Source organism: Nocardiopsis sp. CC223A, assembly GCF_030766825.1.
Lineage (GTDB): Bacteria > Actinomycetota > Actinomycetes > Streptosporangiales > Streptosporangiaceae > Nocardiopsis.
This window is the reverse complement of sequence record NZ_JASFDV010000028.1, coordinates 1-54971: the sequence shown is the minus strand read 5'-3', so window position 1 is coordinate 54971 and position 54971 is coordinate 1. Positions and strand designations below refer to the sequence as shown.

At 73.6% G+C, this 54971-nt stretch carries 54 protein-coding genes, 4 tRNA genes and 2 pseudogenes; 22 read left to right on the top strand and 38 right to left on the bottom strand.

Annotated elements, in window-relative coordinates; translation table 11 throughout:
- Positions 1–227: 227 nt before the first annotated feature.
- Positions 228–368, top strand: a pseudogene (locus QJS33_RS13875) (MFS transporter); the annotation flags it as partial.
- Between the two features lie 13 nt (positions 369–381).
- Here the strand turns inward: QJS33_RS13875 and QJS33_RS13870 are convergent.
- Positions 382–1104: an rRNA methyltransferase gene (locus tag QJS33_RS13870; RefSeq protein WP_306368367.1), complete on the bottom strand. Its 723-nt coding sequence runs from the start codon at positions 1102–1104 to the stop codon at positions 382–384.
- A gap of 60 nt (positions 1105–1164) precedes the next feature.
- Positions 1165–1239, bottom strand: a tRNA-Asp gene (locus QJS33_RS13865).
- Positions 1240–1349: 110 nt separating this feature from the next.
- Between QJS33_RS13865 and QJS33_RS13860 the strand changes: the two genes are divergently transcribed.
- From QJS33_RS13860 to QJS33_RS13850, 3 genes are all read left to right on the top strand, one after another.
- Positions 1350–1763, top strand: a complete 414-nt coding sequence (locus tag QJS33_RS13860) for an RNA-binding S4 domain-containing protein (RefSeq protein WP_306368366.1) — start codon at positions 1350–1352, stop codon at positions 1761–1763.
- A gap of 9 nt (positions 1764–1772) precedes the next feature.
- A complete protein-coding gene (locus QJS33_RS13855; protein ID WP_306368365.1) occupies positions 1773–2438 on the top strand; it encodes a phosphotransferase in 666 nt (221 codons plus the stop codon).
- A 156-nt stretch (positions 2439–2594) separates the two neighbouring features.
- Positions 2595–3278, top strand: coding sequence for a DUF2306 domain-containing protein (locus QJS33_RS13850; protein ID WP_306368364.1), 684 nt, complete (start codon positions 2595–2597; stop codon positions 3276–3278).
- On the opposite strand, the gene QJS33_RS13845 is transcribed toward QJS33_RS13850, so the two are convergent.
- From QJS33_RS13845 to QJS33_RS13825, 5 genes are all read right to left on the bottom strand, one after another.
- On the bottom strand, positions 3275–4072 hold the full coding sequence (locus QJS33_RS13845) for an alpha/beta fold hydrolase (protein WP_372339655.1): 798 nt from the start codon (positions 4070–4072) through the stop codon (positions 3275–3277). The genes QJS33_RS13850 and QJS33_RS13845 overlap by 4 nt on opposite strands.
- Before the next feature lie 42 nt (positions 4073–4114).
- Positions 4115–4912 (bottom strand): nucleotidyltransferase domain-containing protein, encoded by a 798-nt coding sequence (locus QJS33_RS13840; protein ID WP_306368362.1) that lies wholly within the window; start codon positions 4910–4912, stop codon positions 4115–4117.
- 78 nt (positions 4913–4990) lie between these two features.
- Complete coding sequence (locus QJS33_RS13835) at positions 4991–5617, bottom strand: DJ-1/PfpI family protein (protein ID WP_306368361.1); 627 nt, start codon at positions 5615–5617, stop codon at positions 4991–4993.
- Positions 5614–6567 carry a GlxA family transcriptional regulator gene (locus QJS33_RS13830; protein WP_306368360.1) on the bottom strand — a complete coding sequence of 318 codons (954 nt, stop codon included), beginning with the start codon at positions 6565–6567 and terminating at the stop codon, positions 5614–5616. Before QJS33_RS13830 ends, QJS33_RS13835 begins: the two co-directional genes overlap by 4 nt.
- A 107-nt stretch (positions 6568–6674) precedes the next feature.
- Positions 6675–8375: a helix-turn-helix domain-containing protein gene (locus QJS33_RS13825; RefSeq protein ID WP_306368359.1), complete on the bottom strand. Its 1701-nt coding sequence runs from the start codon at positions 8373–8375 to the stop codon at positions 6675–6677.
- Between the two features lie 163 nt (positions 8376–8538).
- Here QJS33_RS13825 and QJS33_RS13820 point away from each other — a divergent pair, with 163 nt between their 5' ends.
- Positions 8539–9648: an alcohol dehydrogenase catalytic domain-containing protein gene (locus tag QJS33_RS13820; RefSeq protein WP_306368358.1), complete on the top strand. Its 1110-nt coding sequence runs from the start codon at positions 8539–8541 to the stop codon at positions 9646–9648.
- Between the two features lie 66 nt (positions 9649–9714).
- On the top strand, positions 9715–11106 hold the full coding sequence (locus tag QJS33_RS13815; RefSeq protein WP_306368357.1) for a hypothetical protein: 1392 nt from the start codon (positions 9715–9717) through the stop codon (positions 11104–11106).
- 179 nt (positions 11107–11285) lie between these two features.
- Here the strand turns inward: QJS33_RS13815 and QJS33_RS13810 are convergent, their stop codons facing one another.
- The 7 genes from QJS33_RS13810 to QJS33_RS13780 form a co-directional block, all read right to left on the bottom strand.
- Positions 11286–11840, bottom strand: a complete 555-nt coding sequence (locus tag QJS33_RS13810) for a hypothetical protein (RefSeq protein WP_306368356.1) — start codon at positions 11838–11840, stop codon at positions 11286–11288.
- An 83-nt stretch (positions 11841–11923) separates the two neighbouring features.
- A complete protein-coding gene (locus tag QJS33_RS13805) occupies positions 11924–12685 on the bottom strand; it encodes a glycosyltransferase (RefSeq protein ID WP_306368355.1) in 762 nt (253 codons plus the stop codon).
- Positions 12686–12688: 3 nt separating this feature from the next.
- Positions 12689–13345 carry a UTRA domain-containing protein gene (locus QJS33_RS13800; RefSeq protein WP_306368354.1) on the bottom strand — a complete coding sequence of 219 codons (657 nt, stop codon included), beginning with the start codon at positions 13343–13345 and terminating at the stop codon, positions 12689–12691.
- 326 nt (positions 13346–13671) lie between these two features.
- A tRNA-Phe gene (locus tag QJS33_RS13795) sits at positions 13672–13745 on the bottom strand.
- A gap of 24 nt (positions 13746–13769) precedes the next feature.
- Positions 13770–13844, bottom strand: a tRNA-Asp gene (locus QJS33_RS13790).
- A gap of 84 nt (positions 13845–13928) precedes the next feature.
- Positions 13929–14001 (bottom strand) — tRNA-Glu (locus QJS33_RS13785).
- 106 nt (positions 14002–14107) lie between these two features.
- Positions 14108–15640, bottom strand: coding sequence for a metallophosphoesterase (locus QJS33_RS13780; protein WP_306368380.1), 1533 nt, complete (start codon positions 15638–15640; stop codon positions 14108–14110).
- A gap of 115 nt (positions 15641–15755) precedes the next feature.
- Here QJS33_RS13780 and QJS33_RS13775 point away from each other — a divergent pair, with 115 nt between their 5' ends.
- Both QJS33_RS13775 and QJS33_RS13770 read left to right on the top strand, forming a co-directional pair.
- On the top strand, positions 15756–16106 hold the full coding sequence (locus QJS33_RS13775) for a metallopeptidase family protein (RefSeq protein ID WP_306368353.1): 351 nt from the start codon (positions 15756–15758) through the stop codon (positions 16104–16106).
- A gap of 342 nt (positions 16107–16448) precedes the next feature.
- The gene (locus QJS33_RS13770; RefSeq protein ID WP_306368352.1) at positions 16449–17759 is read left to right on the top strand and encodes an MFS transporter; all 1311 of its coding nucleotides are present in this window, start codon (positions 16449–16451) and stop codon (positions 17757–17759) included.
- Positions 17760–17985: 226 nt separating this feature from the next.
- Here QJS33_RS13770 and QJS33_RS13765 read toward each other — a convergent pair whose 3' ends face one another.
- From QJS33_RS13765 to QJS33_RS13755, 3 genes are all read right to left on the bottom strand, one after another.
- Positions 17986–18246 (bottom strand): PspC domain-containing protein, encoded by a 261-nt coding sequence (locus QJS33_RS13765; protein WP_306368379.1) that lies wholly within the window; start codon positions 18244–18246, stop codon positions 17986–17988.
- 218 nt (positions 18247–18464) lie between these two features.
- Entirely contained in the window at positions 18465–19067 is a 603-nt protein-coding gene (locus QJS33_RS13760; protein WP_306368378.1) for a TetR/AcrR family transcriptional regulator, read from the bottom strand.
- Positions 19068–19158: 91 nt separating this feature from the next.
- Positions 19159–19545 (bottom strand): PPOX class F420-dependent oxidoreductase, encoded by a 387-nt coding sequence (locus QJS33_RS13755; RefSeq protein WP_306368351.1) that lies wholly within the window; start codon positions 19543–19545, stop codon positions 19159–19161.
- 248 nt (positions 19546–19793) lie between these two features.
- On the opposite strand from QJS33_RS13755, the gene QJS33_RS13750 reads away from it, so the two are divergent.
- Entirely contained in the window at positions 19794–20675 is an 882-nt protein-coding gene (locus tag QJS33_RS13750; protein WP_372339657.1) for an alpha/beta hydrolase family protein, read from the top strand.
- 64 nt (positions 20676–20739) lie between these two features.
- On the opposite strand, the gene QJS33_RS13745 is transcribed toward QJS33_RS13750, so the two are convergent.
- The 7 genes from QJS33_RS13745 to QJS33_RS13715 all read right to left on the bottom strand — a co-directional run bounded on the left by QJS33_RS13745 (position 20740) and on the right by QJS33_RS13715 (position 27118).
- On the bottom strand, positions 20740–22101 hold the full coding sequence (locus QJS33_RS13745; protein WP_306368349.1) for a GntP family permease: 1362 nt from the start codon (positions 22099–22101) through the stop codon (positions 20740–20742).
- A gap of 12 nt (positions 22102–22113) precedes the next feature.
- Positions 22114–23310, bottom strand: coding sequence for a glycerate kinase (locus tag QJS33_RS13740; RefSeq protein ID WP_306368348.1), 1197 nt, complete (start codon positions 23308–23310; stop codon positions 22114–22116).
- Positions 23311–23380: 70 nt separating this feature from the next.
- On the bottom strand, positions 23381–24469 hold the full coding sequence (locus QJS33_RS13735) for a sugar diacid recognition domain-containing protein (protein WP_306368347.1): 1089 nt from the start codon (positions 24467–24469) through the stop codon (positions 23381–23383).
- Positions 24470–24538: 69 nt separating this feature from the next.
- Positions 24539–25102: a hypothetical protein gene (locus QJS33_RS13730; RefSeq protein ID WP_306368346.1), complete on the bottom strand. Its 564-nt coding sequence runs from the start codon at positions 25100–25102 to the stop codon at positions 24539–24541.
- Between the two features lie 20 nt (positions 25103–25122).
- Positions 25123–25902 (bottom strand): sporulation protein, encoded by a 780-nt coding sequence (locus tag QJS33_RS13725; protein ID WP_306368345.1) that lies wholly within the window; start codon positions 25900–25902, stop codon positions 25123–25125.
- Positions 25903–26042: 140 nt separating this feature from the next.
- Entirely contained in the window at positions 26043–26495 is a 453-nt protein-coding gene (locus tag QJS33_RS13720; protein ID WP_306368344.1) for a DUF6463 family protein, read from the bottom strand.
- 26 nt (positions 26496–26521) lie between these two features.
- On the bottom strand, positions 26522–27118 hold the full coding sequence (locus tag QJS33_RS13715; RefSeq protein ID WP_306368343.1) for a DUF2867 domain-containing protein: 597 nt from the start codon (positions 27116–27118) through the stop codon (positions 26522–26524).
- An 86-nt stretch (positions 27119–27204) separates the two neighbouring features.
- Here QJS33_RS13715 and QJS33_RS13710 point away from each other — a divergent pair, with 86 nt between their 5' ends.
- The 3 genes from QJS33_RS13710 to QJS33_RS13700 all read left to right on the top strand — a co-directional run bounded on the left by QJS33_RS13710 (position 27205) and on the right by QJS33_RS13700 (position 30168).
- Positions 27205–27756, top strand: a complete 552-nt coding sequence (locus tag QJS33_RS13710) for a TetR/AcrR family transcriptional regulator (RefSeq protein ID WP_306368342.1) — start codon at positions 27205–27207, stop codon at positions 27754–27756.
- Positions 27757–27790: 34 nt separating this feature from the next.
- A complete protein-coding gene (locus QJS33_RS13705) occupies positions 27791–28765 on the top strand; it encodes a squalene cyclase (protein WP_306368341.1) in 975 nt (324 codons plus the stop codon).
- Between the two features lie 311 nt (positions 28766–29076).
- On the top strand, positions 29077–30168 hold the full coding sequence (locus QJS33_RS13700; RefSeq protein ID WP_306368340.1) for a winged helix DNA-binding domain-containing protein: 1092 nt from the start codon (positions 29077–29079) through the stop codon (positions 30166–30168).
- A gap of 12 nt (positions 30169–30180) precedes the next feature.
- Here the strand turns inward: QJS33_RS13700 and QJS33_RS13695 are convergent, their stop codons facing one another.
- Positions 30181–31440: an FAD-binding protein gene (locus QJS33_RS13695; RefSeq protein ID WP_306368339.1), complete on the bottom strand. Its 1260-nt coding sequence runs from the start codon at positions 31438–31440 to the stop codon at positions 30181–30183.
- Positions 31441–31617: 177 nt separating this feature from the next.
- Here QJS33_RS13695 and QJS33_RS13690 point away from each other — a divergent pair, with 177 nt between their 5' ends.
- Complete coding sequence (locus QJS33_RS13690) at positions 31618–32460, top strand: NmrA/HSCARG family protein (protein WP_306368338.1); 843 nt, start codon at positions 31618–31620, stop codon at positions 32458–32460.
- 38 nt (positions 32461–32498) lie between these two features.
- Here QJS33_RS13690 and QJS33_RS13685 read toward each other — a convergent pair whose 3' ends face one another.
- From QJS33_RS13685 to QJS33_RS13675, 3 genes are all read right to left on the bottom strand, one after another.
- Entirely contained in the window at positions 32499–33383 is an 885-nt protein-coding gene (locus QJS33_RS13685) for a LysR family transcriptional regulator (RefSeq protein ID WP_306368337.1), read from the bottom strand.
- A 49-nt stretch (positions 33384–33432) separates the two neighbouring features.
- Complete coding sequence (locus QJS33_RS13680) at positions 33433–34644, bottom strand: MFS transporter (RefSeq protein ID WP_306368336.1); 1212 nt, start codon at positions 34642–34644, stop codon at positions 33433–33435.
- A gap of 214 nt (positions 34645–34858) precedes the next feature.
- Positions 34859–34996, bottom strand: a complete 138-nt coding sequence (locus QJS33_RS13675) for a hypothetical protein (RefSeq protein ID WP_306368335.1) — start codon at positions 34994–34996, stop codon at positions 34859–34861.
- Positions 34997–35125: 129 nt separating this feature from the next.
- On the opposite strand from QJS33_RS13675, the gene QJS33_RS13670 reads away from it, so the two are divergent.
- Positions 35126–35788: a TetR/AcrR family transcriptional regulator gene (locus QJS33_RS13670; RefSeq protein WP_306368334.1), complete on the top strand. Its 663-nt coding sequence runs from the start codon at positions 35126–35128 to the stop codon at positions 35786–35788.
- Between the two features lie 51 nt (positions 35789–35839).
- Complete coding sequence (locus QJS33_RS13665) at positions 35840–38290, top strand: MMPL family transporter (RefSeq protein ID WP_306368333.1); 2451 nt, start codon at positions 35840–35842, stop codon at positions 38288–38290.
- 69 nt (positions 38291–38359) lie between these two features.
- Here the strand turns inward: QJS33_RS13665 and QJS33_RS13660 are convergent, their stop codons facing one another.
- The gene (locus QJS33_RS13660) at positions 38360–38638 is read right to left on the bottom strand and encodes a hypothetical protein (protein WP_306368332.1); all 279 of its coding nucleotides are present in this window, start codon (positions 38636–38638) and stop codon (positions 38360–38362) included.
- Between the two features lie 257 nt (positions 38639–38895).
- Between QJS33_RS13660 and QJS33_RS13655 the strand changes: the two genes are divergently transcribed.
- Positions 38896–39747: a metallophosphoesterase gene (locus tag QJS33_RS13655; RefSeq protein ID WP_306368331.1), complete on the top strand. Its 852-nt coding sequence runs from the start codon at positions 38896–38898 to the stop codon at positions 39745–39747.
- Between the two features lie 225 nt (positions 39748–39972).
- Here QJS33_RS13655 and QJS33_RS13650 read toward each other — a convergent pair whose 3' ends face one another.
- Positions 39973–40584 (bottom strand): TetR/AcrR family transcriptional regulator, encoded by a 612-nt coding sequence (locus QJS33_RS13650; RefSeq protein ID WP_306368330.1) that lies wholly within the window; start codon positions 40582–40584, stop codon positions 39973–39975.
- Between the two features lie 133 nt (positions 40585–40717).
- Between QJS33_RS13650 and QJS33_RS13645 the strand changes: the two genes are divergently transcribed.
- Positions 40718–41626 (top strand): chlorophyllase, encoded by a 909-nt coding sequence (locus QJS33_RS13645; protein ID WP_306368329.1) that lies wholly within the window; start codon positions 40718–40720, stop codon positions 41624–41626.
- A 363-nt stretch (positions 41627–41989) separates the two neighbouring features.
- Here the strand turns inward: QJS33_RS13645 and QJS33_RS13640 are convergent, their stop codons facing one another.
- The gene (locus tag QJS33_RS13640; protein WP_306368328.1) at positions 41990–43207 is read right to left on the bottom strand and encodes a DUF418 domain-containing protein; all 1218 of its coding nucleotides are present in this window, start codon (positions 43205–43207) and stop codon (positions 41990–41992) included.
- Positions 43208–43245: 38 nt separating this feature from the next.
- Complete coding sequence (locus QJS33_RS13635; RefSeq protein WP_306368327.1) at positions 43246–43962, bottom strand: NAD(P)-dependent oxidoreductase; 717 nt, start codon at positions 43960–43962, stop codon at positions 43246–43248.
- A 91-nt stretch (positions 43963–44053) separates the two neighbouring features.
- On the opposite strand from QJS33_RS13635, the gene QJS33_RS13630 reads away from it, so the two are divergent.
- From QJS33_RS13630 to QJS33_RS13620, 3 genes are all read left to right on the top strand, one after another.
- Positions 44054–44752 carry a TetR/AcrR family transcriptional regulator gene (locus tag QJS33_RS13630; protein WP_306368326.1) on the top strand — a complete coding sequence of 233 codons (699 nt, stop codon included), beginning with the start codon at positions 44054–44056 and terminating at the stop codon, positions 44750–44752.
- Positions 44753–45012: 260 nt separating this feature from the next.
- A complete protein-coding gene (locus QJS33_RS13625) occupies positions 45013–45765 on the top strand; it encodes a GntR family transcriptional regulator (protein WP_306368325.1) in 753 nt (250 codons plus the stop codon).
- Positions 45766–46183: 418 nt separating this feature from the next.
- Positions 46184–47326, top strand: a complete 1143-nt coding sequence (locus QJS33_RS13620; RefSeq protein WP_306368324.1) for an undecaprenyl-diphosphate phosphatase — start codon at positions 46184–46186, stop codon at positions 47324–47326.
- A 60-nt stretch (positions 47327–47386) separates the two neighbouring features.
- Here the strand turns inward: QJS33_RS13620 and QJS33_RS13615 are convergent, their stop codons facing one another.
- Both QJS33_RS13615 and QJS33_RS13610 read right to left on the bottom strand, forming a co-directional pair.
- A complete protein-coding gene (locus QJS33_RS13615; RefSeq protein ID WP_306368323.1) occupies positions 47387–48490 on the bottom strand; it encodes a nitronate monooxygenase family protein in 1104 nt (367 codons plus the stop codon).
- Entirely contained in the window at positions 48487–49086 is a 600-nt protein-coding gene (locus QJS33_RS13610; protein WP_306368322.1) for a flavodoxin family protein, read from the bottom strand. Before QJS33_RS13610 ends, QJS33_RS13615 begins: the two co-directional genes overlap by 4 nt.
- Before the next feature lie 141 nt (positions 49087–49227).
- Here QJS33_RS13610 and QJS33_RS13605 point away from each other — a divergent pair, with 141 nt between their 5' ends.
- Entirely contained in the window at positions 49228–49824 is a 597-nt protein-coding gene (locus QJS33_RS13605; RefSeq protein WP_306368321.1) for a TetR/AcrR family transcriptional regulator, read from the top strand.
- Between the two features lie 322 nt (positions 49825–50146).
- Here the strand turns inward: QJS33_RS13605 and QJS33_RS13600 are convergent, their stop codons facing one another.
- Positions 50147–50866: a spermidine synthase gene (locus tag QJS33_RS13600; protein WP_306368320.1), complete on the bottom strand. Its 720-nt coding sequence runs from the start codon at positions 50864–50866 to the stop codon at positions 50147–50149.
- A 248-nt stretch (positions 50867–51114) separates the two neighbouring features.
- Here QJS33_RS13600 and QJS33_RS13595 point away from each other — a divergent pair, with 248 nt between their 5' ends.
- Positions 51115–51378 (top strand): hypothetical protein, encoded by a 264-nt coding sequence (locus QJS33_RS13595; RefSeq protein WP_306368319.1) that lies wholly within the window; start codon positions 51115–51117, stop codon positions 51376–51378.
- A gap of 79 nt (positions 51379–51457) precedes the next feature.
- Here QJS33_RS13595 and QJS33_RS13590 read toward each other — a convergent pair whose 3' ends face one another.
- From QJS33_RS13590 to QJS33_RS13580, 3 genes and pseudogenes are all read right to left on the bottom strand, one after another.
- Complete coding sequence (locus QJS33_RS13590; RefSeq protein ID WP_306368318.1) at positions 51458–52957, bottom strand: SulP family inorganic anion transporter; 1500 nt, start codon at positions 52955–52957, stop codon at positions 51458–51460.
- A 440-nt stretch (positions 52958–53397) separates the two neighbouring features.
- Positions 53398–54582: an MFS transporter gene (locus QJS33_RS13585; protein ID WP_306368317.1), complete on the bottom strand. Its 1185-nt coding sequence runs from the start codon at positions 54580–54582 to the stop codon at positions 53398–53400.
- A 154-nt stretch (positions 54583–54736) separates the two neighbouring features.
- A pseudogene (locus tag QJS33_RS13580) lies at positions 54737–54971 on the bottom strand (peptide chain release factor 3); the annotation flags it as partial.

The following is a 54971-nucleotide window of genomic DNA, read 5'->3' as shown; positions in this document are numbered from 1 at the left end:
GAACATGAACCCCCGTTCGACAGCCCGCGCCCGGCGGCCACCACATTCCGTTAATGAATATGCCTGTTCCGCACGGAAAGTCACGTATCCCACACCGGTCCGGGTGACAATCGCGGCAGATCCATGCGAATCACCGAGATCGGTGCGGGAAGACGAGAAGTCGCCGTACGAGCGGAAGCCGGGCGGCAGGAGACGCGTTCCGGTACGGCGGGCGACGGCCTCGCCCCGGCCACGGCGGCGTGTTCGCGCTGGTCGCCAAGCCGGTGGAGCCGTCCCGGGCGGGCACCGTGACCGGCCCGGTGGGTACGGCCGGCGGATCGGGCGGGTACCTCCCGCCGCTGGTGCCGGGCGTGATCTGCCGGGCGACGGACCGCCCCGGGCTCAGGCGACATCCCGAGCGCGCACCAGGGCCGCCGCCCGGACGCCGACCCTGACCCGCTCCAGGGCGCGCACGCCCTCGGGCAGGGGGACCCGGCGCGTGCGGGCCGTCACGACGATGACGGCTTCGGGGGGCAGGGCCCGGCCGAGGGAGGCGAGCAGGCCGCCCACCGGGTCCGACCCGGGGACCCGGCCCGCCCAGTCGGTCATCCCGCCGTAGGGGACGTCGGTGACGACCAGGTCGGCGGCCACCGGGTCCCGATCGGAGAACACGTCGGCGACGGCCGCCTCGTGCGGCAGGTCGCCCCCGGCCCGGGCCAGGCCCCGCGCCAGTTCCCGGGTGTCCTCGGCCCGCTCCACGAAGGAGGGGCGGCCGAAGTCGCGGGCCGACCGGCGCAGCTCCTCCTCGCGTTCGGCCAACCCCTCCGCGGTCAGCAGCCGCAGGTTGCGTTCGGCCAGGTCCACCGCATCGGGGTCGATGTCGGTGGCGCGCACCGAGGCGATCCGCTCGCGGTGCAGCAGGCCCAGGACGGTGGCCAGGTAACCGCTTCCGCAGCAGGGGTCCCACAGCCGCACGGCCGGGAGGCCGGTGTGCACCGCGGCCCGCTGGAAGAGTTCGTCGGCCAGGCGCACCGGGAACCCCGGGAAGCCGGGCGCCGAGCGGAGCACGTGGCCGCTCGCCAGCGCCGAGTGGTCGGTGCGCTCGGTCGCGTACCGGTACGTCATCGTGTTCCCTCCCGGACAACGGCGAAGGCCCGGCGTCCTGGGACACCGGGCCTTCATGTGCGGTCCTGACGGGATTTGAACCCGCGGCCTCCACCTTGACAGGGTGGCGAGCACTCCTAACTGCTCCACAGGACCTCGTTGCAGGTACAACTCTAGCGTGACTTCGGAGTGGTTCGTACCGTCGTCCCCGTAAAGTGATCCACGACGCCCCGAACGTCCCCGAACAGCCCAGAGGAGCCCCGCGCGTGAGCGACGCAGCACCCCTTCCGTCCGGTCCCGACAGCACCCGGGTCGACCGCTGGCTGTGGGCCGTCCGCCTCACCAAGACCCGCTCCGACGCGGCCCAGGCCTGCCGGGGCGGCCACGTACGGGTCAACGACCGCCCGGCCAAGCCCGCCTCCCCGGTGAAGGCCGGCGACGAGGTGCGGCTGCGGCTGCACGGCACCACCCGGATCGTGGAGGTGGGGCACGTGCTGGAGAAGCGGGTGGGCGCGCCGATCGCGACCCGCTGCTACGTGGACAACACCCCCGAGCTCCCGCCGCAGGCGACGATCCCGGTGATCCGCCGCGACCGGGGCGCGGGCCGCCCCACCAAGAAGGACCGGCGCCTGCTGGACCGGCTGCGCAGCGACATGCCGCCGCCCCCCGACACCCTCTGAGGACCGCCCGTGGACCGCACGACCCCCCTGGCCTCCGGCCGCGACGCCGACGTCTTCGCCCTGGACGGGGAGCGGGTGCTGCGCCGCAACCGCGACGGGCGCTCCCCGGCGGCCGAGGCCGCGGTGATGGAGCATGTGGCGGCGCACGGGTTCCCGGCCCCGCGCGTGCACTCCGTCGAGGGACCCGACCTGGTCATGGAGCGGCTGCACGGCCCGTCCCTGCTGCACGCGGCGTTGGCCGGGGAGGTCACCGCGGAGGAGGCCGCCCGCATCATGGCGGACCTCCAGGGGCGGCTGCACTCACTGCCCGCGCCCGGCGGCGCGGGAGCGCTGCTGCACCTGGACCTGCACCCGGACAACATCGTGCTCACCGGCGCGGGACCGGTGCTCATCGACTGGACCAACGCCCGGACGGGCGAGGCCGACCTGGACGTGGCGATGTCGGCGCTGATCCTCGCCCAGGTGTCGCTGGCGGACACGTTCCCGGAGCCGGTGTCCGCCCTGGCCGGCGCGGGCCTGGCCGCCTTCCTGGAGCACACCGGCGGCGACCCGGCGCGGCTGCTGGAGGCGGCGGTGGACCTGCGCGCGGCCGACCCCAACCTGGCGCCGGAGGAGGAGGCCGTCCTGGCCGCGGCCGCCGCCGCGATCCGCGGGCGGACGGCGGCGCGACCATAGGACGCGGCGTCCCCGAGGACCCCCAGGGGCTCTCAGGGGACGGGGCCGCCGGATGTCCTGAACAGGCCGGGTCCCTCCGGGTGAATCCCCATACCGCCGCGGAGCGCCCGCGGCGACAGTGGAGGCGAAGCATCCTTCACACTCCTGGAGAGCCCGATGCCGCCCTCACCCCCCGTCCCCTCCGCGCCCGCGCACCGTCCGCGCACCGCGGCCCTCGTCGGCGTGACCGCCCTGTGCGCGCTGGTCGCCCTGGTCTCCGTCGCCGCCTATGTCGGCCTCGACCCCGCCGACGCCCGGGTCGGGCTGCGCGACTTCGGCCTGCACTACCCGGTCCTGGTCCTGCACGTCGGCACCTCGGTACTGGCGCTGCTCACCGCGCCGCTCCAGCTGTGGCCCGCGCTGCGGCGCCGGGGCGCCCACCGGGTGATCGGCCGGATCCACCTCTTCGCGGGGGTGTTCCCCGGCGCGGCGTCCGGACTGGTGCTCGCGGTGATGAGCACGTACGGGCCCGTCGCCCAGACGGGCTTCGCCCTGCTGTCCGTGCTGTGGTTCGCCACGGCCGCCGCCGGGTGGCGGGCGATCCGGCGGGGGCGCGTCGCCGACCACCGGGCGTGGGCGGTGCGCGTGTTCTCCCTGACCCTGGCCGGGGTGACACTGCGGCTGCTGCTCCCCCTGTCACTGGTCGCCCTCGCGCCTCTGGCGGGGCCGGACGCCGACGGGGAGGAGCTCTTCGCCATGGTCTACCCGGCGATCGCGTGGCTGTGCTGGGTGCCCAACCTCGTCGTCGCCGAGCTCTTCCTGCGCCGCCGCTCCGGGACCGCCGCTGCGGCGGTCCGCTAGAGCGGGTGCGCGGCGAGGAAGTCGAGGACCTCGCGGGTGGCCTTGGACCCGCCCTCGTGCAGGTAGCCGTGGCGCAGGCCGGGCAACACGAGTAGGCGGGCGTCCGGGATGCGTCCGGCCAGCAGAGCGGCGTTGCCGACCGGGGTGAGCTCGTCGTCCTCGCCGTGCACGACCAGCGTCGGCGCCTGGACGTCCGGGAGCAGGTCCCAGCCGTCGTAGCCCGAGCTCGCCCCGAAGTGCAGGCGCTGGGCGCGCAGCGGGCCGCGCGGCAGGATGCGGGCGACGGTGTCCGGGTGCGCGTCCGCCCACTGCGGGGTGTAGAACAGCGGGCCAATCTTCTGCGCGCCCGCGGCCGTGCTCGCCTGGCGCAGCGCCAGGGTGGACTCGCGGGGCCGCTCCACCTCGTTCGGGCCGCCCGGGGCGGTGGCGCCCAGGACCAGGGCGCCCACGCGCTCGGGGGCGGTGGCCGCCATCCGCTGGGCGACCTTGCCGCCCATCGAGAACCCGTAGACGTGGGTGCGCCCGATGCCCAGTGCGTCCAGCACCGCCAGGGCGTCCTCGACGAACAGGTCCAGCGTGTACGGGGGGTCGAGCGGGGCGTCGCTGCCGCCGGTGCCGCGGAAGTCCGTCCGGATCACCCGGTGACGTTCGGCCAGGGCGGCGTGCGGCCCGTCCCACATCTCGTGGTCGAGGGCCTGGCCGTTGAAGAGCAGGAGCGGGTCGCCCTCACCGAGGACGTCGTACCAGATGCGGGTTCCGTCGGAAACGGTCACGTGGCTCACGGAACCGGACACTACTCGAAGAAACACCCGTCGGCCGTGGCCCCGGTCACCTCGTCACCTCGGCGCCTTCACCCCGTGGGCCCGGCGGTACTCCTCGGCGACACGCGGTGCCGGCTCGTCGGTGATCATCCCCAGCAGTTCCCGGTCCGGCACCGGGTCCGTGGCAGCGGCGGCGGTGCGCCGCAGGTCGGCGGCCCACTCCGGGTGGTAGCGGGCGACGACCTCCGCCGACCGCACGAGGTCGCTGGTCCAGCCGCCCCAGCGCGGCATGACCGGGCAGAACGCGCTGCGGACGGTCTTGCGCGCGGCCCGGCGCACCACGGCGCGCAGGTCGTCGCCGCGGTCGGCGGCCGCCCGCCAGCGTTCGGGGAACAGGTGCAGGTCGCCGTTGGTCTCCCGGGCCGGCAGGGAGGTGGGGCGGTACGCGGGCAGTCCGTCGGCGAGGTCGGCCCCCGGCAGCGGCGTGCACAGGCAGGCGACGAAGAAGCCGGAGTCGTTCGGGTCGGCGAGGACCGCCGCCGCGTCGTCCAGCAGGATGCCCGCCCCGTCGATCTGCTCGGAGGCGGTGTCCAGGTCCCGCTCGATCCGCCGGGCCGCCGCCCGGTCGGCGTCGGTGGGCGCCTCGTGGAACACCAGCATCAGGTCCAGGTCGGAGCGGCCCGGCCGGGCCGTCCCGCGCGGGATGCTGCCGTACAGGTAGGCGCCGTGCAGAGCGTCCCCGTAGGCCGCGGTGACCTGCTCCCGGGCCGCCGCGACCACCGGGGCGAACACCGGTGCCACCCGGTCGAGGGAGCCCTCACGGGCGATCGTTCCGTCGGGGTCCAGCCCCCTGCCCGCGCCGTCCTCGTCCATGGCGGCCGGCCTGCCGGAACGGCCGCTGCCCGCGCAACGCGATTCCCGCCCCGCCCGGGCGTCCGGGCGGGGCGGACGTCAGGAGGCGCCCGCCCCGGCGGGGACCGAGGGCTCGTCGGCGAGGTAGGGCGGGGCCGGCTCGTACTGGATCAGCCCGCTCACCGTACGCGCGTGCCCGCGCCCGTACAGCCTTCCCACCAGCCACAGCGACATGTCGATCCCGGCGGACACGCCCTGGCTCGTCACCAGGTTCCCGTCGACCACGTACCGGGCGTCGCGGACCACGGTCACGTCACCGCGGGCCTCCAGCCCGTCCTCCCAGGAACGGTGCGTGGCCACACGCCGCCCGCGCGCGGGGCCCGCCGCGTGCAGGAGGTGGGCGCCCGTGCACACCGACGCCGTCCAGTCCGCCGCGGCCGCGGTCCGGGCCACCCAGCCGGTCACGGCGGGGCTCTCCGACGCCGTCGTGCGCGCCCCCTCCCCGCCCGGCACGACCAGAACGTCCAGCGGGGGGTGTTCGCCGAAGGCGTGGTCCGGCAGGACCCGCAGGCCCTTGGCGCACCGGACCACGTCTCCGGTCTCCCCGATGAGCAGGACGCGGTCGCCGCGGTCCCGCACCAGGGCCGAGGTGGCCAGCACTTCCCAGGGGCCGGCGAAGTCGAGCTCCTCGACCCGGTCGAAGACCAGGATGCCGTAGGTGGTCATGCGTACTCCTTCGTTGCTCGGAACCTGCTGCGGTAGTCGGACGGGGCGACCCCGACCCGGCGGTGGAAGGCCCGGCGCAGGGTCTCCGCGGTCCCCAGGCCGAAGCGCCGGGCGAGGGCGTCGACGGGCTCGCCGCCCTCGGCCAGCGCCCGCCGGACCGCCTCGATGCGCACCCGCTCGACGTAGGAGGACGGCGGCTCCCCCAGCTCAGCGGTGAACCGCCGCTGTAGGTGGCGCGGGCTGAGCCCGGCGGTGGCGGCGAGCCGGGCCACCGAGTGGTCGGCACCGGGGTCGGCGTGGACCGCGTGGACGGCCTCGCGGATCGGGTCGGTCCGCGGGCGGACCGACCACAGGGGGACGCTGAACTGCGACTGGCTTCCCGGACGGCGCAGGAACATCACCAGTTCCCGTGCCACCTCGTGCGCCGCCTCGGACCCGTGGTCCTCCTCCACCAGGGCCAGGGCGAGGTCCATCCCGGCCGTGACGCCGGCGGAGGTCCACACGTTCCCGTCGGCGATGAAGATGGGGTCGCAGTCCACGGTCGCCTCCGGGTGCTCGCGGACGAGCTGTTCGCGGCGCTTCCAGTGGGTGGTGACCCGGCGCCCCCGGACGAGCCCCGCCGCCGCCAACAGGAACACCCCGCTGCACACCGACGCCACCCGCCGCGCCTGGGGGGCGGCCGCCGCGATCCACCCCACCAGTGCGGGGTCGAGCCGGGCGGAGTCGACCCCGGCGCCGCCCACGACCAACAGGGTGTCGGTGCCCCGCGGGTCCAGGTCCCCGAGCCCGTACCCGGCGTGCAGGGGGAGGCCGCTCGACGTCCGCACGGGGCCCGCGGCGGGCGCGACCACCCGGCAGTCGTACCGGCCCGTGTGGCGGAGGACCTCGTAGGGGCCGGTGAGGTCGAGCGATTGGAAGCCGTCGTAGACGACGAAGACGACGCGTCTCATGCGTTCAAGCGTGCCGCCGTGCCCACGATGGCGTCAACGACACGCACCCCACGATTCGCGCCGTCTCCGGCCGACGGAAGGGCGGCCGGAACGGGGACGGGCCAGGGTCAGCCGGGCGACGCGGACCCCGGAGCCGTCCCCCGTTCCGGGCCGCCGGGGCGGCGCAGGCCGACCTGGGCGTCGCGCACCTGGAGTGCCAGGTGCGTCTCCAGGCGGCGCGGCGAGGCGTCCCAGCCCGGTCCGAGGAGGGCGCCGATCCGGGTGAGCCGCTGCCTCACGGTGTTGCGGTGCAGGTGCAGCAGCTCGGCCACCCGGGCGACGCTGCCGTCGGTCTCCAGGTAGTAGAAGGCGGTGCGGGTCAGGTCGGTGTCCCGCTCGTCGTCGTAGGCCAGCAGTGGGTCGACGCCGCGGGTGAGCGACTCCGGGAGGCCACCGGTACGGGCCAGGTCGAGGAGCGCGTGGACCATGCCCAGACGGTCGCCGTCGAGCACCCCGTCCCGGTCGAGGGTGATGAGCGACCCGAGCGCGAGCGAGGCCCGCCGGTGCGCGTCGGGCAGGTCCCCCAGCGCCGTGACCGGCCCGGCCGCACCGGCCCGCAGCGGTCGGCCCCGTTCGGCGGACGCCGCGCGCAGCCTGCCCTCCCAGTCGGGTGAGGCGGTCACCAGGCACAGGTGGTCCGAGTGCGCGGTCATCACCGTCCGGCCGACGGCCGAGCGCAGGACCTGCCGGTACCGCCGCACCTGCGCGGCGGGCACGTCCAGGGCGACACACCACAGGCGGTCGTCGGTGTGCAGGCCCCAGCGGCGCATCCGCCGCTCCATCCGGTCGTGCGGGAGGTCGGCTCCGGAGAGGAGGTCGTCGATCAGCTCGTCCTGGCCGCGCAGGTCGGCGTCCTCCTCCGCCCGGCTGAAGAGCAGGGCCAGGGCGACGTGGACGGCGACCCTCTCCAGCAGCGCCCTGCCGTCCGAGCCCAGGACCGAGGCCGTGTGCAGACTGCCCAGGGTCTCGGCCGCCGCGGTGACGGCGACGGAGGTCCCGGGCTCGGGTACGGGGTCGGCCGGGTCCGCGGTCGCGGCGGACGGCGCGCCGGAGGCGTCCCGCAGGTACAGGTCGTCGTCGAGGGCTCCGCGGCCGATGGCGAGGACGCGCCCGACGTCCGGCGAGACCATCACCGCGTCCAGGAGTCTGCGGTCCAGCTCCACGATCCGGGTGGCCAGTTGCAGCTCGGCGGCGCTGCGCCGGTGCTCCACGTTGAGGAGCTCGGCCTGGCGGGCCACCTCCTCGAAGCGCAGCGAGTTGTCGATCGCGACCGCCGCCTGCTTGGCGATCGACTCCACGCAGCTGACCTCCTCCGGCTCGAACCGGCGGGACCGGCGCTCGGCCACGATGAGCGCGCCGATCACCCGGCCGGCCACCGTGAGCGGCGCGCCCATGATCGTCTCGACCGCCTCGGCCCGCACGATCTCGTCCACCTCCGGATCGTGCACGACCGCGGGGTCGTCCAGATAGGCGGAGGTCTGGAAGGGCGCCAGGCCGGTGGCCACCTGCCCCAGCACCCCGACTCCGAGCGGTATGCGCAGAGCCCGGTAGGCGGGCGTGGTGACGCCGTCGGACTGGCGGATGTAGGTGTCGCCGCGCTCGGGGTCGTTGAGGCTGATGTACGCCATGTCCGCGCCGACGATGGCGCGTGTGCGGCGCACGATCGCCTGGAGCACCGCCTCCACGTCGCGCAGTGCGGTGAGGTCGGTGGCCGTGTCGAGGAGGACCCGCAGAAGGTCCTCACGGGAACGCCGCATGGTGTGCTCCATGCACACATGGTAGGTGGATCAATGGTCTCCAGCACATCGTGTGCCACATCACCGGCACGTTAACTTTCAGTAAGTTGCCTGGTCAAACCGCATGTGTCGGTTCCGACCGGGCTTCCGCTCGTCTTGAGGCGCATGCGGACCACACGAGAGAGGACGGACGAGGATGCGGATCACCGGAGCGGTGCTGGAGCGGATCGGGCTGCCGCGGCCGTACGCCGACTCGGCCCCCATCAGCGTGACCCCGGTGGAACTGGGCGAGCCGGGGCCGACCGAGGTCCGGGTGCGGATCGAGGCGGCCGGGGTGTGCCACTCCGACCTGTCGGTGCTCGACGGCAACCGCGTCCGCCCGGTCCCGATGCTCCTCGGCCACGAGGCCGCCGGCCGGGTCGAGGCCGTCGGCTCCGAGGTGACCGACCTGGCCGTGGGCCGCCGCGTCGTCATGGCCTTCCTCCCCCGCTGCGGTGACTGCGACGGCTGCCGCACCGACGGGCGCCTCCCCTGCGGGCCGGGCAGCACGGCCAACAACGAGGGACGACTGCTGAACGGCGGCCGACGCCTCACCCGCGACGGCGCGGCCGTCCACCACCACCTGGGCGTCTCCGGCTTCGCGACGCACACCGTGGTGGACCGCGCCTCCGTCGTCCCCGTGGACGACGACGTCCCCGCCGAGGTCGCGGCGGTGCTCGGCTGCGCCGTGCTCACCGGCGGCGGCGCGCTGCTCAACGCGGTGCGTGCCGGGGAGGGCGAGAGCGTCATGGTCGTGGGCCTGGGCGGTGTCGGCATGGCAGCGCTGCTGGCCGCCGCGGCACAGGTCACCGGCGACGTCATCGCCGTCGACACGGTCCCCGAGAAGCTGGCACTGGCACGGGAGCTGGGCGCCACCCGCGCCCACACCCCGGCCGAGGTGATCGGGCAGGGCATCAGGGCCTCCCACGTCATCGAGTGCGCCGGGCACCCGAGCGCCTTCGAGACCGCGTTCGCCGCCACGGCCCCGGGCGGCCGCACGGTGACCGTCGGCCTCCCCGGCCCGGACGCGACGGCGCGGCTCTCCCCGCTCACCATGACCGCCGAGGCGCGCACCGTGATCGGTTCCTACCTGGGCTCGGCCGTCCCGGCCCGGGACATCCCGACCTTCGCCCAGTGGTGGCGTGAGGGCCGCCTGCCCGTGGAACGGCTCATCAGCCGCCGGATCCGCCTGGACGAGATCAACGAGGCCATGGACGAGCTCGCCGACGGAAAGGCCGTACGCCAGGTCATCGTCTTCGACGAGTGACCCGGCGATCCGTGTAGAAGACGCCCCGGGCACCGCCGCGCCCGGGCCATACGAAAGCACCGAACCATGAGTAAGAGATCCCCCGGCCCGGACGCGGCCTCCCCCCATTGGAAGGCGGGCCCGTTCGAGGTCCGTCTGCCGTTCGTCCACTACAGGTTCCAGTGGCAGGACTACACACAGGGCCTGGTCATGTGCGCGGTCGACCTGTCCGCGATCCCGCTGCTGATCGAGCTGCTCGGGATGCCCTTCGAGGCCGCGCTCGCCGTGGTCGTCCTCAACGGTGTGCTCTACCTGCTCCACCACCTGCTGGGCGACCCCGTGGTCCCGGGCTGGATCACGCCGGCCATCCCCCTGCTCATGGTGTACTGCCAGCAGTTCCCCGAGGGCCCCGAACGGGTCCAGGCGCTCATCGCCTTCCAACTCGTGCTCGCCGCGCTGTCGATCACCCTGGGGGTGACCGGACTGGCGGCGAAGGTGGTCCGGTTCATCCCGAACGCCCTGCGGGCGGGCATCGTCGTGGGCGCGGGCTTCGCCGCCGTCCAGAGCGTGTTCGCCGAGGGCGGCCGGTTCGAGACGTTCCCCTGGACCATCTCGATCGCCGTGGGGCTGGCCTTCGTCCTGCTCTACTCCAAGGGCTTCGCCGCGGCACAGCAGCGCAGCCGGGTGCTGCGGCTGATCGGGAGCCTGGGCATCCTGCCGTGCATCCTGCTCGCCGTCGTCATCGCCCCGCTGTTCGGCGAGGCGCCCTGGCCGACCCTGGAGTGGGGTTTCGCGACCCCCGACTTCGTCACCCTGTGGACGCAGTACACCGTCTTCGGTGTGGGCCTGCCCCCGCTGACGATGCTGGTCACCGTGATCCCCACCGTGGCCGCGGCCTACATCGTGGTCTTCGGCGACGTGCTCCAGGCGCGCGCCGTCCTCGACGAGGCCGCCGAGGTGCGCACCGACGAGAAGGTCCGCTACAACCCGAACCGCGCCCACATGATCTTCGGCGCCCGCAACGCCGTCATGGGCGTGATCGGCCCGGACGTCACCATGTGCGGTCCGCTGTGGGCCGCGATGCACGTGGCCATCTCCGAGCGGTACAAGAAGGGCCGCGACGCGATGCAGTCGATCTTCAGCGGTGCCGGTTCGTTCCGCTGGGGCACCAACACCGGCCTGTGGCTGCTGCCGATCGTGTCGCTCGTGGAACCCGTCCTCGGCGTGGCGCTCGCCCTCACCCTCATCATCCAGGGGTTCGTGAGCGTCAAGGTCGGGATCCTCGAAGCGCGCAGCAGGACCGACCTCGGTATCGCCGGTGTCACCGGCGCCGTCCTGGCGCTCAACGGCGCCGCCTGGGGCTTCGCCGCGGGCATCGTCCTGTGCCTGCTCGTGTACGGCCGCCGGTTCTTCTCCGGTGAGGACGACGGTGTGATCGGCCACGGGGGCGAGCCCGCCGCCGCACCCGCCCGGGACTGACGACCGCCGCTCCCGCCCCCGCTCCCCCGCGGCGGGGGCGGCCGGTCCGTGGTCGCCGTCGTGCCGGAGGAGCCGATGACCATCCGCGCGCCGGTGGCCGACGACCAGGCGATGATCCGCAACGGCCTGCGCAACCGCGTGGAGGTCGCCGCCTGGGCCCGGGAGCACGGCCTGATGGGCTAGAGGTCCTTGCCCCGCCGGGCGGCGAGGATGATCAGGACGCAGGCGGCGACGGCCGCGAACACCCCGGGCCCGGCGGCGGGGCCGTCGTCCTCCGGGGCGTACGTCCAGAAGAAGAGGAACAGCACGGGCGGCACGGCCGCGGCGATCTGCGCGGTGAGCAGTACCCGGTTCCCCACCGCGGCCTCGTCGCTCCCCAGCGCGAACACCGCCCATACGGCCGTCAGGAAGGCGAACGCCAGGACCAGGAACCCGAGCAGCAGCCCCCAGCGCTCCGCGTCGAGCGCGGCGCCCCACAGCTCCCACCCGGTGGCGGAGCCGAGGGCGTCCAGGGAGATCTCCCCCTCGTCGGAGATCCGGAGCCCGTGGGGACCGGTGTCCCGCAGCCAGGGCAGTGCCGGGGACAGGAACACCGCGGTCGCCCCGACCGCCAGCCCAAGGGAGGCCACCCGTGCCCGGTTGTCCTGCTGCCGCTCCTGGAAGGACCTGGCCTCCAGCTTCCTCAGCCGCTCCCGCAGCGCGTCGATCTCGTCGTAGGCCGATCTCTCGCCCATCCCGGTCCCTTCCTCCGACCACTCGCGAAGGGGAGAGAATCCCACACCCCCGCGCGGTCCCCGAAGCCGGTCCCGGACGGCCGTCACCCGGCGGGGCGGTGGTACTCCCAGCCGGTCAGGGCGAGCGCCTCCGCCCGGGCCCGGACCACGGCCATGCGGGCGGCGCGTTCGGCCCCGTCCTCGTGCGCGGGCGCCGCGGTCACCTGTCCGGGCCACTTGCGGTAGAGCAGGCCGGGCTCGGCGGTGAACCAGCCGCGGCTCACCGCGTCGAGGGCGAGCAGGAGCCCGGTGTCCTCCGAGGCGGGCAGGGCCATCCAGCCGCCCAGGGCGAGCAACGGCTCCCGGCGGACGCACAGGGTGGCCGGATGGACCTGCGCCCGGAAGTCGTGCGCCTTCCAGTAGTCCAGGACGGCGCCGCGCTCGATCGGCCCCTCCTCGGGGTCGTCGTCGAAGCCCCTGGTCGTACCGTCCGGCAGGAGGTCGAGCACACGCGAGGCGGTCCACGCGATCCCCGCGTTCGACGTGAGGGCCTCGATGTCCCGGGCGAGCGCCCCCGGGGTCAACCGGTCGTCGGCGTCCAGGACCTTGACGAGACCGCCCTCCGCGCGGCTGAGCCCCATCGTGCGCGCCATGCCGGCCCGCCCCCGCCTCCCCTGCCCGAAGCTCACCCGGTCGTCGTCCGGCAGGCGGGGCCCGACCGCGTCCGTCTCCCCGTCCTCCTGGACGACCCACTGCCAGTCCCACCCGTCGGGCAGCCGCTGCTCCGCGAGGGACCGGTAGGCGTCCGGCAGGAAACCGGCCCCGGGGGCGTGCACCGCCGTGATGACGGAGATCAGTCCGGGCATCGGCTACCAGCGCTCCAATCGGGTCGTGAAGACCGCTTCGGCGCGGTCCCCGGGAAGGACGATCTCGGACCAGTCCACAACACGCTCCCGCGTGTCGATCGAGGTCTTCTGTACCACCATGACCGGGACGCCCGGGCCGAGGCCGAGTTCGTCGGCCTCCTCCTCCGTCGCGGGCCGCGCGGTGACCCGCTCCTCGACCCGGTCGAGTTCGATGCCGACGGCGTGCAGCTGGCTCTGCGTGCCGCCCGGCCACGGCTCCTTCGCCTCGTCCAGCAGGTCGGGTTCGCCCCTGATCATGTCCACCACCAGGTAGGAGCGCACCAGGTCGAAGGGGGCGTGCTCGTCCCGGTGCCGGGTCCGGTACCGGCGCTCCAGGAGATCGGTGCCCTCGGGGACGCCGAGGGCCCGGGCGAGCCCGGCGTCGGCCGCCACCCGGCGGTAGGCCGCGCTGAACACGAGGTCGTCCCTGCCCAGGCCGGTATCGCGTTCGGTGGCACCGGTGGCGAGCCGCTCCTCCCGGGTGGTGCGGGCGCGGTCCTTCTCCCACTGGTGCCGGTCGTCGCGGCGCCGGACCGGCCGCCGGGGCCGTCGAACCGCGCTCGCGCCCCCGGGCGCCGTCTCCCCTTGCCGGGTCCGCCGGTGCTCCTCGTCCGTGGCCATGGACCGTTCCCCGCTCTCCTGGACGCGTCCCCGGTCGTGGAGGGGCGGGCGGAAGCGGCCGGCCGGCGGCCGCTTCCCACCGCGCCCGGGACCGGCTCCGACCATCGTGACCCGTGACCGCACCCGAACACCCCGGGACCCGCCGCCGCTACTGAGCCCTCCGGAACTTCTGCACGCATTCAGCGCAGTCGGCGATGACCCTCGTGAACGTGGCCGTGTATTGGCCGTGGGCGCCCACCGGCACCCGCCGCCGCCCACCGAGGCACCAAAAGGGCCCGTCACCTGTTTGTGCAGGTGACGGGCCCTTTTTGCATGTCTTGAGATTGTGGCTAGGGGCGGGGTCGAACCGCCGACCTTCCGCTTTTCAGGCGGACGCTCGTACCAACTGAGCTACCTAGCCGTACCGCCGAGAGTTCGGCGAGTGCGGTCCTGACGGGATTTGAACCCGCGGCCTCCACCTTGACAGGGTGGCGAGCACTCCTAACTGCTCCACAGGACCTGATATCGATCGCTTCCCGGGGCTCCCCGGTCCGCGTCCGCGGTTCCATTCTGCCAGACATCCGACAGTGGTCGAACCGCCTCGTACCCCCAACGGGATTCGAACCCGCGCTACCGCCTTGAAAGGGCGGCGTCCTAGGCCGCTAGACGATGGGGGCCCGTGTGACAGGTCCAGCATAGGGGAGATTCCCACCAACACCAAAGCGATTCGCCCGCTCCGGCGAAAGCGCCCCGACCTGCGGCCGCACCGCCCGTCCGGGCCGCTCAGCGGTCGCCCCCGCCGCCCTCGGACTCCTCGTCGGCGTCCGGTTCGGGCTCGCCCACCGGGCGGTCGGGGTCGGCCTCGATATGCCGTTCGACCTGGGCCGAGGTCAGCCCGAGCCCGCCCAGATCGATGTCGTCGCGGGCCTGTAGCCGCCCGGTCTCGGAGTCGAAGTACAGCACCGAGGCCTGGTAGGGGGTCGGTCGACCCTGGCCGTGATCAAGGCCACGCAGTCCGGCGCCGCCGGTGGAGCCCTGGCCGAGGAACCGGGTGCCCTGTTCGGTGAGCCGGGTGGAGCGCAGGTGGTCGCCGCCGGTGAGCACCAGCGGGACGACCCCGTCGAACGCCGCCGCCTGCGTCCGCGTGTGCAGGAGGGCGAGGTCGACCTCCTCCCGGCCCCCGGCGACCTCCGCCGCCTGCTCCTCGCCGAGCGCGGCCACCCCTGCGGCCGTCGGGTTGAGCCGGGTCGCGTCGGGCGTGTACCGGGGGTCCCCCGCCCCGTACAGGGTGAGCCCGCCGACCTCGCGGACCTCCCCGTCCAGCACCACGGCGTTGGGCTGGGCCGCCACCGCGCGCTGGGTGCCCATGGAGTCGTGCTGCCCGCGCACCCACACGTAGGGGACGTCGAGCCCGCCGATCTCGTCGGCGAACACGTCCTCGGCGGCGCTGCCCCGGTCGGTGAGGTCGCCCGAGTCCACGATGAAGTCGACGGCGTACTGCTCCCGCAGGGTGCGGATGATGCTCCACGACGCCGGGTTGAGCTGGATGTCGGACACGTGCAGCACCCGGATGACGGACTCGTCCTCCTCGTACACCGGCAGGCCCGAGGTCGCCTCGTAGATCATCGCGACGTTGCCGACCAGTCCGGCGAGCTGCTCCTGGTACTCGTTGAACCGTCCCACGACCTCCTCGGCGCTGCCGACGACCTGGGGCGCGCCCGCGATGAGGCCGGTGTAGCGGGGCTCGGCGATGGCGCTCGGGTTGAAGGTGTACCCGGCGGCCGCCCCGGACCCGGCCAGGACGGCCAGGCAGACCCCGGACCCGGCCAGCGCCCGCCACACGCTGCGGAACAGCAGCAGACCCATGACGGCCGCGCCCAGTGCCGCGGCGAGCACCGACCGGACCACCAGGGCGATGACTCCCTCGCGCAGGTCGGAGCCGATCCCGGCGGCCATCCGGTTGATGGCGTCGGGGTCGGCGAACATCTCCTGGGCGGCGGAGAGCCGGATGTCGGAGATGGTCGCCTCCAGCCGCAGCGGCGCGCTGTGGGTGTCGAAGGCGAGCTGTCCCAGGGGGGCCACGTTGACGACGGTTTCCCCCCGCCACTGGGGGCTGAGGCTCAGGGTGACGTCGGCGGGGCCGATCGGGGTGACGACCTGGCCGGCCAGCGCCAGGCCGAGCCATCCGCCGACCAGGCCCGCGACGACGACGCAGCTCCAGCGCCAGGCCCGGCCGGCACGTATCCGGGACGGGGTCTGGCGGAGCCGCCGGGCGGCACCGCGGAAGTCGTACGCGCGGATCGCTTCCCAAGACAACACCCCCCCATCATGCCGCCGACGGGGACCGTTCCCAACGTTTCCTCCCGACCAGAGTGTTATGTCGATCCCGCTCTCCCCCGCCGGGTCGGCGGCGCGGCGCCCGGACGGCACAATGGCGGTTGTGGTGGAACTGACGCGCAGGGAGTTCGAGGAACTGGTCGCCGACGCTCTGGACGAGATCCCTCCGGAGCTGGCGGGCCTCATGGACAACGTGGTGATCACCGTCCAGGACGAGTCGCCGGACGGACTGCTCGGCCTCTACGAGGGCATTCCGCTGACCGAACGGGGGGATTCCTACTTCGGCGTGCTGCCGGACCAGATCTTCATCTACCGGCTCGGCATCTGTGCGATCTGTGAGACCAGGGAGGATGTCGTGGAGGAAGTCCTGATCACGGTGGTCCACGAGATCGCGCACCATTTCGGTATCGACGACGAACGCCTGCACGAGCTGGGCTGGGGCTGATCACGGTCGTCCTAATGGGCGTTGTGCGACCGCCCGAAACCCCCACCCCCCGGGGAACCGGGTCCCACCCCCGCGGCTCTTCGTACACGGGCCCGGGACCGCGGACCACCGGCGCCCGCCCCCGGATCCCTTTCACCTCCAGCATTTCCACGGTGAACCGCACAGCCGGGTCGGAGTACCGATAGGGGCGAGATCCCGTGACCCGACGACCCATTACCCCCAGCAACGAATCAGACACGAATTCCTTGCAGCGCCTTGCGAGAAAGCCTACGTTCCGGGACGGTTGGTCATTGGGACACGACACAGCGTGATTTCAACCCTGTAACAGTAAGGGAGTGCCGGATGGCCAATCCGCGCCTCGACAAGACACCTGACAACGAGGGCCACGAGCCCCCGTCCCCCCCGCAGAAGGACGCTTGGCGCAGTAGCTACCGCGAGGTCATGGCGATCGGGGAGTTCCGCGCCATCTGGTCGGCCCACACCATCGCCACCATCGGCACCAACCTTCTCAACATCGCCGCGAGCATTCTCGTCTACCAGATCACCGGTTCTCCGCTGGCCGCGGGATTCACCATCGCCCTCGGCTTCCTTCCCCCGCTCATCGCCGGACCGTTCCTGTCCGGACTGGCCGACCTCTTCCCCCGCCGCCGGGTGATGGTCGTCTGCGACCTGGTGCGCGCCGTGCTCATCGTCTCCATCGGCATCCCGGGACTGCCGCTGTGGGCGGTCTGGGCGCTGCTGTTCTGTTCGGTCCTGCCCGCGCTCCCCTTCGCCGCGGCGCGCGCCGCCATGCTGTCGGAGATCATCCAGGGCGAGCGCTACGTCGCCAGCACGGCCATCATCCAGCTCACCGCCCAGGTCGGGATCCTGGTGGGCTTCATGGCCGGCGGCTTCACCTCGGGCCTGTTCGGAGCGCACGCCACCGTGATGTGCAACGGGGCGCTGTTCGTCGTGACCGCGCTCATCGTGCGGTTCGGGGTCAAGGCGCGGCCCGCGCCCGAGCGCGCGGAGAAGGAGGAGGGCGGCGGCTACGCGGCGTTGATCGCCGGAGGGGCCAGGCTGGTCTTCGGCGACCCCCGGCTGCGCACGCTCGCACTGATGGCCTGGCTGGCCGGGCTCTACATGGTCCCCTACGGGTTGGCGACCCCGCTGGCGGCGGAGGCGGGCGGCGGCGAGACCGCGGCCGGTGTCGTCATGGCGGGCTCGTCGATCGGCGCCCTCGTGGGCGGGCTGGTCCTGACCCGCCTGGTGCCGCCGGTGACCCGGCTCCGGCTGCTGGGTCCGCTGGCCGTGCTGGCGTCGGTCCCGCTGCTGGTGTGGCTGTTCGACCCGCCGCTGTGGCTGATGGTGGTCGCGCTGGCGGTGTCCGGAGCCACCGCCTCCTACCAGTTCGTCGCCAACGCCGCGTTCGTGCTGTGCGTGCCGCCGGACGGCCGGGCGCGGGCCTTCGGCCTGGTCGCCGCAGGCCTCCAGGTCTCCCAGGGGCTGGGCATCCTCGCGGGCGGCTTCTTCGCCGAGTTCTTCGGCACCGGAACGGTCGTGGTGGGCGCGGGTGTGCTGGGCATCGTGTTCGCGCTGCTGCTGGTCCTGCCCTGGTCGCGAATGAGCGACGAGGTCACGCGCAGGATGCAGGAGACCGATGCCCCGGCCTGATCACGGGCCCGGTCTCACCCTCCACCGCCGGTCACCGCGCCGTCCACGGGGCCGTCGGCCCCGTCCCGGGATGATCCGCCGGACACGTCCTAGGGTCGGGGCCGGCGGCCCGCGGTGTCGGCACAGCGCTCACCGGAGTTCTCACGCTCCTCCTCGGCCTCGTGGTCGGGTCGCTGTGTCCGGAGGTCGCGTCGTTCCCACCCCGGGTGTGCTCTGAGGCTCCACATCAGTTCTGTCCCGGCCTTCCCTGGAAGTTGCGGATGATCTGTTCGAGCAGCGAGTACTGCTCGCCCTCGGCCGGCATGATCAGCAGCGCGAGGATGTACACGAAGACGCCGCTGAAGCCGAGCACGGTGAGGACCACGAACACGAGGCGGACGATGTTGGCGTCGATGCCGAGGTAGTCGGCGATACCGCCGCACACACCGGCGAGGAAGCGGTTGTCGTTGCTGCGTCGGAAGCGCTTGCCCTGGAGTTTCTCGTTCATGTCCTCAGCCTGCCCGCCCGCGGTGTCGTTGCCCATCGGGGAGAGCCCTGGAGCGTCCCTGACATCCCCCCGACGCCCCTGACGGGGCCCGGACGCGACCCCGGTGGGGTGCGCCGATAGTTCGACGCCGCCGGCGTTCCCGCCGTTCCCCTCACCCGGTGAGTCATGGAGCACACTACGGGCCGGGTACGACGAACGGCGGCCGCGGCGGGCCCGGCTCAGCGGCGCCCGTACACCTCGCCCAGGACGCGGAACGCGGCGCGGACCCGGGCGCGGATGCCCTCGACGTCCTCCTCCTCGGAGTAGCGCAGGTGGCGCATGGTGTGCCGCATGACGGCCATCGCGGTCACGGCGGCCAGCTGGGGCCGGTCCGACTCGGGCGGCTCGCCCAGGCGCTCGGCGATCGCCCCCGCCACCACCTGCTCCATGTCGTGGAACCGGGCCAGCACCCCGGGGACGAGCTGGGGCTCCCGGTCCATCAGCCGCTTGCGCAGCCGCATCTCCTCCCGCTGGGCGGGGAGGTCGTCGGTGTCGAGGAGGAACGCGATGAGCAGCCCGACGAGGTCGTCGGTGAAGTCCCCGGTGGGGCCGCCCGCGGCGAACTCCCGGGTGGCGCTCTCGTCGACCGTCCCGGGAGGCTCGCCCAAGAGGGCTTCCTCCTTCGTCCCGAAGTAGTTGAAGAAGGTCCGGGTGGAGACCCCGACGGCGGCGGCGATCTCCTCCACGGTGACGTTCTCAAGACCGTGTTCGAGCGTGAGCCGCACGGCGGCCTCCCGGAGGGCGCGCCGTGTGGCCGCCTTCTTGCGCTCGCGCAGCCCCATCCGCTCCTCCTCCCTCCGTTCCCCGGTCACCTGTCGCGCTCCTCTCCCCGGTCCGGCGCCCACCGCGCGGTCCAGCGGACCGCGTGTCCGGTCAGCGTCCGACGAACCGCTCGGGGCGGACTCGGACGACCACACGCCTCTCCTCGTCACTGTGCCAGGGATACGGGGTACCGAGGTACTTGTGGGCCAGCCGGTCGATGAAGGACTTGTCCGGGTCCTCGTCCACCCGGTCGACCACTCCGCGCACCTCCACGTACAGGTAGGGGTTGTCGGGGTCGAGGACGGAGACCGACACCCTCCCGTCCCGGGTGAGGTTCTTGAGCTTCTGCCGGGTGGTGGTCTGGCTGAAGCTCAGGAACTCCCCGTCCCAGTCGATCCATACCGGGCTGACCTGCGGCCCCCCGTCCGGTCCCAGGGTGGCCACGTGCCCGAACGCGGGCTTGCGCAGGATCTCCTGCTGGTGCTCGGCGAACTCCATGGTCGCTCCTCCTCCGTCGTCGGCCGCCGGTCGGCCGGTGACTGCGAGTACACCAGTGCCGCGCACCGGGATCGGGGAACGCCACGGCGCGGGCGGGAAACCGGCCGCCGGGAGTGCGCGGGGGCCGCCGCCCGGTCGACCTTCGTCGGGGATGCCGTCTCCCACCACCTCCTCGCGGGCGATGTGCCGCCCCCCGCGCCGGCCCGTAGTGTCATCGCGACCATGCCGCCGGCGCGTCCGGCACGGCCCTGGAGGACGTCCATGACCTGGTCGGAGGCCCTGCTCGTGGGCGCTACCGCCCTGCTGCTGCTCGTCCTGCTGCCGCCGCCCGCGCCCGTGCGGTCCCCGACGCCGAGCCCGCCGCGGGCCCGCACCCGGTGGTGCTCTTCTCCCCCGGTCTGGGCGGGGTCCGCACCCAGAACACGGTGTGGGCGGAGGGCCTGGCCTCCCACGGCTACGTGGTGGTGGCGCTGGACCACCCCTGCGACTCGGCGGTGGTGGTCCTCGACGACGGTACCGAGGTGCACGGGGCACTGACGGCCACCGGTGATCCGGCACAGGACGACCGGCTGGCCCGGGGCTGGGCGGACATCCGCGCCGCCGACCTGGACCTGGCGCTGGTCCGGCTGCTGGAGGCGGACGACGGCCCGCTGGCCGGACTGGCCGACCCCGAGCGGGTGGCCGTGGCGGGGCACTCCCCGGGCGGGGCGGCCGCCCTGCTCGCGGCCGCGGACGACCCGCGCCACCACGCGGTCGTGAACCTGGACGGTCTGCCGCGGCTGTCCGCGGACGCGTCCCTGCCGCAGCCGCTGCCGGCCCTGGTGGCCGCGGCCGGGACCGGTGGCGCGCAGGGCGACACCCGCTATGCCCGGGAGCTGGACGCGGCCTTCGCGGCCTCTGCCGGACCCGGGTACGCGCTCACCGTGCCGGGGACGGCGCACCTGGGATTCAGCGACTCCCCGTTCCTGCTGCCGCCGCTCCCGTCCCTGGTGGGGTCCCCGGGCCGGGAGGAGACCGCCCGGATCACCGAGGCGGCCTGCCTGGCCTTCCTCGACGCGACCCTGAACGGCGGCGGCGCCGACATCGCCGCCGCCCTGTCCGACCTGGGCGAGGTCACCACGAAGCCGTAACCCCTCCCGGGTCCCGCCCCGCCCCCGCGGCGGGGCGGGGCCCGGCGTGTCCGGGACGCGGGGGTCAGAGCAGGAAGAGACCGATCGTCCAGATGGTCGCGAAGGCAGCGGTGCCCTCGATGGCGGTCGCCACGCTGAGGGTCCGGTAGGCGGTCGCCACCGGGATCCGGCTCAGTTGGGAGACCACCCAGAAGTAGGAGTCGTTGGCGTGCGAGACGACCATCGCCCCCGCGCCGGTCGCCAGCACACTCAGGATCATGCCCTCCGGGGAGTCGAGTCCGAGGGAGCCCAGCATCGGCGCGATCAGGGCCGAGGTGCTGACGATCGACACCGTGGACGAGCCCTGTGCGGTCTTGAGCGCGGCGGCGATCAGGAACGGCACCGCCAGCCCCAGGCCCAGGCCGCTGAGGTTGTCCGACAGGAAGCCGGTCAGCGGGGAGGCGGCCAGCACCGCGCCGAAGGCGGCGCCCGCGCCGGTGATGAGCAGGATCGGGGCGCAGACCCGGATCGACTCCTGGACGTGGTCGTTGAAGCGCTCCAGCCTGCCGTGCCCGCGCAGCAGCGGCACGGCGACGGCCAGGCCGATGATGAGCGCGACGACCGGGGTGCCCAGGAAGCCGAGGACGTCGAAGGCGGCCCCCTCGCCGATCGGGCGGCCCGGCAGCTTGACGATCGAGGAGGTGCAGATCAGCGCCAGCGGGACCACGATCGGCAGGAACGACACGAAGGCGCCGGGCAGTCGGCCGTAGCTCGCGCGCAGTTCCTCGTAGGACTGCTCGATGAGGTCGTCGTCGCTCTCCGCGGGCAGCGGCGTGAACTCCTTGCGGGAGAAGGTGCTCGCGAAGATCAGGCCGGCGACGGCGGCGACGGCGGCCACCGGCAGGCCGAGGGCGATGATCATGCCCAGGTCGTCGGAGGCGCCGAGGTTCTCGGCGGCGGCCAGCGGGCCCGGGGTCGGCGGGACCAGGGTGTGCGTGGCGTACAGGCCGGTCATCAGCGCGATCGAGGTGGCCAGGGTGGACACGCCGGTGCGCAGGGTCACGGCCTTGCGCAGCGAGTTGAGGATGACGTAGCCGGAGTCGCAGAACACCGGGATGGAGACGATGTAGCCGATGAGGGACATCGTCAGGTTCGGGAAGCGGGTGCCGAGCACCTTGATCAGTGCCTCGGCCATCGCGATCGCGGCGCCGGAGCGCTCCAGGATCACGCCGATCATGGTGCCGAACAGGATCACCAGGCCGATGTTGCCCAGGGTGTTGCCGAAGGCGGTGGTCACGGTGGTGACGACCTCGCCCAGCGGGATGCGGTAGGCGAAGGCCCCGATGAGGGCGGCGCCGGTGAGCGCGAGGAAGGGGCTGACCTTCCAGCGCGCGGTGACGAGCACGATGGCCGCCACCAGGACGAGGAGGATGAGCAACGAGGTCAAGGTCGGTGTTCCTTAGGTGTGCGGGGATGCGAAGTGGTGGGCGAGGAGCCGGCAGCAGTTGGAGGTCGTCCACTCGATGTCGGCGAGGACCTCCTCGCTCATCCGTTCCAGGGACCGGGGCCCCCGGGCGGTGGAGAAGGCGGCGGTGACGCCCGACCGCCGGAGTTCCTCGGGGGTGACCGAGACGTCTCCGGCGATGACCACGACGGGGCGCCCGGGCGGGGCGAGGCGGCGGACCGCGTCGACGACCTTGCCGCCCAGGGACTGGCCGTCGAACCGGCCCTCCCCGGTGAGGACGAGGTCGGCGTCGGCCATCAGGCGTTCGGCGTCCAGGGCGTCGGCGACCATGCGGGACCCGGGGACGGCCTCGGCGCCCAGCAGCGCCGTGAGCGGGGCGGGCAGGCCGCCCGCCGCGCCCAGGCCCGGGCGGTCGCGGACGTCCTCACCGGTGGCCTGCGCGAGGACGTCGGCCAGGCGGCCCAGTCCGGCGTCCAGAACGCGCACGTCGTCGGGGCCGGCGCCCTTCTGCGGGCCGAAGACCGCGGCGGCCCCCCGGTCGCCGACGAGGGGGTTGGTGACGTCGCAGGCGATGCGCCAGCGCACGGCCCGGGCGCGCGGATCGAGCCCGGAGGTGTCCAGTCGGTCCAGTGCGGTGAGGCTCCCGCCTCCGTCGGGGAGCTCCGCGCCGTCCCGGTCCAGCAGGCGCGCGCCGAGCGCGCGGAGCAGGCCGGTGCCGCCGTCGGTGGTGGCCGAGCCCCCGATGCACAGGAGGATCTCCTCGACCCCGGCGTCCAGCAGTGCGGTGACCAGGGGGCCGATGCCCCGGGTGGTGGCGGTCAGCGGGCGCGGGGGGACGTCGGAGACCAGGGGCAGGCCGTTGGCCTCGGCCGCCTCGACGACCCCGGTCCGGCCGTCCGGGGACAGGCCGTAGCGGGCCCGCACCGGTCGGCCGAGGGCGTCGGTGGTGTCCACCGTGAGCGCCTCGGCACCCCAGGCGCCCAGGAGCGCGTCGAGGGTCCCCTCTCCCCCGTCCGCGAAAGGCAGGGTGTGGACGGTCGCCTCGATGCCCGCCGCGCCGAAGGCGTCGCGGACGCCCCGCTCCATGGCCGCCGCCACGTCCACGGCCCGGGCGCTGCCCTTGAAGGAGTCCGGGACGACGGCGACACGGACGGGAAGGCCCTGGTCATGTACGTGCAACACGTTGGACATGTCGGAGAGCCTAAGAAGAAACCCCGTGCGATTCGACGGCGTCTCGCCCAGACTTCCTGTGAGTTCTTGTTCAGGGTGTGTGCGAAACGCACAGGGCTTCACGCGCGTAGAGCGCCATGTGCAGCGCGGCCAGGTGGTCGGCGCGGCGGATGTCCGCGCCCGTGGCCGCGCGGATCCGCTCCACCCGCTGGAGCAGCGTGTTGCGGTGGACGTACACCGAGTCCGCCGCCGCCTGCATGGAGGTGGTCGACGCCACCGCCAGCAGGGTGCGCCGCTGCGCCTCGCTCAGCGCCGACGCCCGCCCGGCCAGGTGCGCCAGGCTGCGCCGGGGCAGGTGGGCGACGGCCACGGCGATGTCGCGCGACCACGGCTCGGTGTCCCCCAGGCCGGGGATGAGTCCGGCGTAGCGGCACAGTGCCCGCGCCTCCCCGGCGTGGGCCAGCAGCAGCTCGACGTCGTCGGTGGGCTCGGTGGCGGTGTGCCGGACGTCCGCGGGCATCGGGAGGTCGGGCGCCGCCCCCGAGCCCACCAGCCACAGGGCGCCGTGCAGCACCGCGGACCGGTGGCCGGCATCGGTGTTGAACCGGGCCACGGCGGTGTCGGCCAGCGGCGGCGGGGCGGCGGCCGCGTCCGGCCGGGGCGTCCCGGCCGTCCACAGCGCCAGCGACCAGGGTGGGGCCAGCCCGGCGGCGGCCAACCGGGCCCGCGCGGACTCCGCCGAGGCGGTGCCCGAGGTGAGGGCGGCGATGAGGTCGCGGGCCTCGGTGTGGCGGCGGGTGGCGGCGTCCTGTTCGTCCTCCTGCGCGATGAGCAGTTGCACGGTCAGCGCCACCACCCGGGCCAGCGGGGCGACCTCCCGGGGGTCGCCGGTGATGCCGACGACGCCGCGCAGTTCGCCGTCGACGACCAGCGGCTCGTTGGCGCCGGGCCGGTCGGAGGTGCCGGGTTCGGGCGAGGTGATGAGGACGGGCCGCCCCTCGGCGATGACCCGCTGGGCGCCCCGGTGCAGGGTGCCGCGGCGCTCGGGGTCCAGGCAGGCGATGATCGTGCCGTGCTCGTCCATCACGTTGACGTTGTGGCTGATCGTCGGTGCGATGAGATCGACCACCCGCTGGGCGAGTTCCCCGCTCAACGGCGTCCGGCCGGCGTTGTCTGCCATGGCCCCCAGGATAGGGAGCCCGGGCACCACGGCGGTCGCCCTGGTCACCGGCCCCGCGGCGGTCCGGCCTCAGGCCTTCTCCGCCCGGCCCTCGCGGTTGGAGTGGGACTCGTAGGAGTACCGGGTGTCGCGCTGCCGCTCCCGGCCGGTGACGTTCCCGTAGGCGCGGTCCGGAACGTAGAGCAGCGGCTCGGCCCAGATCGGCTCCTCGGGGTACCGGGTGTCGCGCTGCCGCTCCCGGCCGATGACGTTCCCGTAGGCGCGGTCCGGAACGTAGAACAGCGGCTCGGCCCGGATCGGCTCCTCGGCGCAGGGGCCGAAGAGCACCGGGTCGGCCGGCACCTCCTCGTAGGCCGCCCGGTCGGCGGCGACGACCGCGGCGCGGGTGCACAGGAACGCGTCGGAGGACGGCTCCTCCCCGTACTCGCGCCGGTCCAGCCGGTACAGGGCCTCGGAGAGCCGCTCGGCGCATCCGGCGGCCTCGGCCACCGGGCCGTTCGACGGCCGCGCGACGAGGAAGCCCGCCAGGTGGTCGCCGTCGGGGCCCGGTCCGGGGGCTGCGGCGCGGCCCTCGTCGATCAGCCGCCGGCAGGCGCCCTCTTCCGTGCCCGCGTATCCCATGTCCGCGGTCATGCCGGAGGGCACCGACGGGCTCACCCGCCCGCGCCGCCCTCCCGCACGTACGCCGCCCCGCCGCCGTCGTGGTCCAGGGTGTACCCGACCCACTCGCGCACGCGCCGCGGCCAGTCCTCCCGGTCGGCGTCCTCGTGGCCGGCCAGGAACCAGCGGGGTTCGGCCCGGCCCGCCGCGTACTCCGCCAGCTTCCCGGGCACCGCGAACGCGACCGCCACGCCCTCCTCCGCGGTGGACAGCAGCAGGTCCACGTCGACGTCACCGTCCGTGTACCGCAGGGCCTGGTGGAACCGCGCCCGACCGCGGGCGCCGGGCAGGCCGCCCCGGGCGGCGGACGCGCCGCGCCGCTCGAACCCGGCGCGGTCCATCCCCTCCAGCAGGCGCTCGTGCAGCGGCAGCGGGTGGACGTGCACCGGGTCCAGGTCGCCCTCGTCGAGGGCGTCGTCGATGACCACGTCGGTGCGCAGGCCCAACTCGACCCCGGCCAGGTCGGCGCCGCCCAGGCGGGTCACCGGTGCCGCCCAGGGGACCTGGTAGGCGAACGGCACGACCATCCGCCGCTCCGCGTCCAGGGTCATCGCGCCGATGAGGGGCACCCGGGCGAACTCCGACTCCTCGCCGTCGCCGAACCGGGCGACGAGGACGTGCGCCACCTCGGCGACCTCCCAGTCCAACTCGCCGCCGACCAGCTCCAGACGCCCCTGGAGGAGTTCGCCGGGCCGCCGGTGGGGGTCGTCCAGCACGGTGTCCACCTTGGGACATCCGGTACCGAGCACCGAGAGGAGGTATCTGAAGACCATCGCGCCCTTCCCGGGGAGCGGCGGGGGCCGCCTCACGACCCGGGACCCGGCTCCCTCGGAAGGATCAACGAGGTCGTACCCGCAGCCGGTTCCCGGACGGCCCGGGTCGGCCGCCGCCCGTGCGGCCGACCCGGGGCTGGTCACACGGTCCCGGACTCCCTGAGCCGGGCCCGCCGCGCTCCGAGGACGATGAGCAGGCCCGCCACGGCGCCCAGGAAGTAGGGGGACGGCACGAGCAGGACGCCGCCGACGACGCACCATGCCGCGGTCCCCCAGCCCACCCAGGCGGGGACCGGCACCCCGCGTCCGGCCAGGTGCCAGACCAGGGCGCCCAGCAGGACCAGGGGGACGGAGAAGCTCCCCGGACCGGCCCAGAAGGTGAGCGAGTTCTGCAACTGCGCCGCCGTCGGCTCCGCGCCGCCCGCGAGGTCGAGCGGGACGGCCGCCCACAGGCCCCGCTCCGCCCAGGCAGCGATGGCGGCGCCGTCCATGAGCGCGAGCAGGGTCAGGTGTCCGACGCCCAGCACGATCATGATGCCGCTCCCCCAGCGCAGCGGCGCCCTTCCGGTCCGCACGTTCCGTCCCGCGTCCATGCCCTGCCCCTGTGCCGTCCGCCCGGTCATGCCGACGCCCCGTTCCGGTCGGCCCAGGCCCGTTCCCAGCCGCGGGTCAGCGCCGGGTAGACGATGAGGTGCCGGAAGGGCGCGATGGCCGCCATGTAGAGCCGCCCGAACCGGCCGTTGGGTTTGACGAGGACGGTCATCAGCAGCTCGAAGTCGCCGTCGGCCCCGCGCGCCCAGCCCAGGTGCATCAAGGTGTGCACGGTTCGGTTCGCCAGTTCGCTGACGGCCTCGGTATCGGTCTCGTAGACCGCCTTCAGGGGTACGCCGTCCCGGTCCTCCTCCCGCGGCGCGGCGAGCAGGTCCCCGGGCAGGCGGTCGCGCAGCGAGGGGACCCGCCCTCCCGTGCCCGACGCCGGGTCGTCCCAGCCCAGGAGCCCGCCGAGCCGCCACCGGACGGCGAACAGGAACCGCGCCGCCAGGGGCATCCGTTGGATCCCGCCGGACGCGCGGATCGCCTTCACCACGGCTCGGAAGTCACCGGGGCCGGCACCGGGGGTGCGGAACGCCCACACGTCCTCGACCTCGAAGTCCGGGGCCAGGTCGTGGATGCGCCAGGGGTGGTCGGTGTAGTCGGAGATCGTACGCCGGGCCATGGCGGCCCCCCGTTCTATACGCAGCCGTATATCTCATTTGTACGATAGCGTATAGAACATGAGCACGACACCCGGGGGCCGGTGAAATGCCTCCCTCAGCCAGGACCCCGCGCAACCGCTGGATCGAGGCGGGACTCGACGCCCTGGCCCGGGGCGGCCCGGACGCCGTCCGGGTCGAGGCCCTGGCCGCCGAGCTCGGCGTGACCAAGGGCGGTTTCTACGGTTACTTCGACGGCCGGCCCGCACTGCTCGCCGAGCTCCTCGACGAGTGGGAGCGCCGGTCCACCGGAGACGTCCTCGCCCGGGTCGAGGCCGAGGGCGGGAGCCCCGCCGAGAAGATCCGCCGCGCCGGCCTGCTGACCTTCACCGACGAGCTGCACCGGATCGACCTCGCCGTCCGCGAGTGGGCCCGCCAGGATCCGGGGGTCGCCGAGCGGCTGCGCCGGGTCGACAACGTGCGGATGGACTTCCTGCGCTCGATGTTCGGGGACTTCGTCGAGGACCCCGACGAGGTCGAGGCGCGCTGCACCCTGGCGTTCGCGCTCGCGATCGGCCGCCACTTCGTCGCCGTGGACCACCCGGGCCGCACCCACCACGAGGCGATCGTGCTCGCCGGGGACCACCTCCTGCGCCCCTGAGCCGTCCGTCACCACCCCGGGGTAACCTCCCGCCATGGTGGAGAACCGTGTCCTGGAATGGCTGCTCGACTCCGACCCGAGCCTGCGCTGGCGGGTGGAGCGCGACCTCGCGCACGCCCCGGAGGAGGTGTGGCGGGCCACCCGCGCCCGGGTCCCGCACGAGGGCTTCGGCGCGGCCCTGCTCGGCCGCCAGGACCCCGACGGCCGGTGGGCGGGCGGCGCCTTCTTCCCCGCGGACGTCTCCCCGGACGAGCCGGGGCAGCCCTGGACGGCCACCACGTGGTCGCTCAAGGCCCTGCGCGAATGGGGTGTGGAGCCCGACGCGCTGCGGCCGGACACCGCGGGCCTGCTGGAGCGCAACGCCCGCTGGGAGTACGACGACCTGCCGTACTGGGGCGGCGAGGTCGACGCCTGCATCAACGGCTACACGCTCGCCAACGGCGCCTGGCTGGGCGCCGACGTGTCGCCGATCGCCGACTGGTTCGTGGAGCACCGGCTCGCCGACGGCGGCTGGAACTGCGACTGGGTGGAGGGGGCGACCCGCTCCTCGTTCCACTCCACGCTCAACTCCCTGGAGGGCGTCCTCGACCACGAGGTCCGCACCGGCGGGACCGAAGCCCTGCGCGGGGCCCGGCACGCGGCACAGGAGTACCTGCTCGAACGCCGCCTGTTCCGACGGCTGTCCACCGGCGAGCCGCACACGCCCTGGGCGACGCACCTCGCCTACCCGTTCCGCTGGCACTACAGCGTGCTCAGGGCGGCCGACCACTTCCGCGCGGCGTCCCTGCACGAGGGCATTGCGCCCGACCCGCGGTTGGCGGAGGCGGTGGAGCTGATCCGCGCCGCCCGCGACGCCGACGGCACCTGGCACCAGCGGCTGCGGTACGAGGGCCGGGTGTGGTTCGAGGTGGACGCCCCGCCGGGCGAGCCGTCCAGGGGGCTCACCTTCCACGCCCTGCGCGTCCTGGAGTGGTGGGACTCCGCCCGCCCGACCCCCGGCACGCCCTGACGCCCGGCGAGTCCCGCCTCCGGGCCCGATCCCCGCGAACAAGGACCCTGGTTCTTGTGAGCAGAGGCTTGGGTCATGTCCCGTGGAGTGGTGTGGGAACAACGGTTGTTCGAACAGACACGAATCGCCGACCAGCGCGTCGTCGCCTCCGGGGCTCTGGAGTCGAACGGAGTCGCACCACTCGGGGGGACACCATCGAGGCTTGCGGGTAGAGGACGGAACCCGGCCTCTTCCGGTGCGAGAGTGGTCCCGGGCCGTGGGGGACGCGGCGTCCCGGCGCGGGCCGGGAGGGACGCACGGAGGTACACGTCATGACCGTTCTGGACGACCGGGCGCTCAACCGCGCCGCGCTCGCCCGGCAGGCCCTGCTCGAACCCTCCGGCCGGCCCGCCCTGGACCTGGTCTCCCACCTGTGCGGGCTCCAGGCCCAGGAGCCGCAGGAACCGTTCGTCGGCCTGTGGAACCGGCTGCGCGGCTTCGAGGCGTCGACGCTGTCGGACCTGCTGACCGAGCGCCGTGTGGTCCGGGTCCACCTCATGCGCCGCACCGTCCACCTGATGGCCGCCGCGGACGTGCTGGCCTGGCGCTCCCGGTTCGACGCCATGCTGCGCCAGAAGGTCACCGGGGTCTACCGGCGGGAGCTCGACGGCGTGGACCTGGACGAGCTGGACGCCGCCGGCCGGGCGGTGCTGGCCGACGGCGAACCCCGCACCACGGCCGAACTCGTCGATGCCGTGGCCGGCCGCTGGCCCGGCGTGCCCCGCCGGGCGCTGGGCGAGATGCTGGTCTCCGCCCTGATCCCGGTCGTGCAGACCCCGCCGCGCGGGCTGTGGCGCACCAGGGGCGGGGTGCGCATCGCCCTGCTGTCGGACTGGACCGGCCGCGAGCCCGGCCCGCACGATCCCGACGGCACCGACCCGGTCGGCCGGGAACTCGTCCGGCGCTACCTCGCCGCCTACGGCCCCGCCACATCCAGCGACCTGCGCGCCTGGTGCGGCGTGGCCGGGCTGCCCGCCGCGGTGGCCGCGGTCCGCGGCGAACTGGTGTCCTTCCGCGACACGAACGGCCGTGAGCTGCTGGACCTGCCCGGCGCCCCGCTGCCCGACCCCGACACCCCCGCGCCGGTGCGGTTCCTGCCCGCGTTCGACAACGCCGTCCTGGGCTACCAATACCGCGGCCGGATCATCGACGACGAGCACCGCGGCCTGTCCGTGGCCGGTGAGCGCGTGGTGCTGGTGGACGGCCGTGTCACCGCGACCTGGACGAACGGGGACGACACCGTGTCCGTCGCCCCGCTGCGCCCGCTCACCGCGGCGGAGCGGGACGCCGTCGCGGAAGGGGCGGAGGAGCTGTCGGCGTTCCTGTCCGACGGGGAGTCCCGCCGCGTCCGCATCGGCGGCTGAGGGTCCGCGCGCTCAGCCCCGGGGGAAGTACGCGTCCGTGAACGCGCTGCGGAACTTCCCCCGCGGATCGAACCGCTCCAACAGCCCGGCGAAGTCCGCGGCCCGTTCGTAGGAGGCGGCGACGTCCGCCGGGGGCAGGGTGCTGAGCTTGCCCCAGTGCGGCCGCGCCCCCAGCGGGGCCAGCCGCTCCTCCACCGCCGCCAGCACCGGGGCCACCGCCTCCGGGTCCCGCCGCCAGGTGAAGTGGAAGGCCACCGAGTCGCGCCCATGCGCCGGGCTCAGCCACAGGTCGTCGGCGCGCACCGTGCGCACCTCGGAGATGTGCAGCACCGGGGCGATCCGCGCCCCCAGGCCGCGCAGGGCGGCGAAGCCCTCGGCGGCCGCCGCCCGCGGCAGGTAGAACTCGGACTGCAACTCCTCTCCCGCGCTCGGTGCGAACTCCGGCCGGAAGTGCGGCAGCCGCTCGAACCAGGGGCCGACCGCGCCCAGCTGCTCGGTGGCGGGCCCGGCGGGCATCCCCGGCACCGGGTGCTGCGGGGTGTCCGCGGGGAGCCCGCCCGCCCAGGCCCCCTCCGGTTCCCCCGTGCGGTGCTTGAGCCAGACCCGGCCGGTGTCACCGCTCCAGTCGGTGAACAGGCTGACGCTGTACGCGGAGCCGAACACCGCGCCGAAGTCGGCGGCGACCTCCGCGAGCGGCACGTCGGTCCGGACCCGCTGGGACACCGCGAAGGCCGGTTCGACCTCCAGGGTGAGCCGGGTGACGACGCCGAGGGCGCCCAGGGCCACCACCGCGCCCGGGAACACCTCCGGGTCGGTGACCCGGCCCAGCCGCACGGTCTCCCCGTCCGGCCCCAGGAGTTCGAGTCCGCACACGGCCGCGGCCAAGCAGCGCAGCCGGTCACCGGACCCGTGGGTGCCGGTGGCGCAGGACCCGGCCACCGAGATGTGCGGCAGCGAGGCCAGGTTGGCCAGGGCGAACCCCTGCCGGTGCAGCTCCGCGGCGAGTTCGGCGTAGCGGGTCCCCGCGGAGACGGTGACGGTGGCGGTCTCCCGGTCCACCGAGGTCTCCTGGGGGAGGCCGTCCAGGCGCACCAGGTCGTGGTCGGAGTCGGCGACCCGGTTGAAGGAGTGGCCGCTGCCCAGCGCCCGAATCCGCGGGGTGTCGCGGACCAGGGCGCGCAGGGCGTCGAGGTCGGCGGGCCGGTGGATGCGGGGGCTGGCGTAGGTGAGGTTCCCGGCCCAGTTGCGGACCGGTGCGGGCGAGGCGGGCATGGGCTCTCCTGGGGGTGCGGCGGGGGCCCACGCTACCGAACCGGACCCTGTCCCGGGGAGTCCGCGGCCGGCCATCTGTTTTCTCGATCGCTGGAATGAAAAACGGATATTGGACGCCCACCGCCGCACCCGGAGATGCTGGTTCCGGAAATTCATAAAAGGCGAAGGGGAATCGGCGTGCAGGAGAAGAGAACCGTTCTGGTGACGGGTGCGACCGGCGGCCAGGGCGGCGCCGTCGCCCGCGCCCTGCTCGAACGCGGATGGGGGGTGCGCGCCCTGGTCCGCGATCCGGGGGTCCCGGCGGCCCGCGCGCTCGCGGCGCTGGGCGCCGTACCGGTCACCGGCGACCTCGACGACCCGGAGTCGCTGCGCGCGGCGGCCCGGGGCGTGGACGGGGTCTTCAGCGTCCAGCCGTGCGACCTGGCCGCCCCCGACCCCGCGACGGAGATCGGGCGGGGCCGCAACGTCGCCGACGCGGCAACGGACGCGGGCGCCCACCTGGTCTACAGCTCGGCCGCGGCCGCCGGGCACGGGTCGGGGGTGGCGCACTTCGACAGCAAGGCGGAGATCGAGGCGTACGTGGAGTCCGCCGGTGTCCCGGCCACGGTGCTGCGCCCGGTGTACTTCATGGAGAACTGGCGGTACGCGCTGCCGGCGCCGGGGCCGGACGCCGCGGGGGAACGGGTCGTGCCGGTCGCCCTGGACGCGGACACCCCGATGCAGCTGATCGCGCTGGCCGACATCGGGCGGATCACCGCGTCGGTGTTCGCCGAGCCCGACGGGTTCGACGGCCGGCGGATCGACATCGCCGGGGACGAGCTCCCGGTGCGACGGATCGCCGAGCTGTTCGCCGCGGCCGACGGCGTCCCGACCCGCTTCGAGCGGCTGCCCGACGCCGAGCTGCGGGCGCAGAGCCCCGAGGTGGCCAAGATGTACGCCTGGATCAACGACAAGGGGTTCCGGGCCGACCTCGCCGCGCTGCGGGACCGGCACCCGGGGCTGCTGACCCTGGAGGCGTGACCCCGGCGGCCGCGGGCCTCCCCGGTGCGGCCGCGGGTTCAGCCCGCGGCCGCACCGGGGGTGTCGATGATGTCGAGGAAGGCGCGGGCCGCGGGTGTGGTCCCGGTCCGCGCCCAGACGACGTACTCCACGCGGCCGGTCGCGTCGGTGACCTCCAGGGTGGTCACCCCGGTCAGCTGCGGCACGTAGGCGGCGGGGAGCAGCGCCACCCCCAGGCCCTCCCCGACCAGCCTGGCCATGAACTCGGCGGAGCTCACCTCGAACGCGACGTCGCGGTCCAGGCCCGCGGCCTCGAAGGCCTGGTCGGACTGGACCCGCCCGGCCGTTCCGGCGGGCATGTCCACGAAGACCTCGTCGACCAGCCGTTCCAGGCTCACCGCCGTCTCCTCGGCCAGCGGGTGGTCGGGGGCGACCACGGCGACGTGCCGGTCCCGGCCGAGTTCGCGGACGTTGACGCCCTGGGGGCGGGCGGTGGTGGGCAGCCCCAGGAAGGCCACCTCGATCTCGCCCCCCTTGACCTGTTCGACGAGGTCGTCGCTGGCGCCCACCCGCAGGCCGATGCGCACCTGCGGGTACCTGCGGCGGAAGTCGCGCAGGGCACGGGGGACGTCGACCGCGGCGACGGTGGGGATGAGGCCCACCTCCAGCGGACCGCGCACCTCGCCGACGGCGGCGGCGACCTCCGCCGCCGCGCGCTCGGCGGCCTCCAGGCAGCGGCGGGCCTCGGGGAGGAAGGCCGCCCCGGCCGCGGTCAGCCGCACCCGGCGGCTGGTGCGCTCGAAGAGCCTGGCCCCCAGCTCCCGCTCCAGCCGCGCGACCTGGTGGCTGAGCGCGGACTGGGCGACCAGGCAGCGTTCGGCGGCCCGGGTGAAGCTGTTGGTCTCGGCGATGGCGAGCACATAGCGCATCTGCTGGAGTTCCATGGCGGTAGCGTACGGCCGCCGCGGGGCCTGCCTGCGGCGGCCATGGGGCTCAGCCCCGGCGTCGCGGGGCGAGGGCGGTGAGCAGGCCCAGGGCGACCAGGCCGACCCCCAGCAGGCAGGCCCCGGTCCAGTGGGCGCTCGCCCAGACCATGGGGACGAGCGCCCCGCCCACGGCTCCCCCGGCGAAGAACAGCGTCATGAACACGGCGTTGATCCGGCTGCGCGCGTGCGGCCGCAGCTCGTAGGCGGTGGTCTGGGAGGCGTTGAGCACCGCCGTCTGGCCCGCGTTGAGCAGGACCAGGCCCACGAGCAGCCAGGCGATCCCGCCGTTCTGGGCGGGGAGCATCACGGTCCACCCCGCCGCCGCCAGCAGCAGGCCGGTGACCAGCACGGCGCGCGGGTGGCCGCGGTCGACCAGGCGCCCGGCCAACGGCATGGCCAAAGGCCCGACCACGCCGATGAGGCCGACGAGCCCGATGGCCGCGGGCGTCCACTCGTAGGGGCTGTCGGCCAGGAGCAGGGTCACGGCGGTCAGGTGGACGGTGAAGGAGGCCATCGCCAGCGCGGCGGTCGTGATGGGGCGGCGCAGCGCGGGCAGGTCGACGAGCAGCGCGGCGGTGGACCGCCACAGGCGCAGCGGGCGGGTGGCCTCGCCGCGGTCGCCCCCGCCTCCGGGCAGGACCCGCCACACGACGGCGGCGACGACCAGCAGCAGGACGGCGGTGACCCAGTAGACGGCCCGCCAGCCGGCGAGCTCGGCCAGTACCCCGGAGACGGCGCGGCCGATCAGGCCCCCGGCGAGGACCCCGGCCATGACGATGCCGATGTCGCGGGCCCGTCGGTGCGGCGGGGCGAGCTCGGCGGCGAAGGGGACCAGGACCTGGGCGCCGACCGAGGTGACGGCGGCCAGGCCGGTGGCGGCCAGGAGCAGCCATCCGGTGGGCACCGTGCCCGCCAGGGCCAGCAACAGGCCGGTCGCGGCCAGCAGCGTCGCGGCCAGGCCGCGCCGCGCGTAGCGGTCGCCGAGGGGGACCAGCAGACCCAGGCCGACCGCGTAGCCGACCTGGGCCGCGGCGACGGTGAGGCCCGCGGCGGTCGTCGTCATGCCCAGCTCGACGCGGAGCAGGCCCAGCAGCGGCTGGGCGAAGTAGTTGCCCGCCACGGACAGTCCCGCGGCCACGGCCATGACCGGGAGGGCCGGGAAGAGGCGGGATGCGCGACCGTCCGCCTTGTCACGGGGGATGGACAGGGAATTCGTCATGCATTCATAATCGGCGCGCGAATCCCGGGCGTCCAATGCATTCTTTTCATGGGAGTCATCGCGATCCGCGATGCATGTCTCCGGCACGCTTTTCCGGTGAAATCAATTCACCCGGAAAAGGACGAGGGGAAGCACGTCACGGGTTCAGGGACCGTCGAATTCGACCGGGGAGCCGTCCGGGCCCCTGCGGGGATGCGCGGCGGCCCCGTCGGGCTCACGGCCCGGTGGAGCCCGTCCTGCCGCTCTGCGTTACCGGGTCGGCGGGACCCCCGACCCGGTAACGGTGCAGGCGCCGCACCGGTTCCGCGGCGTCCCCGTCCGCGTACATCAGCAGGCCCGCCTTGGCCCCCATCGCGCCCTCCTCCGGCTCGCGTCCCGTTCGCACCGCAGGCCAGGGCCCGGCACCGACGCTGCGGCAATGTGACATGGTGCACTCAGTGCGTCGTTGCACTCAGTGCACCCAGATGCCTAGTGTGAAACCGTGAACGATCGGCCCATTCCACCCGCAACCGACCGGCGCGAGGCCCTGAAGTCCCGCCACCGCCGGGCCATCATCGACGCCGCGGCCGCGCTGACGGCCGAGCGCAGGGACACCGGCTTCACCGTCGACCAGCTCGCCGAGCGCGCCGACGTCTCCAGGCGGACCGTGTTCAACCACTTCCGCTCCCTGGACGACGTCCTCCTGGAGGTGTTCGGCCGCATGCTGGAGGAGATCGTCGACGGGATCGGCGCCAACCTCGACGCGGCGCCGGACGGCGACGACGACGCGGCCAACATCTTCGACTCCATGGCCGACGCCATCCGCGGCACCGACCTGCTCACCCCCATCACCCGGCTCAAGCACTTCGTCGAACGGGGGGACGGCACGCCCTCGGCCGGCCGGGCCGCCCTGTTCGAGCGGGCGATGACCGACGTGGGCACGCGGTTGTCGGCACTCGTGATGCGCCGCCACCCGCAGGCCGACCCGCTCACGGTCGACCTCATGTGCGGCGCGATCATCGGCGGTGGCTCGGTCGTCGTGGAGCACTGGGAGCGGATCACCGGAGGGGTCGTGGACGACGACTCCCGCCGGGTCTGGTCCGAACTCCTGGAGCGCATCCTCACCGTCACCCGTGACGGCTACGGCTCGGTCGGCACGGCCTGAGCGCGTCCGCGCTCCCCACCGGCCCCACTCTCCCTTTGTGAAGGCACACCCATGGCTGAACTCCTCTACAGACTCGGACGGGCGTGCGCGCACCGCGCCCGCACCGTCATCGCCGTCTGGCTGGCACTGCTCGCGGCGTCCGGCGCCGCTTTCCTCCTCTTCTCCGGGGAACTGGAGGGCGGCTTCTCCATCCCCGGCACGCCCACCGACGAGGTGAATCAGCTCCGTGCAGCGGAGTTCTCCGACCTGGCAGGCGGCTCGGGGGCCGTCGTCTACCGGACCGATGACGGCTCGGCGTTCACCCAGGAACAGCGCGAGGCGATCGTCGACCGCGCCGAGCAGGCCGCCGAGGTCCCCGGGGTCGCGGACGTGGTCGACCCGTTCGCCACCGAGGCCGAGCGCGCCGAGGGGGTCCGGGAGCTCGAAGAGAACCGCGAGGAGATCGAGGCCGGCCAGGCGGAACTCGACGCGGGCCGGGAGGCGGCCGAGGCCGCCGGGACACTGGAGCAGTCCGAGGAGGTCCTGGACGGCCAACAGGCCGAGATCGACGCCGGTATGGAGAGGATCGAGGGCGGCGAGGCCCTCCTGGAGATGTCCTCCGGCACCGGCCTGGTATCCGAGGACGGCGACACCGCCCAGGTCATGGTCTCGTTCACCGCGGAGCAGATGGACGTCTCCCAGGAGACCCGCGACGCCGTGATGGCGGTCTTCGAGGACGAGCCGGTCCCCGGTACCACCGTGGACTTCAACAGCGACCTGGCCCAGAGCCTGCCCGCCCTGTTCGGCCCGGCCGAGGTGGTCGGCGTGGTCGTGGCCGCCGTGGTCCTGGTGATCATGCTGGGCACCCTGGTCGGCGCGGGCCTGCCGCTGCTGACCGCGCTGGTCGGCGTCGGTATCGCCACCCTGATCGCGATGTCGCTGTCGGGGGTGCTGGAGATGGCGTCGGTGACCCCGATCCTGGGGCTGATGCTGGGTCTGGCCGTGGGCATCGACTACGCGCTGTTCATCATCAACCGCCACCGCCGCCAGCTCAAGCAGGGCGTGGAGGTCGGGGAGTCCATCGGCCTGGCCAACGGGACCGCGGGCAACGCCGTGGTCTTCGCCGGGACGACCGTGCTCATCGCGCTGCTGGGACTGAACCTGACCGGTATCGGGTTCCTCGGGCTCATGGGCACCATGGGCGCCGTGGCCATCGCCGTCGCGGTGGTCGTCGCGGTCACCCTGGTCCCGGCGCTGCTGTCGCTGCGGGGCGAGCGCATCCTGTCCCGCCGCGAGCGCGCCCGCCTCGCCGAGCGGGACTCCGGCGGGGCGACCGCGGCGGAGCCGGTGCGGCCGATGTCGACCGGCCGGGCGCTGCTGCGGGCCGCGGTCGCGGTGGCCGCCCTGGTGGTCGTCGCCCTGCCCGCCCTCGAACTGCGGCTGGGCATGCCCGACGGCTCCTCGGAGTCCACCGACTCCACCCAGTACCGGGCCTACACGATCGTGGAGGAGGAGTTCGGCGAGGGCGCCAACGGCACCCTGCTGGTGATCGCGCAGCTCACCGGCGGCCCGGACGACGAGGCCGCCGAGTCGAACGCCGAGCTGGACCAGGTCACGGTCGCCGAGGCGATCCACGCCTTCGACGACGTGGCGGCCGTGGCGCCGATCGCGTTCTCCGACGACTTCACCCACGCCGCCTTCCAGGTGGTCCCGGTCGAGGGCCCCACCAGCGAGTCCACCGAGCAGCTCGTCCACGACCTGCGCGGACTGGAGCCGATCAAGGGCACCGGAACACTCGGCGTCGCGGGCGTGGCCAGCGGGAACATCGACATCTCCGAGACCCTCAACGACGCGCTGCCGACCTACCTGACCGTGGTCGTGGGCATGTCCCTGGTGATCCTGCTGCTGGTGTTCCGATCGGTGTTCGTGCCGGTCGTGGCCACACTCGGGTTCATCCTGTCGTTCTTCGCCTCGCTCGGCGGCGTGGTGGCCGTCTACCAGTGGGGGTGGCTGGGCGGCCTCATCGGCCCGGAGAACAGCGGGCCGGTGCTGAACTTCCTGCCGACGATCCTGGCCGGGATCCTGTTCGGCCTGGCGATGGACTACATGCTGTTCATCGGGACGGGCATGCGCGAGGCGTACGTGCACGGCGCGCCCTCCCGCACCGCCGTGGTGCAGGGCTTCCGGGCGGGGCGCTCGGTGGTGACGGCCGCGGCGATCATCATGATCTCGGTGTTCGGCGGGTTCGTGTTCTCGCACTCGGTGATGATCAGCTCGATCGGGTTCGCCCTGGCCTTCGGTGTGCTCATCGACGCGTTCGTGGTGCGGATGGTGCTGGTCCCCGCGCTCATGCACCTGGCCGGTGACGCCGCCTGGTGGCTGCCCGGGTGGCTGGACCGGCTGCTGCCCGACATCGACGTGGAGGGCGCCGCCCTGGAGACCCGCCACCTGCACATCCGGTCGGACGGGCAGGAGCCGGGCCCCGCGCGGGAGCCGGCGGTCGGCGCCGCGGACCGCGGCTGACCCGGGACGCCGAACGGCCCGGACGCGCCGCCCCCGCGGGGCGTGTCCGGGCCGTTCGGCGTGGGACGGTCACGCGGGGACGCGGTCGCGGCCCACGGGGAACCACAGGACGGACCCGATGAAGGGGGCGATGACCGCGAAGACCGGCCACACGGCCTTCATGCCGCCGTCGGTCCGGGAGGCGATGATGCCGATCACCGCGGCGACGACGAACACGACCGCGGCCACCGCCACCGGCAGCGCGGCGGTGAGCCCGAACGCGGCCGGCGCCGTCTCGCCGGGGAGGGCCCGTGCCGGCAGCGGTTCCAGGTGTTTTCCCTTCCGTCCGCTGCGACCGCACCGGAACACCTCCGGTGCCAGGTTCGTGACCTGCGCAGACGCATCCGCCGCCGGGATGCTTCCGGGTGTCGCCTTCGACGGCGCCGGGGCCCGGGACCCGTGATCTTCGTCGGTGTCCGGGAAACGGCCACACGGGGGTCGACGCGCATTCGCCCGCCGCCGGGCCACCGTCATCCGGCGTTCACCGGGGTCGCCGACGCTGAGGTGTGCAACGAGATGCCATGAACGGCTGATCTCACGGAACGAGAATCCACGGCGGTGGTCCCATGCCCTCTCCCGTTCACACCATCATCCAGCTCAGCGATGTCCACATCGTCGGCGCGGGCGAGCCCCTGCACGGCCAGGACACGGTCGACCACCTGGCGACGGCGCTGCGATCCGTCGAGGAGGCGGGGATCCCCCTCTCCGCCCTGTTGCTGTCCGGCGACCTCGCCGACGCGGGCGACCCGCGCTCCTACGAGATCCTGCGCGAGGCGGTTGAACCCGTGGCCGAGCGCCTGGGCGTCCCGGCCCTGTACATGATGGGCAACCACGACGAACGCGGGGCGCTGCGCGCGGGCCTGCTGGACGAACCCGGCTCCGACGCGCCCCTGTACTACGTCCACCGGATCGGCGGTCTGCGGATCGTCGTCCTGGACAGCACGGTGCCCGGCCACCACCACGGCGAACTCGGGGAGGAACAGCTGGAGTGGCTGCGCGAGGAGCTGGCCTCGCCGGCTCCCGAGGGCACGGTCCTGGGCCTGCACCACTCCCCGATCCCCTCGCCGCTCCCCCTGATGGACCCGCTGGGGCTGCGCTCCCCCGAGAAGCTCGCCGACGTCCTGCGCGGCAGCGACGTGCGCATGGTGCTGTCCGGGCACGCCCACCACCCGGCCGCCGGGGCCTTCGCCGGGATCCCGGCGTGGATCTCGGGGGCGCTCGCCTACTCCGGTGACACGCTCGCCCCGAAGAACGCCACCCGCGGGTTGGCGGGTTCGGCCTTCACCCGGGTCGACGTGTACCCGGACGCCGTGGTGGCCTCCTCCGTTCCGCTGGTGCGGGCGGGGACCGGGGCCCTCTACGAGATCGACGCCGAGCAGCTGGACTCGTGGGCCCCCGTGCCGGAGACGGACGGCTGACCTCCCCCGGCCGACCGCGAGGGGCGTTCGGCGGCGCGGGATGTGCGGCTCCACGGCGCCCGGGGGCGCTCCGGACCGCGGGCCGACGGACCCTCCATCACCCACGCACACCCGGGTCGGACCACTGACCTCCCCCGGCCGACCGCGAGGGGCGTTCGGCGGCGCGGGATGTGCGGCTCCACGGCGCCCGGGGGCGCTCCGGACCGCGGGCCGACGGACCCTCCATCACCCACGCACACCCGGGTCGGACCGCCGCCGGTCCCCGCGCAGGCCGGCCAGGAGCACGCCGACCATGCGCTCGGCGTCGTAGCCGGGGTCGGACTCGGCACCGGCGCAGAGGTTGCCGATGGCGCGCATCAGCTGGTACCCGCCGATCCCGGCGGTGATCTGCCCGGCGTCCTCCGCGGCGCGGAGGATCTCCCCGCAGACGGGCACGAGCCGGTCCAGGAAGGAGGCGTGCAGGGCCTGGAATCCGGCGCTGTCGCCCTGCATGGCGGCGGCGAGGCCGTGCTTGGTGACCAGGAACCCCACGAAGAGCCCGGACCACTCCACCAGCGCGTCGTAGGGGGTGTCCGAGGTGGCCAGCAGTCGGGGCCCGGCCTCGGCGCAGGCCTCGATCTGGTGGCGGTAGACGGCGGTGACCAGGTCGGCCCGGGTCGGGAAGTGGCGGTAGACGGTGCCCATGCCGACGCCCGCGCGGGCGGCGATCGCGCGCACGGGGGCGTCGACGCCGGACTCGACGAAGACGGCGGCCGCGGCGTCCAGCAGGACCTGCTCGTTGCGCCGGGCGTCGGCCCGCTTGCGCGGTGCGCCGCCCCCCTGTTCCTGATCCGTCACCGTTCCCCGCTCCTTTCCCGTGCAGCCTTGTTAAACGGAGCGATGTTCCGTATATTCAATCGGAGCATCGTTCCGCTTGTTCATTGTGGCACGGACCGCACCGTCTCCGCCGTGCCCGCCGAAGGGAATCCCCATGAGCGACCCGACCCCGGTCATCTCCATCCGACCCGTCGTCCTGCCCGCCCCCGAACGCGGCGCGGACCTGCACGTCCGCGTGTCCGCACCCGCTACGGGCACCGGCCCCCTGCCGGTCGTCGTCTTCTCGCACGGGTTCGGGGAGTCGATGGACGGCTACGCGCCGCTGGCCGACCACTGGGCCGCGAACGGGTTCGCCGTGGTCCAGCCCACCCACCTCGACTCCCGGAGACTCGGGCTCGCCCCCGACGACCCCCGCACACCGGAGATCTGGCGCATCCGCGTGGCCGACCTCGGCCGGATCCTCGACCACCTCGACGTTCTGGAGGCCGCCGTCCCCGGCCCGACCGGGCGGTTGGACCGCGACCGCATCGCCGCCGCGGGCCACTCCTGGGGAGCCCAGACCGTCGGGACCCTGCTGGGCGCGCGGGTACTGGACTCCGGCGGCGTGCCGGGAGAGGACCTGGCCGACCCGCGTGTCAAGGCGGGCGTGCTGCTCGCCGCGGCCGGACGCGGTGGTGACGCGCTCACACCGTTCGCCGCCGAGCACCTCCCGTTCATGAACCCGGACTTCACCGGGATGACCGCGCCCGCCCTGGTCGTGGCGGGGGACGACGACCACTCACAGCTCTCCGTGCGGGGGCCGGACTGGTGGACCGACGCGTACCACCTGAGCCCGGGGCGCAAGAGCCTGTTGACGCTGTTCGGCGCGCATCACTCCCTGGGCGGGGTGTCGGGGTACGGCGCGGCGGAGACGACCGACGAGTCCCCGGAGCGGGTCGCCCTGATCCGGCACCTGACCACCGCCTACCTGCACGACGCGCTCGGTGTGGAGCCCGACTCCTGGAAGCGGGAGTGCGCGGCCCTGGAGGGTTCCCCGCTGGGCCGCCTCGAATCCAAGGGGTAGGCGGGGACCGGCGGATGGATGTCCGTCCTCCCCGGCGGCCGTACACGCCGCCGGGGAGGCGTCATGTCCCGTGGAGTGGTGTGGGAACAACGCGGTTGTTCCCACAAGAACGAATCGCCGACCAGCGCGTCGTCACCTCTGGGGCTCTGGAGCCGAACGGAGTCGCACCACTCGGTGGGACACCGTCCGGGGAGGCGTTCGCCGTCGGCGGGGGGACGGCGGACACGCCCTGACCTCCCCCCGGTGGGAGGTCAGGGCGCCATGGGGGTCGCGGACGGGTTCCTGTCACGGTAGGCCAGGACACGCAACAGCCACTCCGCAGGGCCGCGCCGCCCCGCCCGTTCCAGGGCCGTTGCCGGGAGGTCAGGGCGCCATGGGGGTCGCGGACGGGTTCCTGTCACGGTAGGCCAGGACACGCAGCAGCCACTCCGCAGGGCCGCGCCGCCCCGCCCGTTCCAGGGCCGTTGCCAGGCCCACCGAGACGGACCAGGTCACGACCGCCAGCAGTGCGGCCTGCCACTGCGTGAGGACGCCGCCGAGCCCCAGGCCCCAGGCGCACAGCACGGGCGCGAAGACCACCGACTGGAACAGGTAGCAGGACAGGGACCTCTTGCCCACGGCCGTCAGCGCGAACGCGAGCGGGCCGGGGCCCCGGAAGGCCGCGATCCGTGCCGCGGCGAGGGCGATCAGCGCCGCGTAGCCGAGCGCGGCGAACAGCCCGGTGAACCCGTTGAGCAGGAGCGGCGCCCACTCGGGCAGGTCCCACAGGCCGTGGTGGACCAGGGCGGACGGGACGGCCCCGGCCCACCCGGCGGCGATGCCGAGGACCGCCGTGCGCACCAGCAGCGGCCGGTGCGCCCCCGGGTCCTCCAGCACCCGGTGCCGCGCGCAGACGATCGCGACGAGGACCGCGATCGGCACCACGAGTCCGAGCACCCCCTGCCCCACGGTCACGACGGCCCACGTCTGGAGCCGGGGCAGGACGGACGCGGCGTACGGCGTGATCTCGGCGAGCTGCGGCACCGCCCCCGAGGGCAGGCCGGAGCCCTGCCCCGGGACGAGGGCCCCCGCCGCCGTCACGGCCGCGGCCGCGAGGCCGAGCAGGCAGGCGAGCCCGACGGCCCACGCCACGAGGGTCCTGCTCGCGCGGCGGAGGAAGAGCCAGGCCACGAGGAGTCCGACGAGGCCGTAGGCGCCCAGGACGTCCCCGTACCAGAGCAGCGCGGCATGGACAGCGCCGAAGGCGATCATCCAGAGGTGGCGCGACCGGAGCAGGCGGAGCGCCGACGCCTCGTCCGGCGCCCTCTCCCGCTGCCGGGTGTAGAGCTGCCAGATGCCGTATCCGAAGAGGAAGGCGAACAACGGGTAGCTCCGCCCGTCGATCGCGACGATCGCGACGGTCTGCCACAGGGCGTCGAGGCCGGTGGCGCCGGTGCGGTGGGCGCTGACGCCGGAGGTCGCCGCGCCGTAGAGGAACCATGGCACGTTGGCCAGGGCGATGGACAGGAGCATGACCCCGCGGGCGAGGTCGGGGGCGAGGGCGCGTCCGCCGGAACGGGGCGCGAGGGCTTGGTCGGTCATGGTGTCCGTTCCCGTGGGTGCGGCGCGGGCGCCGGGATCTAGGGGGTCTCTTCCGCGGCGGAGGCGCCGCCGTCGGCGGCGTGCGCCAGGGCGCTGGGCGACAGGCGGCCGACGATGGCGGGCGCCTCACGGACGAGGGTGTCGTCGGTGAGCGCCTCCACCATGAACAGCGCGAAGTCCACCCGGCGGGTCAGGTTGCTCTCCAGCACCGGGTCCCCGACGTGGCGGCTCCACACGGGCAGCCCCTGGCTCTCGCCCTCCTCCAGGTCGCTCCCCCGGACCAGGGTCCACCGCCGGTCGCTGGCGAAGATCCGGCGGCCGGCCTCCACCTGGTCGTCGATCTCGACGGCGCGCAGGAGGCGGGCCAGCACGGTGACCACGCGCACGGTGGCCCTGAACTTCCTGGAGTACCGGTCGTGTTCGTCCCGGGCGACGTGCCAGCCGCAGGAGAAGACCAGCCGCGCGTCGGGTTCGGCGAGGTCGAGCACCGCCTGCGCCGTGCCCGACGAGTACTGCCGCACGCCCCAGGGCACCAGCACGGTCAGCACCCCGTCGCATCCGGCGACCGCCCGCCGGATCACCTCCCGGTCGTTCGTGTCCCCGGGGACAATCGTGATCCGGTCGGCGAAGTCCGCGAGTTTGGGGACGCTGCGCTCGCGGCAGACGCCCACGACCTCGTATCCGCGGTCCAGCGCGTGGCCGACCATGTACCGCCCGAGCTTGCCCGAGGCGCCGATGATGCACACCTTCCGCATGGTCCTGAACTCCTTTGAACAGCTGCACTGACTTACGACGTAAGTAACGTTATACTTACCTCGTAAGTTTCGGCAAGACCCGAGGAGGACCATGGCCGGACGCGGACGCCCCAAGCGCCCCCAACTGAGCCGGGAGCGGGTGGTCACCGCCGCGATCGCCCTGGCCGACGACAAGGGCGAGGCCGGGGTCACCATGCGGGCCGTCGCGGGTCGACTGGGCGTCGAGGCGATGTCGCTCTACAACCACGTGGCCAACCGGGAGGCCCTCCTCGACGGGATGGTCGACGCGGTGTTCGCCGAGATCGACCTCCCCGACCCCGCCGCGGACTGGCGGTCCGCCGTGCGCGACCGGGCCGCCTCCGCCCGCGCCGCGCTGCGCCGCCACCCCTGGGCGGTCGGCCTGCTGGACTCCCGTACCGACCCCGGCCCGGCGACGCTGCGCCACCACGACACCGTCCTGGGCATCCTGCGGTCCCAGGGCTTCTCCGTGACCCTGGCCATGCGCGCGGTGTCCGTGATCGACAGCTACGTGTACGGGTTCGTCATGCAGGAGCTGAGCCTGCCCTTCACCGATCGCGAGGGCCTGGCCGAGGTCGCGGGTGGCATCCTGGACGGCCCCCTGGGCCGGGCCCACCCCCACCTGGCCGAGGTCATCGCCGCCCAGGCCGGGGCCGGGGACTACGACCCCGACGAGGACTTCGCCTTCGGACTCTCGCTCATCCTCGGCGCCCTCCACCCCGACGGGGGGTCGGCGGCGGCCGAGCGCGGGGGCGGGGGCGGTCGGCGGTAGCGCCGCCGCGGCCGGTCCCGCGATGATCCGGTCGAGGATGGGGAACCCGGCACCGGCGGGCACCCCCCGAGGACCGGGCCGATGACACCCGCGGCGGCGATCGCGCCGACCTGCACGGCGGTGCGCGACAGGCCCGGCGCCGCCCCATCCGCTCGGCGGGACGGCGGGGCCCGGCCACGCCGATTCCAGTTTTGATATTTCAAGTTTGTCAAAAATGACAAAACGGCGTGCGGAGATTCGGAGTCCGCTATCGTCGGGGCATGACCGGCAGGCAGTTGCGCACCTTGACCACCGAGACGCTGGCCGATCGCACCTACAGGGCGGTGCGCGACGCCATCAGGTCGGGGGAGCTCGGCCCCGGGGAGAAGATCACCGAACGCGGGCTCGCCGAACGCCTGTCCGTGAGCCCGACCCCGGTGCGCGACGCCATCCGGCGGCTGGAGCGGGAAGGTCTGCTCGACCGCGTCGGACCCCGCACCACCATCGTCTCGGCCCTGGAGGACACCGCGGTCCAGGACCTGGCCGAAGTCGAGGGCGCACTGCGCGGCCTGGTCGCCCGCTTCGCCGCGCGCCACGCCTCCGACGCCCAGCTGGACCGGCTCGACGGCATCCTCGACGAGGCCGACGACCTGCTGATCCTCATCCAGCGGCGCAGCTCCCAGGGGCGCTCCGTCGACGACTACATCGGCGCCCTGCTCGACACCGTGCAGCAGTTCAACGACACGGTGGACACCTGCGCGAACAACCCCGTCCTGGTGGGGCTCGTGGAACAGACGCGCGTCTTCTCCAGGGCCGAGCACCGCACCCGCCTGCTGGAGCACGTCTCCGCCGGGGACCTGTCCGCCCTGGACCGCTACACCTACCACCGCGCCCTGGTCCGCGCCCTGCGGGACCGGGACGCGGAGGCGGCGGAGCGGATCGTGACGGAGGACGCCCGCGAAGGGCTCGTCGGCCGACACCCCATCCCGGAGGCCGGGTCCGCCGCCGGGTCGGACGGCCGGGACCCCGCGTAGCGGGGCGGGGGCGACGGGCCGCGGTCAGGGATCGGCGCGCGCGAACCGGACCGCAACGGCACAGCCCACCGGCACGATCCACCCCGGCAGAACGAGCGCGCCCGGGCCCCGGTGAGCACGGTGCCGGCCGGGGCGGACGGCAGAGCCCCCGCCCGGTCCGGGAACCGCGGGGCGGGCGGCACCCCGGCTCCCCGCGCCCCGTGTCCGCCGTCCCTCCCGGGGCACACTATTCTTGCCTCTGACCAGGGCTCCGGGTCCTCGCCCGCCGCCCCCGGTCCACCACGGACGCGAACGGCGCCGCACCCCCCGGAGCCGTTCCCGGTCCCGTTCCCCCCGGGGACACGTCCCGGTGTACCCCGGTCACCCCCTGGTTTCCCACCCGGCGACGCCACCGTGACAACCCGGAGCAGACCCTGCCGTGTCCATTCTCGAAGCCATCGTTCTCGGCCTGGTCCAAGGCCTGACCGAATTCCTCCCGATCTCCTCCAGCGGGCACCTGCGCGTGGTGTCCGCGTTCTTCGGCTGGCCCGATCCCGGAGCCGCCTTCACCGCCGTCAGCCAGATCGGGACCGAACTGGCCGTCGTCATCTACTTCCGCCAACGGATCTGGGCGATCCTTTCCACCTGGACCAGGTCGCTGTTCGACCGCGGCCTGCGCGGCGACGTCAACGCCCGCATGGGCTGGTACGTCATCCTCGGCTCGATCCCGATCGTGGTGCTGGGGCTGCTGCTGGAGGACCAGATCGACGGCGTCTTCCGGGACCTGCGCCTGGTCGCGCTCAACCTCATCATCTTCGGCGTCTTCCTGGGTGTGGCGGACCGCTACTCCCGTAGGCACCGCACGCTGGATGACCTCAACATCCCGCGCGGCCTGGGCTTCGGCCTCTTCCAGGCCCTGGCCCTGATCCCCGGGGTCTCCCGCTCCGGCGGCACCATCACCGGCGGGATGCTGATGGGCTTCAACCGCAAGGACGCGGCCGAGTACGCCTTCCTGCTGGCCCTGCCCGCCGTGTTCGGCGCGGGCCTGTACAAGCTGACCGACATCGGCGACAACGAGTACGCCGGATGGGGTGCCACCATCGTGGGCACGGTCATCGCGGGCGTGATCGGGTTCGCGGTGATCGCCTGGCTGATGAAGTTCATCTCCACGCACAGCTTCATGCCGTTCGTCTACTACCGGGTGGGCCTGGGCATCGTCATCCTGGCCCTGGTGAGCTGGGGCGTGCTCGACCCGCAGGGCGGCGCGGAGTCGCAGGCGGGACGCGGCGAGGTCATCGCCGAGGAGCAGGCGCCGGAGCAGGAGGAGACCGAGGCCGCGCCGTCGGACGCGCCCTCCGCGGACCCCTCGGCCGCTCCTTCCGAGGAGGCCGGGGAGCAGGAGCAGGCCCCGCGGACCGACCCGGTGACCGGCTGGGAGATCGACGCCGCCTCCGGGCTGCCGCGCAACCCCGAGACGGGGCTGCTGCACGACCCGGACCTGGGCATGGACGTCGACTACGACCCCGCCACCGGGCTGGCCACCAACCCGATGACCGGCGAGCAGTACGACCCCACCCCCTGAACCGGGTCCGGTCCGGTGCGCAGCCCCCGGGCCCGCCGCCCAGCGGCGGGCCCGGTGACCTCACAACTGGGTTCCGAGCACCTCTCCGGCTCCGGCGACCAGCGCGGACAGGTACTCTCCGGCGCCCTCACCGGAGGCGAGCAGGGCCGACTGGCCCGACCACAGGTTGAGCCGGTCCGCCCGCCCCGAGTCCGCGGCCCGCGCCCGGATCGGCAGCATCAGGTTGTTCTGCCCGGGATAGGGCGGGACCCGGTCCTCCGCGTCGGCCAGTCCACGCACCAGCGCGTTGGCGATCCCCCGGGCCGGGCGTCCGGAGAAGAGCCGGGTCAGCACGGTGGTCCGCGCCTGCTCCGAGGCGAGCGCCTCCCGGTGCACCGGACTCGCGCCGGACTCCGGGGTCCGGAGGAAGCCGGTCCCCACCTGGACGCCGTCGGCGCCCAGGGTCAGGGCCGCGGCGACTCCGCGCCCGTCGGCGATCCCGCCCGCGGCGACCACGGGGACGGACGCGGACACGGCATCGCGCACCTGGGGGACCAGCGAGAACGTGCCGACCAGCGACTCGCGCACGGGTGCCAGGAAGGAACCGCGGTGTCCTCCCGCGTCACTGCCCGACGCCACGACGACGTCGCATCCGGCCTCCTCCAGCACCACCGCCTCGGCCACCGTCGTGGCGGTGCCGACGACGACCGCCCCGGCGCTCCGGGCGGCCTCGACCAGTCGTCGGGGCGGCGGCCCCATGACGACACTGATCACCGGTGGCCGGGCCGCGAGAACGGCGTCGAGCTGGGCGTCGAAGTCCGGGTGCGCGTTGGCCGCTTCGAGATCCGGCGGGGTGAGGCCGAACTCGGCGTAGTGGGCGGCCAGGCGGTCGGTGTGGACGGCCAGGACCGCGGCGTCGGGGACGGGGCGCTCCTCCTCGGCCCGCGGCACCCACAGGTTGACGGCGAAGGGCTCCGACGTGGCGGCCCTGATCCGCCCCACCAGGGGGCCGATGTCCTCGGGCGCCATGGCGTGGACACCGTAGGATCCCAGGCCGCCGGCCCCGGAGACCGCGGCGGTCAGCCCGACCGAGGACAGACCGCCGCCGAAGGGGCCCTGGACGACGGGATAGCGGATGCCGAGGACGCCGGTGAGGCGGGCCCCGGGCCTGCGCGCGGTCCTCACACCGCCACCGCCGCGCGCCCGTGCTCGAACCGCAGCGCCGCCTGCGCCACCCTGGCGCCCAGGTGCTCGGCGGTGCGCAGGTCGCTGTCCGCGGGGGCGCGGTCCGCGCCCAGGTCGGCGGAGGACTGGGCCATCGCCCCGGTGGACCCGCCGAGCCGGTTGAGGTCGTCGCGGCCTCCCCCGCTCAGGTACTCACCGCCGGGGAGCAGGACGAGCGGCACCCAGACCATGCCGTGTTGGGCGGCGAGCACCATGAGCGCGCCGAGGGCGTTGTCCTTGTTGCCGTTGGTGCCGGCGGAATTGGTGAACCCGGCGGCGAGCTTGTCCTGCCACCCCCTGCGCTGCCAGATGGGGGAGGTGGCCTCGGCGAAGGCCTGGAAGGCGGCGGAGGGGGCGCCCATGTAGGTGGGGGCGCCGAAGACGATGGCGTCGGCGGTGTCGAGCGCGGGCCAGAGCCGGTCGTCGAGGTCGGTGACGTCGTGCAGCGAGGCCTGGGCCCCGTCGGTGAGACCGGCTCCGCGGGCGACGGCCTCGGCCTGGCGGGCGGTGTGGCCGAAGCCGCTGTGGAAGGCGACGGCGACGCGGACGTGGGGCATGGGGAATCGTTCCCTCTCCGGGGTCTAATGGGCCGGGGGCGTCCCGGCGGAACCACCATAGACGACCGGTCAACTATTTTGCAACGGCCCGCCGGGCCAGCGGATTCCACCGATAGTTGACCGTTCGTATACCCTCTGCCCATGGGACGTACCAGCGACGCCAGGGACCGGATCCTCGACTCCTCCCGAAGGCTCATGCGCACCCGCGGGTACACCGCCCTCGGAGTGGCCGAGATCTGCTCCGAGGCGGGCGTCAAGAAGGGGAGCTTCTACCACTTCTTCGACTCCAAGCAGGCCCTGACCGTGGAGACGGTGGAGGAGCACTGGGCGCAGGAGCGGCGGGCCCTGAAGGAGGCGCTGGACGGCGCCGACGACCCCCTGGAGCGGCTGCGGACACTGGTCGAGCACCTGATGGGCGTCCAGCGCGCCGACCACCGCGACTCCGGGACGATCCACGGCTGCCTGTACGGCAACCTGGCCCTGGAGGTGAGCGGCCGGGAACCCGAGGTGCGCGAGCGGCTGGCCGCGGTGTTCGAGGAGCAGATCGCCATGGTCGCCGACCTGATCGCCCAGGGCCGCGGGGCGGGACTCCTCGGCGGGGACGGGGCGGAGCACGCACTGGCCGCGACACTGGTCGCGCAGATCGAGGGCACGGTGCTGCTGGCCCGGGTGCGCAACGACCCCGCACTCCTGGACGGGGCGTGGCCGGGGGTCGAACGGCTGCTGGGAATCGCCTGACACCCGGTACCCGGATCACCGTTCGCGCGACCGGACGGGACCGGTCCGGCGCCGGGCCGGGGAGCACCCGCACCCGGCGCGGACACGACCTCGACGGGTACGGGGCGCAGGCCGCCCCGCGAGCACTCCGAGACCAGCCGTGCCCTGGACCGCGTCCAGGAGCCGGTCTCCGGCCGGGACGCCGGCACCGGCCCGGTGCGCGAGGAGGTGGGGCACCCGGCCGCGCGGGTGGAGGCCCGGATCGTGGACGCGCTCGGCTCCTACGGGCCCGTGGCCCTCTGACCCGCCCGTTGGCCGGGAGGCATCCGCCCGGAGCGGCCGGTCACGAGGTGGCGAGGTAGACCGTGTTGGCGGCCTCGCGCCCCTGTAGGGGGTTGGGGAAGCGGACCACTTCGGCACGGACCTCGGGGAAGACCTCGGCCAGCAGCGAGGTGAACTCCCCGTCCGGCGCGTCGTTGGACCACAGGGCGAAGACCCCGCCCGGCACGAGGAGGCGCTCGGACAGGCGGCGCAGTCCGGCGGCGGTGTACAGGTCCGCGTGGCCGGGATGGAGCAGGTGGCGCGGAGAGTGGTCGATGTCGACGATGACGGCGTCGAAGGGCTCCGCTCCCACCTGCGGGCCGGCCGCCGAGCCGCCGCCGACCAGGGCGAAGAAGTCGCCGTGCGCCAGGCGGCACCGGGAGTCGGCGACCAGTGCGGCGCCGGAGGGGATCAGCCCCTCGCGGTGCCAGTCGATGACCTCGGCCAGAGCGTCGACGACGACGAGTTCGGCCACGTCCGGGGAGTCGAGCACCGCCTGGGCGGTGTACCCCAGCCCCAGGCCGCCCACCAGGACGCGCAGGCCCTCCTTCCCGGCCGGTTCGGCCAGGGCCAGTCGGGCCAGGGCGATCTCGGCCGCGGTGAACAGGCTCGACATCAGGAAGTCGTCGTCGAGTTTGATCTCGTAGACGTCCTTCCGGACGAGGGGATCGTACCGGCGGCGCAGGCTGAGCTCGCCCAGTGGCGTCGCGCGCCAGGCCAGTTCCTCGAAACGGGCAGCCATGCCGCCTCCTACTCGTCGACTTCGGGAAGGGCCGGCCGCCTCCGGACCGGGTATCGACCCCTCCCTCGGCACCGGCGGCTCTTCGGCACCCCTGCGCACAGGAGTCGGCCTCGGAACACATGATTACCCTAACGTAAGAGTAATATTGTGCCGGTCCGTCGCCCTTCTCCTCCCCTGGTCGGAATGCGCCCGTCCCGGCGGAGAGGTCGGCCGCCACCGCCGCCCGGACTCCGCCGACACGATGGGATGTGGCCACCGTGGCCCACCGCCGCAGCGCGGACCTCTCACTGCTCCAGAGGACGTTCGTCGCCGTGGGCGACGAGCTCACCGGACGCTACGTCGCCCTGCACGACGAGGCCCGGGACGAACAGGAGAAGCAGTGCTGGATGGACCGGGTGATCGACGTGCGCGAGCGGAAGAGGTCGGTGGCGGCGACCGACCGCGAGGCGCTGAACCGCTGCATCGAGGAATGGTCCCGGACCCTGGAGGTCCTGCGCTCCATCGCCCCGTGAACACCGCGCCGTTCACGTTGCCGCAGAGCGGCGGGGGCCGCCGGAACCTCCGACGACCCCCGCCCGCGATGCCCCGGTGTCAGTGACCGCCGGTCAGAGTGCCCGTCAGCTCGTTGTGGAGCTTGCTGCTGGACTCGTTGAGGCCGGTGACCTCGACCTCGACCCCGTGCCCGCGGAAGTGCTCGCTGACGCGGTCCAGTGCGGCGACGGCGGAGGAGTCCCAGACGTGGGCGCCGGACATGTCCACCACGACCTTCTTCAGACCCTGCTCGGTGTAGTCGAACCGGTTGACCAGCTCACCGCTGGAGGCGAAGAAGACCTCGCCGTTGACCGAGTACACCCGGGTGCCGCCCTCGGGGTCCAGGACGCTGGTGATGTCGGCCTGCATGGCGGCCTTGCTGGCGAACAGCATCATCGACACGACGACCCCGGCGATCACACCCAGCGCGAGGTTGTGGGTGATCACGACGACGACCACCGTGATGACCATGACCAGGGTCTCGCTCCAGGGCATGCGCCTGAGCGTGGCCGGGGCGATGCTGTGCCAGTCGAAGGTCACCGCGGACACGAAGATCATCACCGCGACCAGGGCGGCCATGGGGATGAGGCCGACGATGTCGCCCAGCCCCACGCACAGGATGATCAGGAACAGGCCGGCCAGGAAGGTGGAGACGCGGGTGCGGGCGCCGGAGGAGACGTTGATCATGGTCTGCCCGATCATCGCGCAGCCCGCCATGCCGCCGAACAGCCCGACGAGGATGTTGGCCATGCCCTGGCCGCGGGCCTCGCGACCGTGGTTCGAGGTGGTCTCGGTGCGGTCGTCGACGACCTTGGCGGTCATCAGCGACTCCATGAGGCCGACCAGGGCCAGGGTGAGGGCGTAGGGTGCGATGAGGACCAGGGTGTCCAGGGTGAAGGGCACGTCCGGGATCAGCGGGACGGGGAAGGCGTCGGGCAGTTCGCCCTCGTCGCCCACGGTGCGGGTGGAGATCCCCATGGAGATCGTCGCGACGGTGAGCACGACGATCGCGACCAGCGGCGCGGGCACGGCCTTGGTCAGGTAGGGGAGGCCGAAGATGATGCCCAGGCCGATGGCGACCATCACGTACACGGGGATGTCGAAGTCGGCCAGGTAGGGCATCTGGGACAGGAAGATGAGGATGGCCAGGGCGTTGATGAACCCGGTCATCACGCTGGGCGGCACGAACCGCATCAGCTTGGCCACCCCGGCCAGGCCCAGCCCGATCTGGATCAGCCCGGCCAGCAGGGTGGCGGCGATCAGGTGGTCGACGCCGTACTCGATGGACAGCGGGGCGGCCACCAGGGCCATGGCGCCGGTGGCGGCGGAGATCATCGCCGGACGCCCGCCCAGGAAGGCGATCGAGACCGCCATGACGAAGGACGCGTACAGGCCCACGCGGGGGTCGACCCCGGCGATGAGGGAGAACGCGATGGCCTCGGGGATCAGTGCCAGCGCGACGACGAGTCCGGCGAGCACGTCCGCGCGCAGTTGCGCCGCGGCCGGGATCCGGGACTTCAGCGACCGGGGATTCTTCACGGGCAGATTCATGGAACCCATCAGGTTTCGGGCAGCCCACAGCAAGGACCGCGGTGTTCGGGTCAGGTGTTCGGCGACGGCGCGAACGAACGCGCCCGCGGCTCGCACAGCCGCTGTGTGCTCGGATTCCTGGTCCGGTTCGGCGCTCGTGGCGCCCCGGGCACGGCCTCGTCGCCGCAGACCCGACCGTGCCCCTGGGGCAGGTCGGGAAGCAGACGGCCGTCCCGCGTTCAGGCGCGGGGAACGACCTGGAACGAACTTACCCTTACGTGAGGGTTCGAGTCACGTAGAGCGACTGAGGCAACTATCACAACGGGGACATTCGCGGGATTCATCCAGGTCATTCGTGTGGTATGGGTGACAGCCGCATTTCCGGCGGATAACCCAAAGTGATTTCTTGGGTGTGGCCATCGGATGTTCACATCGGTGTCCGTCCCAGGTGGCCGTGGGCGTTGGGGCGTTCAGTCGGCGGGGAACCGCGGTGTGCGGGCGAAGCACACGGCGACCGCCACACAAGTGCACAGCAGTGCCAGGGCCATGACGCCGGGCAGGTAGGAGCCCGCCCGGCCGTGGGCCAGGGACAGCAGGATGGGGCCGACCGCGGTGGAGGCGACCGCGACGGCCTGGGTCAGGCCGCGCAGGGTTCCCAGGCTCGCCGTCCCGAAGTAGAAGGGAAGGGCCGCACTCTCCACCGCACGGGCCCCCGAGGCCGCCGCGCCCAGTGCCGTGCCGTAGAGGAGCGCCCCCCAGCCCGGTGCGACGAACGGCAGCGCGGCCAGGGCCAGGCCGTGCATCGCCATGGCCGCGCACATCAGCGCCTTGGGGGAGAACCGGTCGGCGGCCGACCCGAACAGCAGCGCCGCGGCCAGCCCCGCCAGGGTCTGGGGCAGGAAGTTCGCCGCGGCCTGGACCGGGGTGAGCCCCTGCTCCCCCAGCAGCGAGACCTGGTGGAAGAACACGGCGGTGGCGACCAGGCCGCTGCACGCTATGGCACCTGCCAGCGCCCAGAACATCGAGGTCCGCACGATGGCCCGCAACGGCCGGAACGGTCCCTCCGCCCCCTGCCGCACCCCGTCCGCGGGGCCGGACTCCTCCCGGGCGGGGCGGGCGACCCCGCGCAGGCCCCACCAGGCCAGGGGGAGCACCACGGCCCAGATCAGCAGACCCTCCGCCAGGAAGGTGTAGCGCCAGCCCAGCACCGTGATCACCCGCTCGGCGAGCAGCGGGAAGAGCGAGATCCCGGCCGCGCCGAGCGAACTCGTCAACCCCAGCAGCACCCCCCGGTTGCGGGTGACCGAGAGCGCGACCGCGGTGGTCGAGATCATGCTCATACCGCCCTGGCCCAGGGCCCGCACACCGACGAACCCGGCCGTCAGCCCGACGAGCTCTTGGGCGCAGGCCAGCAGCCCGAGGAAGGCCCCGAAACCCAGGGCCACCAGCGCCAGGACCCGGCGGACCCCGAAGCGGTCCACCGCCCTGCCGATCCACGGCAGGGTCAGGGCCCCGGCCAGGGTGCCGACCATGTAGGCCAGCGAGACGGCGGAGCGGCCGACGCCCAGGTCGGTGATGACGTGGTCGACGAAGACGGCGATGCCCGCGGTCTGGCCGGGACCGCTCAGCGCGAGGACCAGGGCGGACGCCACCACGATCCGGGCGGTGGCGGATGTGTCCGCAGCGGGTGTGTTCGTGATGGAGGACGCGGAGGTCAGCGGGGCTCCTCGGTGATGGCGGGTCCGGTGCGCGCGCTCACGGCCGTGTCGCGGCGCGACACGGCGCCCCGGGACGGGCCGCGGTATCAGGTCAGTATTCCTCGTCCTCGATGACGCCGCCGGCCAGCAACGGTTCCATGAACAACGACGGATGATCACGCTCGATGACCCGCAACCGCCACTTGTTGTGCACCAACACCAGCAGTTCACCGTCGTTGCGGCGGCGCAGCACCTCGGCCCCCGAAAGACCATGCAGGACGGGCGCCGACACCTCATCGGTGCGCCGGGCCACCGAGTACTCCAGCGGCGACACCTCGACCGGACTG

Coding starts and splice junctions, on each gene's coding strand:
- QJS33_RS13870 (WP_306368367.1), bottom strand. CDS start 1,104: ATGACGTACCGGTACGCGACCGAGCGCACCGACCACTCGGCGCTGGCG.
- QJS33_RS13850 (WP_306368364.1), top strand. CDS start 2,595: ATGCCGCCCTCACCCCCCGTCCCCTCCGCGCCCGCGCACCGTCCGCGC.
- QJS33_RS13840 (WP_306368362.1), bottom strand. CDS start 4,912: ATGGACGAGGACGGCGCGGGCAGGGGGCTGGACCCCGACGGAACGATC.
- QJS33_RS13835 (WP_306368361.1), bottom strand. CDS start 5,617: ATGACCACCTACGGCATCCTGGTCTTCGACCGGGTCGAGGAGCTCGAC.
- QJS33_RS13830 (WP_306368360.1), bottom strand. CDS start 6,567: ATGAGACGCGTCGTCTTCGTCGTCTACGACGGCTTCCAATCGCTCGAC.
- QJS33_RS13825 (WP_306368359.1), bottom strand. CDS start 8,375: ATGGAGCACACCATGCGGCGTTCCCGTGAGGACCTTCTGCGGGTCCTC.
- QJS33_RS13820 (WP_306368358.1), top strand. CDS start 8,539: ATGCGGATCACCGGAGCGGTGCTGGAGCGGATCGGGCTGCCGCGGCCG.
- QJS33_RS13815 (WP_306368357.1), top strand. CDS start 9,715: ATGAGTAAGAGATCCCCCGGCCCGGACGCGGCCTCCCCCCATTGGAAG.
- QJS33_RS13810 (WP_306368356.1), bottom strand. CDS start 11,840: ATGGGCGAGAGATCGGCCTACGACGAGATCGACGCGCTGCGGGAGCGG.
- QJS33_RS13805 (WP_306368355.1), bottom strand. CDS start 12,685: ATGCCCGGACTGATCTCCGTCATCACGGCGGTGCACGCCCCCGGGGCC.
- QJS33_RS13800 (WP_306368354.1), bottom strand. CDS start 13,345: ATGGCCACGGACGAGGAGCACCGGCGGACCCGGCAAGGGGAGACGGCG.
- QJS33_RS13775 (WP_306368353.1), top strand. CDS start 15,756: ATGGCGGTTGTGGTGGAACTGACGCGCAGGGAGTTCGAGGAACTGGTC.
- QJS33_RS13770 (WP_306368352.1), top strand. CDS start 16,449: ATGGCCAATCCGCGCCTCGACAAGACACCTGACAACGAGGGCCACGAG.
- QJS33_RS13765 (WP_306368379.1), bottom strand. CDS start 18,246: ATGAACGAGAAACTCCAGGGCAAGCGCTTCCGACGCAGCAACGACAAC.
- QJS33_RS13760 (WP_306368378.1), bottom strand. CDS start 19,067: ATGGGGCTGCGCGAGCGCAAGAAGGCGGCCACACGGCGCGCCCTCCGG.
- QJS33_RS13755 (WP_306368351.1), bottom strand. CDS start 19,545: ATGGAGTTCGCCGAGCACCAGCAGGAGATCCTGCGCAAGCCCGCGTTC.
- QJS33_RS13740 (WP_306368348.1), bottom strand. CDS start 23,310: ATGTCCAACGTGTTGCACGTACATGACCAGGGCCTTCCCGTCCGTGTC.
- QJS33_RS13735 (WP_306368347.1), bottom strand. CDS start 24,469: ATGGCAGACAACGCCGGCCGGACGCCGTTGAGCGGGGAACTCGCCCAG.
- QJS33_RS13730 (WP_306368346.1), bottom strand. CDS start 25,102: ATGACCGCGGACATGGGATACGCGGGCACGGAAGAGGGCGCCTGCCGG.
- QJS33_RS13725 (WP_306368345.1), bottom strand. CDS start 25,902: ATGGTCTTCAGATACCTCCTCTCGGTGCTCGGTACCGGATGTCCCAAG.
- QJS33_RS13720 (WP_306368344.1), bottom strand. CDS start 26,495: ATGGACGCGGGACGGAACGTGCGGACCGGAAGGGCGCCGCTGCGCTGG.
- QJS33_RS13715 (WP_306368343.1), bottom strand. CDS start 27,118: ATGGCCCGGCGTACGATCTCCGACTACACCGACCACCCCTGGCGCATC.
- QJS33_RS13710 (WP_306368342.1), top strand. CDS start 27,205: ATGCCTCCCTCAGCCAGGACCCCGCGCAACCGCTGGATCGAGGCGGGA.
- QJS33_RS13705 (WP_306368341.1), top strand. CDS start 27,791: ATGGTGGAGAACCGTGTCCTGGAATGGCTGCTCGACTCCGACCCGAGC.
- QJS33_RS13700 (WP_306368340.1), top strand. CDS start 29,077: ATGACCGTTCTGGACGACCGGGCGCTCAACCGCGCCGCGCTCGCCCGG.
- QJS33_RS13695 (WP_306368339.1), bottom strand. CDS start 31,440: ATGCCCGCCTCGCCCGCACCGGTCCGCAACTGGGCCGGGAACCTCACC.
- QJS33_RS13685 (WP_306368337.1), bottom strand. CDS start 33,383: ATGGAACTCCAGCAGATGCGCTATGTGCTCGCCATCGCCGAGACCAAC.
- QJS33_RS13680 (WP_306368336.1), bottom strand. CDS start 34,644: ATGACGAATTCCCTGTCCATCCCCCGTGACAAGGCGGACGGTCGCGCA.
- QJS33_RS13675 (WP_306368335.1), bottom strand. CDS start 34,996: ATGGGGGCCAAGGCGGGCCTGCTGATGTACGCGGACGGGGACGCCGCG.
- QJS33_RS13665 (WP_306368333.1), top strand. CDS start 35,840: ATGGCTGAACTCCTCTACAGACTCGGACGGGCGTGCGCGCACCGCGCC.
- QJS33_RS13655 (WP_306368331.1), top strand. CDS start 38,896: ATGCCCTCTCCCGTTCACACCATCATCCAGCTCAGCGATGTCCACATC.
- QJS33_RS13645 (WP_306368329.1), top strand. CDS start 40,718: ATGAGCGACCCGACCCCGGTCATCTCCATCCGACCCGTCGTCCTGCCC.
- QJS33_RS13640 (WP_306368328.1), bottom strand. CDS start 43,207: ATGACCGACCAAGCCCTCGCGCCCCGTTCCGGCGGACGCGCCCTCGCC.
- QJS33_RS13635 (WP_306368327.1), bottom strand. CDS start 43,962: ATGCGGAAGGTGTGCATCATCGGCGCCTCGGGCAAGCTCGGGCGGTAC.
- QJS33_RS13630 (WP_306368326.1), top strand. CDS start 44,054: ATGGCCGGACGCGGACGCCCCAAGCGCCCCCAACTGAGCCGGGAGCGG.
- QJS33_RS13625 (WP_306368325.1), top strand. CDS start 45,013: ATGACCGGCAGGCAGTTGCGCACCTTGACCACCGAGACGCTGGCCGAT.
- QJS33_RS13610 (WP_306368322.1), bottom strand. CDS start 49,086: ATGCCCCACGTCCGCGTCGCCGTCGCCTTCCACAGCGGCTTCGGCCAC.
- QJS33_RS13605 (WP_306368321.1), top strand. CDS start 49,228: ATGGGACGTACCAGCGACGCCAGGGACCGGATCCTCGACTCCTCCCGA.
- QJS33_RS13600 (WP_306368320.1), bottom strand. CDS start 50,866: ATGGCTGCCCGTTTCGAGGAACTGGCCTGGCGCGCGACGCCACTGGGC.
- QJS33_RS13590 (WP_306368318.1), bottom strand. CDS start 52,957: ATGGGTTCCATGAATCTGCCCGTGAAGAATCCCCGGTCGCTGAAGTCC.